General features: G+C 71.9%; 49 protein-coding genes, 1 tRNA gene and 2 pseudogenes (2 of these 52 running past the window's edge). 20 read left to right on the top strand and 32 right to left on the bottom strand.

Annotated elements, in window-relative coordinates; genetic code table 11:
- The 7 genes from ACFYXV_RS16970 to ACFYXV_RS16940 all read left to right on the top strand — a co-directional run.
- A protein-coding gene (locus tag ACFYXV_RS16970; protein WP_385467844.1) for a MarR family winged helix-turn-helix transcriptional regulator crosses the window boundary here: on the top strand, positions 1-98 show its end. 415 nt of this gene lie to the left of the window's left edge; the window shows 98 of its 513 coding nt (coding positions 416-513); its start codon lies beyond the left edge, outside the window; its stop codon occupies positions 96-98.
- 466 nt (positions 99-564) lie between these two features.
- Complete coding sequence (locus ACFYXV_RS16965; protein ID WP_389383250.1) at positions 565-1,593, top strand: alpha/beta hydrolase; 1,029 nt, start codon at positions 565-567, stop codon at positions 1,591-1,593.
- Positions 1,586-2,776, top strand: a complete 1,191-nt coding sequence (locus ACFYXV_RS16960) for an acyltransferase (RefSeq protein ID WP_389383249.1) — start codon at positions 1,586-1,588, stop codon at positions 2,774-2,776. The genes ACFYXV_RS16965 and ACFYXV_RS16960 overlap by 8 nt, the downstream gene beginning before the upstream one ends.
- 10 nt (positions 2,777-2,786) lie before the next feature.
- Complete coding sequence (locus ACFYXV_RS16955) at positions 2,787-4,109, top strand: sensor histidine kinase (RefSeq protein WP_385467852.1); 1,323 nt, start codon at positions 2,787-2,789, stop codon at positions 4,107-4,109.
- A gap of 9 nt (positions 4,110-4,118) precedes the next feature.
- A complete protein-coding gene (locus ACFYXV_RS16950; protein ID WP_385467855.1) occupies positions 4,119-4,799 on the top strand; it encodes a response regulator in 681 nt (226 codons plus the stop codon).
- Between the two features lie 87 nt (positions 4,800-4,886).
- Positions 4,887-6,245 (top strand): histidine kinase, encoded by a 1,359-nt coding sequence (locus tag ACFYXV_RS16945; RefSeq protein ID WP_385467858.1) that lies wholly within the window; start codon positions 4,887-4,889, stop codon positions 6,243-6,245.
- Positions 6,242-6,901 (top strand): response regulator, encoded by a 660-nt coding sequence (locus tag ACFYXV_RS16940; RefSeq protein ID WP_383339313.1) that lies wholly within the window; start codon positions 6,242-6,244, stop codon positions 6,899-6,901. Before ACFYXV_RS16945 ends, ACFYXV_RS16940 begins: the two co-directional genes overlap by 4 nt.
- 25 nt (positions 6,902-6,926) lie before the next feature.
- On the opposite strand, the gene ACFYXV_RS16935 is transcribed toward ACFYXV_RS16940, so the two are convergent.
- The gene (locus ACFYXV_RS16935) at positions 6,927-7,286 is read right to left on the bottom strand and encodes a hypothetical protein (protein WP_385467861.1); all 360 of its coding nucleotides are present in this window, start codon (positions 7,284-7,286) and stop codon (positions 6,927-6,929) included.
- Positions 7,283-7,846 (bottom strand): DUF6232 family protein, encoded by a 564-nt coding sequence (locus tag ACFYXV_RS16930; protein ID WP_385467864.1) that lies wholly within the window; start codon positions 7,844-7,846, stop codon positions 7,283-7,285. Before ACFYXV_RS16930 ends, ACFYXV_RS16935 begins: the two co-directional genes overlap by 4 nt.
- Positions 7,847-8,058: 212 nt before the next feature.
- Here ACFYXV_RS16930 and ACFYXV_RS16925 point away from each other — a divergent pair, with 212 nt between their 5' ends.
- Positions 8,059-9,255 carry a cytochrome P450 gene (locus tag ACFYXV_RS16925; protein WP_385467867.1) on the top strand — a complete coding sequence of 399 codons (1,197 nt, stop codon included), beginning with the start codon at positions 8,059-8,061 and terminating at the stop codon, positions 9,253-9,255.
- Positions 9,256-9,271: 16 nt separating this feature from the next.
- Here the strand turns inward: ACFYXV_RS16925 and ACFYXV_RS16920 are convergent, their stop codons facing one another.
- A complete protein-coding gene (locus tag ACFYXV_RS16920; RefSeq protein WP_389383248.1) occupies positions 9,272-10,846 on the bottom strand; it encodes an ABC transporter permease in 1,575 nt (524 codons plus the stop codon).
- On the bottom strand, positions 10,843-11,775 hold the full coding sequence (locus tag ACFYXV_RS16915; protein WP_385467873.1) for an ATP-binding cassette domain-containing protein: 933 nt from the start codon (positions 11,773-11,775) through the stop codon (positions 10,843-10,845). Before ACFYXV_RS16915 ends, ACFYXV_RS16920 begins: the two co-directional genes overlap by 4 nt.
- Positions 11,776-11,850: 75 nt before the next feature.
- Here ACFYXV_RS16915 and ACFYXV_RS16910 point away from each other — a divergent pair, with 75 nt between their 5' ends.
- Positions 11,851-12,357 (top strand): GbsR/MarR family transcriptional regulator, encoded by a 507-nt coding sequence (locus tag ACFYXV_RS16910; RefSeq protein WP_385467876.1) that lies wholly within the window; start codon positions 11,851-11,853, stop codon positions 12,355-12,357.
- A gap of 94 nt (positions 12,358-12,451) precedes the next feature.
- Here ACFYXV_RS16910 and ACFYXV_RS16905 read toward each other — a convergent pair whose 3' ends face one another.
- A complete protein-coding gene (locus ACFYXV_RS16905) occupies positions 12,452-13,276 on the bottom strand; it encodes a diacylglycerol kinase (protein WP_385467939.1) in 825 nt (274 codons plus the stop codon).
- A gap of 184 nt (positions 13,277-13,460) precedes the next feature.
- On the opposite strand from ACFYXV_RS16905, the gene ACFYXV_RS16900 reads away from it, so the two are divergent.
- On the top strand, positions 13,461-14,744 hold the full coding sequence (locus ACFYXV_RS16900; protein WP_099890334.1) for an adenylosuccinate synthase: 1,284 nt from the start codon (positions 13,461-13,463) through the stop codon (positions 14,742-14,744).
- Positions 14,745-14,808: 64 nt separating this feature from the next.
- On the opposite strand, the gene ACFYXV_RS16895 is transcribed toward ACFYXV_RS16900, so the two are convergent.
- From ACFYXV_RS16895 to ACFYXV_RS16850, 10 genes are all read right to left on the bottom strand, one after another.
- Complete coding sequence (locus ACFYXV_RS16895) at positions 14,809-15,693, bottom strand: alpha/beta hydrolase family protein (protein WP_389383246.1); 885 nt, start codon at positions 15,691-15,693, stop codon at positions 14,809-14,811.
- 166 nt (positions 15,694-15,859) lie between these two features.
- Entirely contained in the window at positions 15,860-17,071 is a 1,212-nt protein-coding gene (gene kynU, locus ACFYXV_RS16890; protein ID WP_389383245.1) for a kynureninase, read from the bottom strand.
- The gene (locus ACFYXV_RS16885; RefSeq protein WP_385467886.1) at positions 17,064-17,909 is read right to left on the bottom strand and encodes a tryptophan 2,3-dioxygenase family protein; all 846 of its coding nucleotides are present in this window, start codon (positions 17,907-17,909) and stop codon (positions 17,064-17,066) included. The genes kynU and ACFYXV_RS16885 overlap by 8 nt, the downstream gene beginning before the upstream one ends.
- A 197-nt stretch (positions 17,910-18,106) precedes the next feature.
- Positions 18,107-18,520 (bottom strand): DUF3151 domain-containing protein, encoded by a 414-nt coding sequence (locus ACFYXV_RS16880; protein ID WP_385467889.1) that lies wholly within the window; start codon positions 18,518-18,520, stop codon positions 18,107-18,109.
- Between the two features lie 101 nt (positions 18,521-18,621).
- On the bottom strand, positions 18,622-19,644 hold the full coding sequence (gene fbaA, locus ACFYXV_RS16875) for a class II fructose-bisphosphate aldolase (RefSeq protein ID WP_030152875.1): 1,023 nt from the start codon (positions 19,642-19,644) through the stop codon (positions 18,622-18,624).
- A gap of 287 nt (positions 19,645-19,931) precedes the next feature.
- Positions 19,932-20,471, bottom strand: a complete 540-nt coding sequence (gene pyrE / locus ACFYXV_RS16870) for an orotate phosphoribosyltransferase (RefSeq protein WP_385467893.1) — start codon at positions 20,469-20,471, stop codon at positions 19,932-19,934.
- Between the two features lie 31 nt (positions 20,472-20,502).
- Positions 20,503-21,288: an aldose 1-epimerase gene (locus ACFYXV_RS16865; RefSeq protein ID WP_389383244.1), complete on the bottom strand. Its 786-nt coding sequence runs from the start codon at positions 21,286-21,288 to the stop codon at positions 20,503-20,505.
- Positions 21,289-21,309: 21 nt separating this feature from the next.
- Positions 21,310-22,254 carry an SRPBCC family protein gene (locus ACFYXV_RS16860; protein ID WP_389383243.1) on the bottom strand — a complete coding sequence of 315 codons (945 nt, stop codon included), beginning with the start codon at positions 22,252-22,254 and terminating at the stop codon, positions 21,310-21,312.
- A gap of 132 nt (positions 22,255-22,386) precedes the next feature.
- The gene (locus ACFYXV_RS16855) at positions 22,387-24,027 is read right to left on the bottom strand and encodes a polyamine aminopropyltransferase (RefSeq protein WP_389383242.1); all 1,641 of its coding nucleotides are present in this window, start codon (positions 24,025-24,027) and stop codon (positions 22,387-22,389) included.
- A 139-nt stretch (positions 24,028-24,166) separates the two neighbouring features.
- Positions 24,167-24,709 carry a DUF2617 family protein gene (locus ACFYXV_RS16850; protein WP_383339276.1) on the bottom strand — a complete coding sequence of 181 codons (543 nt, stop codon included), beginning with the start codon at positions 24,707-24,709 and terminating at the stop codon, positions 24,167-24,169.
- Positions 24,710-25,326: 617 nt separating this feature from the next.
- On the opposite strand from ACFYXV_RS16850, the gene ACFYXV_RS16845 reads away from it, so the two are divergent.
- Positions 25,327-26,517, top strand: a complete 1,191-nt coding sequence (locus ACFYXV_RS16845) for a pyridoxal phosphate-dependent aminotransferase (protein WP_389383241.1) — start codon at positions 25,327-25,329, stop codon at positions 26,515-26,517.
- 171 nt (positions 26,518-26,688) lie between these two features.
- Positions 26,689-27,837, top strand: a complete 1,149-nt coding sequence (locus ACFYXV_RS16840; RefSeq protein ID WP_385835856.1) for a hypothetical protein — start codon at positions 26,689-26,691, stop codon at positions 27,835-27,837.
- 10 nt (positions 27,838-27,847) lie between these two features.
- Here ACFYXV_RS16840 and ACFYXV_RS16835 read toward each other — a convergent pair whose 3' ends face one another.
- Both ACFYXV_RS16835 and clpB read right to left on the bottom strand, forming a co-directional pair.
- Complete coding sequence (locus tag ACFYXV_RS16835; protein WP_385467916.1) at positions 27,848-28,390, bottom strand: YbjN domain-containing protein; 543 nt, start codon at positions 28,388-28,390, stop codon at positions 27,848-27,850.
- A gap of 147 nt (positions 28,391-28,537) precedes the next feature.
- On the bottom strand, positions 28,538-31,138 hold the full coding sequence (gene clpB, locus ACFYXV_RS16830) for an ATP-dependent chaperone ClpB (RefSeq protein ID WP_389383240.1): 2,601 nt from the start codon (positions 31,136-31,138) through the stop codon (positions 28,538-28,540).
- 126 nt (positions 31,139-31,264) lie between these two features.
- Here clpB and ACFYXV_RS16825 point away from each other — a divergent pair, with 126 nt between their 5' ends.
- Positions 31,265-31,678: a pyridoxamine 5'-phosphate oxidase family protein gene (locus ACFYXV_RS16825; RefSeq protein WP_385467922.1), complete on the top strand. Its 414-nt coding sequence runs from the start codon at positions 31,265-31,267 to the stop codon at positions 31,676-31,678.
- Positions 31,679-31,883: 205 nt separating this feature from the next.
- On the opposite strand, the gene ACFYXV_RS16820 is transcribed toward ACFYXV_RS16825, so the two are convergent.
- Positions 31,884-32,198: a (2Fe-2S)-binding protein gene (locus ACFYXV_RS16820; protein WP_099890367.1), complete on the bottom strand. Its 315-nt coding sequence runs from the start codon at positions 32,196-32,198 to the stop codon at positions 31,884-31,886.
- A 326-nt stretch (positions 32,199-32,524) separates the two neighbouring features.
- Between ACFYXV_RS16820 and ACFYXV_RS16815 the strand changes: the two genes are divergently transcribed.
- Positions 32,525-33,538: a helix-turn-helix transcriptional regulator gene (locus tag ACFYXV_RS16815; protein WP_383339253.1), complete on the top strand. Its 1,014-nt coding sequence runs from the start codon at positions 32,525-32,527 to the stop codon at positions 33,536-33,538.
- 111 nt (positions 33,539-33,649) lie between these two features.
- Here ACFYXV_RS16815 and ACFYXV_RS16810 read toward each other — a convergent pair whose 3' ends face one another.
- From ACFYXV_RS16810 to dnaK, 4 genes are read right to left on the bottom strand one after another with little or no spacing between them, the layout of a single operon-like run.
- Positions 33,650-34,102 (bottom strand): heat shock protein transcriptional repressor HspR, encoded by a 453-nt coding sequence (locus ACFYXV_RS16810; protein WP_383339250.1) that lies wholly within the window; start codon positions 34,100-34,102, stop codon positions 33,650-33,652.
- 2 nt (positions 34,103-34,104) lie between these two features.
- Positions 34,105-35,292 (bottom strand): molecular chaperone DnaJ, encoded by a 1,188-nt coding sequence (dnaJ, locus tag ACFYXV_RS16805; RefSeq protein ID WP_383339247.1) that lies wholly within the window; start codon positions 35,290-35,292, stop codon positions 34,105-34,107.
- A gap of 39 nt (positions 35,293-35,331) precedes the next feature.
- Positions 35,332-36,003 (bottom strand): nucleotide exchange factor GrpE, encoded by a 672-nt coding sequence (gene grpE / locus ACFYXV_RS16800; RefSeq protein WP_389383238.1) that lies wholly within the window; start codon positions 36,001-36,003, stop codon positions 35,332-35,334.
- Positions 36,003-37,850 (bottom strand): molecular chaperone DnaK, encoded by a 1,848-nt coding sequence (dnaK, locus tag ACFYXV_RS16795; protein ID WP_389383237.1) that lies wholly within the window; start codon positions 37,848-37,850, stop codon positions 36,003-36,005. Before dnaK ends, grpE begins: the two co-directional genes overlap by 1 nt.
- 205 nt (positions 37,851-38,055) lie before the next feature.
- Between dnaK and ACFYXV_RS16790 the strand changes: the two genes are divergently transcribed.
- Entirely contained in the window at positions 38,056-38,658 is a 603-nt protein-coding gene (locus ACFYXV_RS16790; protein WP_389383236.1) for a sugar transferase, read from the top strand.
- A gap of 121 nt (positions 38,659-38,779) precedes the next feature.
- Positions 38,780-41,347, top strand: coding sequence for a (Fe-S)-binding protein (locus ACFYXV_RS16785; protein ID WP_389383234.1), 2,568 nt, complete (start codon positions 38,780-38,782; stop codon positions 41,345-41,347).
- A 142-nt stretch (positions 41,348-41,489) separates the two neighbouring features.
- Here the strand turns inward: ACFYXV_RS16785 and ACFYXV_RS16780 are convergent, their stop codons facing one another.
- Entirely contained in the window at positions 41,490-42,368 is an 879-nt protein-coding gene (locus tag ACFYXV_RS16780; RefSeq protein ID WP_389383233.1) for a hypothetical protein, read from the bottom strand.
- A 305-nt stretch (positions 42,369-42,673) separates the two neighbouring features.
- On the opposite strand from ACFYXV_RS16780, the gene ACFYXV_RS16775 reads away from it, so the two are divergent.
- The gene (locus tag ACFYXV_RS16775; protein ID WP_385466671.1) at positions 42,674-43,612 is read left to right on the top strand and encodes a Yip1 family protein; all 939 of its coding nucleotides are present in this window, start codon (positions 42,674-42,676) and stop codon (positions 43,610-43,612) included.
- A gap of 91 nt (positions 43,613-43,703) precedes the next feature.
- On the opposite strand, the gene ACFYXV_RS16770 is transcribed toward ACFYXV_RS16775, so the two are convergent.
- Positions 43,704-44,204, bottom strand: a complete 501-nt coding sequence (locus tag ACFYXV_RS16770) for a phosphoribosyltransferase (protein ID WP_030152914.1) — start codon at positions 44,202-44,204, stop codon at positions 43,704-43,706.
- Positions 44,201-44,788 (bottom strand): dCTP deaminase, encoded by a 588-nt coding sequence (gene dcd / locus ACFYXV_RS16765; protein WP_266627206.1) that lies wholly within the window; start codon positions 44,786-44,788, stop codon positions 44,201-44,203. Before dcd ends, ACFYXV_RS16770 begins: the two co-directional genes overlap by 4 nt.
- A 485-nt stretch (positions 44,789-45,273) precedes the next feature.
- On the opposite strand from dcd, the gene ACFYXV_RS16760 reads away from it, so the two are divergent.
- A tRNA-Gly gene (locus ACFYXV_RS16760) sits at positions 45,274-45,347 on the top strand.
- Between the two features lie 41 nt (positions 45,348-45,388).
- Here ACFYXV_RS16760 and ACFYXV_RS16755 read toward each other — a convergent pair.
- Positions 45,389-45,900: pseudogene (locus ACFYXV_RS16755) on the bottom strand (tyrosine-type recombinase/integrase); the annotation flags it as partial.
- Here ACFYXV_RS16755 and ACFYXV_RS16750 point away from each other — a divergent pair.
- Together ACFYXV_RS16750 and ACFYXV_RS16745 are read left to right on the top strand one after the other, a co-directional pair.
- Positions 45,866-46,407, top strand: a pseudogene (locus tag ACFYXV_RS16750) (YdcF family protein); the annotation flags it as partial. The pseudogenes ACFYXV_RS16755 and ACFYXV_RS16750 overlap by 35 nt on opposite strands.
- A gap of 39 nt (positions 46,408-46,446) precedes the next feature.
- Positions 46,447-47,220 (top strand): HAD family hydrolase, encoded by a 774-nt coding sequence (locus ACFYXV_RS16745; protein ID WP_389383324.1) that lies wholly within the window; start codon positions 46,447-46,449, stop codon positions 47,218-47,220.
- Positions 47,221-49,074: 1,854 nt separating this feature from the next.
- Here the strand turns inward: ACFYXV_RS16745 and ACFYXV_RS16740 are convergent.
- From ACFYXV_RS16740 to ACFYXV_RS16715, 6 genes are all read right to left on the bottom strand, one after another.
- Positions 49,075-49,251, bottom strand: coding sequence for a hypothetical protein (locus ACFYXV_RS16740; RefSeq protein ID WP_383499309.1), 177 nt, complete (start codon positions 49,249-49,251; stop codon positions 49,075-49,077).
- 99 nt (positions 49,252-49,350) lie between these two features.
- The gene (locus ACFYXV_RS16735) at positions 49,351-50,556 is read right to left on the bottom strand and encodes a JmjC domain-containing protein (protein WP_389383231.1); all 1,206 of its coding nucleotides are present in this window, start codon (positions 50,554-50,556) and stop codon (positions 49,351-49,353) included.
- Entirely contained in the window at positions 50,553-51,476 is a 924-nt protein-coding gene (locus ACFYXV_RS16730; RefSeq protein ID WP_385466657.1) for a thiopeptide-type bacteriocin biosynthesis protein, read from the bottom strand. The genes ACFYXV_RS16735 and ACFYXV_RS16730 overlap by 4 nt, the downstream gene beginning before the upstream one ends.
- Position 51,477: 1 nt before the next feature.
- Complete coding sequence (locus ACFYXV_RS16725) at positions 51,478-52,953, bottom strand: hypothetical protein (RefSeq protein ID WP_389383230.1); 1,476 nt, start codon at positions 52,951-52,953, stop codon at positions 51,478-51,480.
- 17 nt (positions 52,954-52,970) lie between these two features.
- On the bottom strand, positions 52,971-54,890 hold the full coding sequence (locus tag ACFYXV_RS16720) for a TOMM precursor leader peptide-binding protein (RefSeq protein WP_389383229.1): 1,920 nt from the start codon (positions 54,888-54,890) through the stop codon (positions 52,971-52,973).
- Positions 54,887-56,242, bottom strand: partial view of a hypothetical protein gene (locus tag ACFYXV_RS16715; RefSeq protein WP_389383228.1) — the 3' portion only. Its footprint extends 396 nt past the window's final position; only the last 1,356 of its 1,752 coding nucleotides appear in the window; its start codon lies off the right edge, out of view; its stop codon occupies positions 54,887-54,889. Before ACFYXV_RS16715 ends, ACFYXV_RS16720 begins: the two co-directional genes overlap by 4 nt.

The raw sequence follows: 56,242 nt of genomic DNA, 5'->3' as shown, positions 1-56,242 counted from the left end.
AAACGGTCGAGGTCCTGGACCGCCTCACGAAGGCCCTGGACACGCTGCTGGCCGGCGGGGCGACGGGAGCCGCCGGCACGGGGCCCACCCGGCCGTGAGCCGGTCCGGCTCCTCCCCGATGGCGGTGCGCAGGCCGTCGTGGCGGGGGCCCGGCTCGTGGCGGGGGCCCAGCTCGTGGCGGGCGCCCGGCTCGTGGCGGGCGCCCCGCCAGTACTCCTCCTGCTCGTACCGCCACACCGGCATGCGGACCGGTTCCGGGCCTGGACGGCGCAGCACGGTCGGGTTCCCGCCCCGATGCGCGCTGCCTGTGCGGTCGTTGCGCCAGTCTCCGTCGGTCATCCCGAGAACTCGGTCCACCGCCCCGGGGATGCATCCCCGGGCATGGTCCCGGGGGACGGCCCGCCTCCTCGGGCGTGGCTCTCAGGTCTGCCCCGTCATACCTGAGAGCCATACGGGAAGTGGGCTCCGCAGCGGGACGCCGACGATGCCCCCCAATTCCTAACTTCGGAACCGGAGAAGACGCGATCCAGCGCCTCCGGACCGAGCGAAGGAAAAGGGACCGCCATGACCCGCGCCACAGGACGCCCCGACGGACGCCTCGATGGACGCCCCGAACGACGCCCCGCCGGACGGCGGCGCGGCCGGCTGCGGCGCACCCTGCTGGCCGGGCTCGTCGCCGCGGCCGTCGTGGTGCCGGTGTCCGCCGCCGCCTCCCCCGACGTCCCCGCCCCGGCACCGGCCGCGCTCCCCGAACACACCGCGCTCCCGGACCGGTACGAGGCCAACCGCGCCGGCCTCGCGGAGGCGGCCCGCATGGCGCGGGAGGCCGGACGCACCGGCCGCGCGGCGAAGCTGGAGGCCATGGGAGCGGAGGGCACCGCACGGTTCCTCGCCTTCGACGGCCGCGGCAGGGGCCGGGCCGTCGAGGTGCTCGGCGATCTGGAGAGCGCCGACCGCATAGCCGTCCTGGTGCCCGGCTCCGACACCACGCTGGACACCTACCAGAGGTTCCGCGCCGGGGCCGTCGCCCTCCAACGGCACCTCCTGGCCGGACATCCGCGCTCGGCCGTGGTCGCCTGGCTCGGGTACGACACCCCCGGCACGGTCAGCCCGACCGTGCTGAGCACCGGCCGGGCGGACGCGGCCGCCGCCGAACTGGGCCCCTTCCTCGACCGTTTGGCACGGACGGCCCCGCCCGGCGCCCGGCTCTCCCTGCTCTGCCACTCCTACGGGAGCGTGGTCTGCGCCCGGACCCCCACCGGCCCCGCGGTCACGGACATGGCCCTGTTCGGCAGCCCCGGCACCGGCGCCTCATCCGCCTCGGAACTGCCGACCGGGGCCCGGGTCTGGGCCGGGCGCGGCGGGGCGGACTGGATCGGCCACGTTCCCCATGTGCGCCTCGGCGGGCTCGGTTTCGGCACCGACCCCGTCGATCCGGCCTTCGGGGCCCGGCCCTTCGCGGCCGGCCCCGGCGGGCACAGCGACTACCTCAAGCCGGGCACCGCGTCCCTCGACGGCCTGACCCGCATCGTCCTCGGCACCGCCCCGAGCACCCCGATCGCCCCGAGCACCCCGGAGGTCCCCCATGCGTAGGCTGCGCGCCCGCTGGTCCGCCCTCGCGGACCGCATCGACAGCGGCACTCCCGCAGACCGGGACCGGACCGTGGACGCCCTGCGGGCCTTCGCCATCCTCGGCGTGGTGCTGGGCCACTGGCTGGTGACCGCCCTGACCACCGCCAACGGCGGCCTGGCCGGCACCAGTCCGCTGGCCCACATGCCCCGGCTGGCGCCGGTGTCCTGGGTGTTCCAGACGCTGGCCGTGTTCTTCCTGGTCGGCGGCCACGTCGCCGCCCGCGGGTACACCGCGGCGCGCGGGCGCGGGGTGCCGTACGGGGTGTGGGTCGGGCAGCGGCTGGCGCGCCTGTTCCGGCCGGTCCCCGCAGTGCTCGCCCTGTGGACCGTGGCGGCGGCCGGGATGCTGCTCGGCGGGGCGGAGCCGGACACCGTCCGGACGCTGGTCAAGCTCGTCCTCTCCCCGCTCTGGTTCCTCCTCGTCTTCGGCGTGCTCACCGCCGCCACACCACTCGTGGCGCGGCTCAACCCGCTGTGGCCGGCGGCCGTGGTGGCCGGAGTGGACGTGTGGCGGTTCGGCCTCGGCGGGCCGGAGTGGATCGGCTGGGTCAACGTGGCCGCCGGCTGGCTCGTCCCCTACACCCTGGGCGCCGCCTGGTCCCGCGGGGCGTTCGCCCGGCGCACCCCGGCCGCCCTGCTGCTGGGCGCCGGCGCCGCCGCGACGGCCGGGCTGGTCCTCTGGGGCGGGTATCCGGCCTCCATGGTCGGTGTCCCCGGGGCCCCGATATCGAACCTGAACCCGCCGACCCTGGCCGCCGTCGCGTTCGGCCTGGCCCAGTGCGGGCTGGCCCTGCTGCTCCGGGGGCCACTGGAGCGGGCCGTGCGGCGGCCCCGGGTCTGGGCGAAGGTCGCGCTGGTGAACCTGTCCGCGATGACGATCTTCCTGTGGCACCAGACCGCGATGATGGCCGTCACCGCCCTGGGGCTGCTGGCCCCCGTCGATCTGCCCGGACTGCACACCGTGCCCGACTCCCCGCAGTGGATGGCGGCCCGGCTGCTGTGGCTGCCGGTGTTCGCGGCCGCGCTGGGCGTCTGCTGGGCCGCGTTCCGTACGTACGAGCAGGCCGGGCGGCCGAAGCGGCACCGGTCCTCCCGGACGGCCTCCGTCCGGGCACCCGAAGAGGTGACGGCGGCCCATGCCTAGGGTGGACGACGTGAACGAGCAGAGCGAACCGCCCACCGCGGAAGCGGAAGCGTCCTCCGGCAAGGCCGCCCGCGCGCCCCGGGCCCGGCTCCTGACGACGCCGGCCCTCGACCTGTTCACCATCGAGCGCGATCCGCTGCCCAGGATGTCCCGGCCGCGCTGGCTGGCCCGGCTGCCGCACGCGGTGGTCGTCTACGCCGCCGTCTTCTTCGGGTTCCTCACCACGGAGCAGATGAGCGACAACTACCACGACCAGGGCGGCATCCCGCTGGTGGCGGCGATCCTGACCGGCTCGTCCATCGCGCTCGCGATGTTCCGCCCGATCGCCGGCTGGTGGCTCGGCCTCCTGGCGGCGGCCGTGGTCGCCTGGTCGGTCCACGACGACGTCGGCCAGGGCCAGACCTGGCCCTGGATGCCGGCCGGGATCATCGCGTTCGCCCCCGTCCTGCTGCTGGTGGCCCTGCGCGTGCCGCCCCGCGTGACCGTCGCCGCGGTGGCCGTCCCCATCGCCCTGACCGGCCTGGCCGAGCTGCTGTTGAAACCGGAGCACAGCCAGAGCAGCGTCGTGGGCGCGATGCTCCTCTTCGGCTTCGTCGGCCTGCTCGGGTACGCCCTGCGGGCCACCCGCCTGGCCCGCGGCAAGCTCGTCGAGCAGGAGACGATCACCGAGGAGGAGCGGGCCCGGCGCACCCTGCTGGAGGAACGCAGCCGCATCGCCCGGGAGTTGCACGACGTCGTGGCCCACCACATGTCGGTGATCTCCATCCAGGCTCAGGTCGCCCCGCACCTGGTGGAAAACCCCTCCGAGGAGCTCAAGGAGAACCTGTCCGGCATCCGCGAGAACGCGCTGGAGGCCCTGACGGAACTGCGCCGCGTCCTGGGCGTACTGCGCTCCGAGCAGCCGGACGATCCCGCGAACCCGCACCACCCGCAGCCCACCCTCGCCGAACTGGACGGCCTCGTGGACAACGTGCGCGGGGCCGGACTGGCCGTCACCATCGAGGTCGCGGGCATCCGGCGGCCCCTCACCCCGGGCGTCGAGCTCACCGCCTACCGGATCGTGCAGGAGGCGCTGAGCAACTGCCTGCGCCACGCCCCCGGATCGCGGGTGGAGGTCGGCATCGCCTACGGGCCGCGCGAACTGCACCTGTGCGTCGCCAACAGCGCGCCGACGCGGCCGGCCCCGCCCTCGCACGGCGCCGGGCACGGTCTGCTCGGGATGCGGGAGCGGGCGGGCATGCTGGGGGGCGAGCTCGCCGCCGGCCCGCGCCCGGACGGCGGGTACGAGGTGAGCGCCGTGCTCCCGATGGACCCCGAGACGAAGAAGGACTGACGAGGACGCATGAGCACTCCGGCCGACCCCATCAAGGTGATGATCGCCGACGACCAGATGATGGTCCGGCAGGGCTTCACCGTCCTCCTCAACGCCCAGCCCGACATCGAGGTCGTCGGCCAGGCCGTGGACGGGGCCGACGCGGTGGCCAAGGCCGCCGCGTGCGCACCGGACGTGGTCCTGATGGACATCCGCATGCCCGGGATGGGCGGCATCGAGGCCACCTCCGTCATCACGGCCGCCCCCGGCTCCACCGTCAAGGTGCTCGTGCTGACCACCTTCGACCTCGACGAGTACGTGTACGAGGCGCTGCGCGCCGGAGCCTCCGGGTTCCTGCTCAAGGACGCGTCGGCCGACCAGCTCGCCGAGGCGGTGCGGGTGGTGGCGGCCGGTGAGGCGCTGCTCTCGCCGAACATCACCAGACGGCTGATCACGGAGTTCTCCCGGCTGGGGGCGCCGCGGGCGCCCTCGAAGGCACGGATCGACGAGCTGACCGAGCGGGAGACCGAGGTGCTGTCCCTGATCGCACAGGGCCTGTCCAACGCGGAGATCGCCGCGCACCTGGTGGTGGCCGAGCAGACCGTGAAGACACATGTGGGGCGGATCCTGGTGAAGCTCGGCCTGCGGGACCGCACCCAGGCCGCGGTGTTCGCGTACGAGACGGGTCTGGTCCGTCCGGCGGGCTACTGAGTGCCCCGCGTAGTACCTGAGGGGGAGGCCGGAACATCCCCTTCTGCGCCGACGCGGAAGAGGGGGCGGCCGACCTACGGTGTGGTCATGAGCGAGACGACCCCCCGGGCGAACCCCCGGACACCCGAGATCCGGATGGCCTCCGGCCTGTTCCGGAGCGTGCGCCAGGATCTGATCACGGACGCCTTCGCCTACCGGCCGCTCGCGCCGATGCGCACCGACGGGCCGGTGGTGCGCCGGCTGCCCGGCCGGATGCGGCCGTACCTGGCACATCTCCCGCATGCGGTCGTGGGGTTCGCCGCGTTCTTCGTGGTGATGCTGACGTCGACCACCAGCGGGGAGTACGTCGTACCGAGCAGCTCCCTCGTGATGGGGCTGATCGCGGCCGCGCCGGTGCTGATGACCCTGATGCGGCCCGTGGGCGCGTTCTGGGCGGCCCTGGTCGCCGCCGGGGTGCTCATGGTGGTCGGCTCCGGAATGAACGACGTGTGGCCCGGGTCGCCGGGCGCCTTCGTCTCCTATCTCGCGACGGTGACCTTCGCGGCGATGCGGACCAGGCCCCGGGCGGCCGTCTGGATGTGGCTGATCACCGTGGGGGCCGGGATCGCGATACCGGTCGGCTTCGGCCGGGGGGAGCCGGTCGAGATCATGCCGATGGCCTTCCTCCTGGCGGTCTCGCTGCTGGTGGTGACGGTCCGCAACATACGCAGGGAGGCGGAGCAGGAGGTCAGCGCGCAGCAGGAGGTCACGGCCGTCGAGAGGGACCGGCGGACGCTGCTGGAGGAGCGGACGACGATCGCGCGGGAGCTGCACGACGTGGTGGCCCACCACATGTCGGTGGTGGCGATCCAGGCGGAGGCCGCGCCGTACCGGGTGAAGAACCCGCCGCCGGAGCTGGAGGCGGCATTCGCCACCATCCGGGAGAACGCGGTGGCGGCGCTGACGGAGCTGCGCCGGGTGCTCGGTGTGGTGCGCTCCGCGGACTACGAGGCGCCGGACGCCCCCCAGCCGACGCTGGCCTCGCTGGACGGGCTGCTGGCCAATGTGCGCGAGGCCGGGCTGGGCGTGGAGAAGACGGTGACGGGTGCGGTGCGCGAGCTGCCGCCGGGCGTGGAGCTGTCGGCGTACCGGATCATCCAGGAGGCGCTGAGCAACAGCCTGCGCCACGCCCCGGGGGCGGCGGCCTCGGTCGAGGTGTCGTACGTACTGGGCGGGTTGGGGATACGGGTGGTCAACGCACCGGCGACGGGGGACGTGCGGCCCTCGCCCGGCGCCGGACACGGGATCACCGGGATGCGGGAGCGGGTGGCCATGCTGGAGGGCGAGATGACGGCCGGGGAGACCGGGGCGGGCGGGTACGAGGTGGCGGTGTTCATACCGGTGCGCGGCCGCCAGGACGCGGCGCCGGGGCCGGGGCAGTCGCAGGGACAGGGGCAGGCGTCATGACGATCAGAGTGCTGATCGTCGACGACCAGATGATGGTCCGGGAGGGCTTCTCCGTCCTGCTGAACGCGATGGAGGGCATCGAGGTGGTCGGCGAGGCGGTGGACGGCCGCGAGGCCATCGCCAAGGTGGCGGCGCTGCGGCCGGACGTGGTGCTGATGGACATCCGGATGCCCGTGATGAACGGGCTGGAGGCGACCCGGGAGATCGTGGCCTCGGACACCGACGCCAAGGTGCTGGTCCTGACGACCTTCGACCTCGACGAGTACGTGTACCAGGCCCTGCGGGCCGGGGCCTCCGGGTTCCTGCTCAAGGACGCGTCGGCCCGGCAGCTGGCCGACGGCGTGCGGGTGGTGGCCTCCGGTGAGGCGCTGCTGGCACCGACGGTCACCAAACGGCTGATCCTGGAGTTCTCGAAGCTGTCGGCCCCGCCGAAGCCGGCGGATCCGGCGGGGATCGGGGAGTTGACCGAGCGGGAGACGGAGGTGCTGGTGCTGATCGCGCAGGGGCTCTCCAACGCGGAGATCGCGGACCGGCTCATCGTCGCGGAGTCCACGATCAAGACGCACGTGAGCCGGATCCTGGTGAAGCTGGGCCTGCGCGATCGCACCCAGGCCGCGGTGTTCGCGTACGAGACCCGCCTGGTGACCCCGGCGTAGCGGAGGGTGCCGGATCCGGCACCGGCTACGCGGCGAGGAGTTCCAGGACGGCCCGTACGGCATCGAGGACGGGCTGGCCGATCGCTCCGGCCGTGGCGGCGATGCCCGCGACGGCGATCAGCGCCCGGTGCCGCTCCTGCGGCGGGGCCGCGTCGGAGCCGGCCGTGAGGGCCGGGAGTGCGTCGTCGATGGACCGCGCGGTCAGCGGGGACACCTGCTCGCGCAGCTCCGCCAGCAGGGCGACCAGCTCGCGGACGGCGTCCGCGAGGGCCGGATCGACCGGGCCGGCGGGCGCGGCCTCCGGGCCGTTGTTGACCATGCCGGTGTTGTGGGTGCCGCCGTGCATGTTGACGGTCCTGCCGTAGTAGTGGTTGTCCCCGCTCATGAGGTGCTCATTCCCACATTGTTGGAGCCGCCGTACATGTTCACGGCGTCGCCGAAGTAGTAGTTCCTCGGGTTGCTGATCGTCAGCCGCTCGACCTGTACACGGAGTTCGGTGTCCGGATTCTCGATCGCGTGGGCGATCTGGTGGACGAGCCGGTTCAGATGGCCGGTTTCCCCCGTGACCAAAGCGGTCGACTGCCCGTTCGACTCGACGGCCAGCACGAAGTGGGAGGGCGCGGTGATCACCCGCAGCCAGTCCACGATGAAATAGATCACGGCGGCCGCGGCGGCCAGCACCGCGAACTGCATCAAGCCGTCCAAAGTCTCGCGGTCCCGGCTGAAGGCGTTCACGGTGCTCGTGAACACCAGCAACACCAGCACGGTGATGAGCGTGAGCACCAATCGCTTCAGGAAGGCGAGCGTGGCATCCTTGCGGCGCGGATGCAGGTGGAACGTGTACACGCGGGCCACGTTCTGGAGCGGGTAGACCGCTCCGCCCACCCACAACAGCCGCTTGGTGACGGTCAGATCCAGACCTGCCGGCAGCCCGGCCGCCGTCATCGGAGGTGGTCCCGGCGGCCGCTGCGGAACCGGCGGCGGCGAGGCCGGCTGCTGCTGGTGCCAGGGCCGCTGGGGCACAGGTGGCTCTGTCGCTTCCATACATCCCCCCGAGATGGAACCGCATCGGCACGGAGCCTCATGAGAGCCTCCGGCGCGCGGGGCTCACAAGGCGAGTTCCGGCCGCGCCCGGGGCCGTCTTCTACAGTGAAGGGATGGGCTTTGATCCGTGGGACCCCGGGTTCGTCGCCGATCCTTACCCCGCCTACCGCGAACTGCGGGAGCAGGGAAGGGCACTGTGGTGGGAGGCCACCGGGCAGTGGCTCGTCCCGCACTACGCCGATGTGAGCGCGCTGCTGCGCGACCGCCGGCTCGGGCGGACCTACCTGCACCGCTTCTCGCACGAGGAGTTCGGCCGCGAGGCGCCGCCGCCGGGGCACGAACCCTTCCACGTCCTCAACGACAACGGCCTCTTGGACCTGGAGGACCCCGCCCACGCGCGCGTACGGCGGCTGGTGTCCAAGGCGTTCACCCCGCGCACCGTCGAGCAGCTCGCGCCCGCCGTGGACCGGATGGCCCGGGAGCTGGTCGGGCAGCTCCTCGCCGACGGGGGCGGGGACCTGCTCACCGTGGTCGCCGAGCCGCTTCCCGTGGCGGTGATCGCCGAGCTGCTCGGGGTCCCGGAATCGGACCGGCCCCTGCTGCGGCCCTGGTCGGCCGACATCTGCGGGATGTACGAGCTCCGCCCGGACGAGGAGACCGCGCGGCGGGCGGTCCGGGCGAGCGTGGAGTTCAGCGCCTACCTGCGCGAGCTGATCGCGGAGCGGCGCAAGGACCCCGGCGAGGATTTGATCTCCGGTCTGATCGCCGCCCACGATGACGAGGGAAGGCTCAGCGAGCAGGAGATGATCTCCACTTGCGTCCTCCTGCTCAACGCCGGTCACGAGGCCACCGTGAACACCACCGTCAACGGCTGGTGGGCCCTCTTCCGCCACCCCGAACAGCTCGCCTCGCTCGATTCCGAAAAGTTGTCCACAGCTGTGGATGAACTCATGCGCTACGACACCCCCCTCCAGCTGTTCGAGCGCTGGGTGCTCGACGACATCCGGGTCGGCGACACCGTCATCCCGCGCGGAGCCGAGGTCGCGCTGCTCTTCGGATCCGCCAACCGGGACCCCGCCCGCTTCGAGCGGCCCGACGCCCTGGACCTCGTACGGGCCGACAATCCGCACCTCAGCTTCGGCGCCGGGATCCACTACTGCCTGGGCGCACCGCTTGCGCGCCGGGAGCTGACCGCCTCGTTCGGGGCCCTGCTGGCGGACGGCGTCCCGCCCCTGAAGCTCGTACGGGAGCCTCGGTGGCGGGACGGGTACGTCATCCGCGGTCTGGACGAACTCCTCGTGGAATTCTGACCGTTCGGGTCGCGTGCTACGCCGTCAGGTCGCGGCGGCGCAGTGCCGCCAGGCCGGCCGCCAGCAGGGCCGCCGCCAGCGCGGTCAGCACCAGCAGCGGGGCCCAGACCAGGGCCTCGGCACCCGGCAGCTTGGGCAGGTGGGCGAAGGGCGAGAGGTCCAGGGCGGCCTGCGGCAGGTTCAGCGCCGGGCCGATCCATCCCAGCGTCAGCGCGCCCCCCGCCACCGCCCACGCGGCCACCGCGTACCGCGGGGCGGCTCCGTACAGGAGGGCGGCGAGGGCTCCGATCACCCAGACCGCCGGGAGCTGGGCGAGCGTCGCGCCCACCGCCGCCCCCACCCCCTCGCCGTGCCCGATCCCCAGGCCCAGTCCCGCGAGCAGCAGGATCAGCGCCGAGCCGCCGAAGGCCACCGCCAGGTGGCCTCCGGCCCAGCGCAGCCGGCCGACGGCGTTCGCGAGCAGCGGCTCGGCGCGCTGCCCCGACTCCTCGGCGCTCAGCCGCAGCACCGCCGAGACGATGTAGAGGGCGGCGACCATGCCGAGCATCCCGGCCATGGTCGCGAGGAAGGCGTCCGCGATCCCGCTCCGCCCGCCCATCCGCTCGATGATCTCGCGGGTCCGCTCGTTGTCGCCGACCAGCTGCGTGGCCCCGCCCGTCATCCCGCCGAAGACCACCCCGGCCGCCAGGAACGCCAGGCTCCATCCGATCAGGCTGCCCCGCTGGAGCCGCCAGGCCAGCGCCCCCGGGCCGGCGAGCCGGCCCTCCGCCGGGCCCGGGCGGGCCGGCAGGAAGCTCATGCCGATGTCGCGGCGGCCGGCCAGCGCGTACGCCGCCGCCGTCTGCGCCGCCACGGCCGCCGCGAACAGGGCGAACACCCACCAGCGTTCGCCCGCGAAGGCCCGTACGTGCTCCAGCCAGCCCAGCGGCGACACCCAGGTCAGCGCGCTCGAACCCCCGGCGCTCCCGGCGTCCCCGGCCGCGCGCAGCACGAAGGCCGCGCCGATCAGTGCGCCCGTGAGCCCCTTCGCGAGCCGGGCGCTCTCGGTGAGCTGCGCCGCGATGGCGGCCAGCGCCGCGAAGAGCATTCCGGTGGCGCCGATGCCGAGCCCGAGGGCCGCCGCACCGCCCGCCCCGCGCCCGGCGAGCCCGGCCGTCACCAGGAGCGCGGCCGCCCCGTTGGCCGTCAGGGCGGCGAGCAGGGCGGCCGTCAGCGGTGCCCGGCGGCCCACCATCGCGGCGGAGAGCATCTCCTGACGGCCCGTCTCCTCTTCCTCGCGGGTGTGCCGGACCACGATGACGAGGCTCATGATCCCGGCGAGCACCCCGGCGAAGATCCCTCCGCGCCAGGCGGTCAGGGCGCCGACGGAATCGCCGAAGGCGGGCCCGTACAGGGCGCGCAGCGAGCCGTTGGTGTTCATCGTCGTGAGCAGCCGGGCCCGTTCGGCGGCCGTCCCGTACACCGACTCCAGCGAGGCGGGCAGGCTGAGCACCAGCATCGCCACGACCGTGATCCAGACCGGCGTCATCACGCGGTCACGGCGCAGGGCGAGGCGCAGCAGCGCTCCGGTGCCGGCCAGTTGGTTCCTCATCGCGCCACGCCCGCCTTCACGTCGCCGCCGACGCCACCCCCGTGGACGTCGTCCGCGTAGTGCCGCAGGAAGAGCTCCTCCAGCGTGGGCGGCGTCGAGCTCAGCGACCGCACCCCGGAATCGGCGAGCGAGCGCAGTACGGCGTCCAGCTTGTCCGTGTCGGCCTGGAGGCGGATCTTCAGCCCGCGCACCTCCACGTCGTGCACGCCCGGCAGGTGCGCGATGCCGTTCGGCGGGCCGGCGAGCTCGGCGCTGATCGAGGTGCGCGTCAGGTGGCGCAGGTCGGCCAGCGTGCCCGTCTCCACCGTGCGGCCCTTGCGGATGATGCTGACCCGGTCGCAGAGGGTCTCGACCTCGCTCAGGATGTGCGAGCTGAGCAGCACGGTCCGCCCGGCGGCGCGCGCCTCGGCCACGCAGCCCTGGAAGACCCCCTCCATCAGCGGGTCCAGCCCGGAGGTGGGCTCGTCGAGGATGAGCAGCTCGGCGTCGGAGGAGAAGGCGGCGACGAGCGCGACCTTCTGCCGGTTGCCCTTGGAGTACGTGCGCCCCTTCTTGGTGGGGTCCAGCTCGAACCGCTCGGTCAGCTCGGCGCGCCGGGCCCGGTCCAGGCCCCCGCGCAGCCGTCCGTAGAGGTCGATGACCTCGCCGCCGGAGAGGTTGCGCCACAGGGTGACGTCGCCGGGGACGTAGGCGACGCGGCGGTGCAGTTCCACGGCCTCGGCCCAGGGGTCGCCGCCGAGCAGCTCGGCGGTGCCGGAGTCGGCGCGCAGCAGGCCCAGCAGGACGCGGATGGTGGTGGACTTGCCGGAGCCGTTGGGGCCGAGGAAGCCGTGGACCTCGCCGGTGGCGACCGAGAGGTCGAGACCGTCCAGTGCGTGGGTGCGGCCGAACGCCTTGTGGAGTCCGGCGACCCTGATTGCCTTCGTCATGATTCTGAACGTACGCTACTTTCACAAACTTGTGAAGCTAGGGAAACGTATAAAGTCGGGAAGGTGGCGGACGACATGAACACCCAGGCACCTGACGTACCAAGCGAGGGCGAGGCCGCGGTCTCCCGCTTCGTGGAACGGTTCGCCGCGCAGCTGACCGAAGCCGGGATGCAGCGAATGGCCTCGCGGGTCTTCGCGCAGCTGCTCGCGAGCGACAGCGGGTCGATGACCTCGGCGGAGCTGAGCGAGGCGCTCCGGATCAGCCCGGCCGCCGTGTCGGGGGCCGTGGCCTACCTGTCGCAGGTGACCATGGTCAGCCGGGAGCGCGAGCCGGGCTCCCGGCGGGACCGGTACGTCCTGCACAACGAGCTCTGGTACGAGACGTTCACCCGGCGGGACCAGGTGCTGGCCCTCTTCGAGAAGACCCTCCGCGACGGCGCGGCCGGAGTCGGCGCGGACACCCCGGCGGGCACGCGCATGGCGGAGACGGCGGCGTTCTTCGCGTTCCTGCAGGGCGAGATGCATTCCATGATGGACCGCTGGCGGGCCCACCGGGCCACCCTGGACCTCCCCGCCTCCTAGGGGGCGTCCGGGGCGGTTTCGGACGGGTGCCGGGCGGCATGACGGGCCATGGGCCGGCCGCCCCGCCGCACGCGGGGCGGAGCCGGGCCAGGGGTCAGCGCGGCACCGTCAGCGACCACGCCCCCGGCCGCAGCGTCCACGTACGGCGCCGGACCGGGCCGGCCACCAGCGCGTCCGCCCGGTAGCGGAAGTCCGGGCCCGACACCGTCACCGAGGCCGCCTTCACCCGCAGCGAGGAGCCGTCCGCAAGCCGGAGCGTCACCTCCGCCACCCCGCCGGAGGCCGCCGGCCCGCCGGAGGAGGACCCCGGCACCACCCGCAGGTCCTCCACCGCCCGGTCCACGTCCACCAGCAGCTGCCCGTCCGCCTCCACGCGCAGCCGGTGCCCGACCCGGGCCCCCGGGGGGACCAGCGTCCGCACCAGAGAGCGGTACGCGCTCCACACCGACGGCCCCGTCGGCCTCGCCCCCGCCCGCACGGGCGGAATGCGCAGGTCCCCGAGCACCACTCCATCGCTGTCGTCCACCAGCAGGTCCCGTGTCCGTACGGCCCCGTCCAGCACCGACCGCGCCGCCGCCACCGCCGACAGCGGGACACCGAGGGAGCGCGCCAGTCCGAGCGACCCCACCTGCCCCACCGGAATCAGCGAGACGGCGCCGTCCCCGAGCCCGCGCTCCCGGTACAGCAGTCCCACGGCCCGGACCAGAGCCCGGTCGTCGCCCACGATCACCGGCTGCCTATGACCCCGGCGGGCGAGGGCCCGCGCAAATTCCTCCTGCGAGTCCGGGAGGCAGATTTTCGCCGCGGCTCCCGCCGACAGAACATCCTTCGCGATCCGCACGGACTCGCCGTCAAGACGGCGGGCGACCGGGTCGACGAGCACGAGCAGGCCGCCTACCGGCGCGCCCGCATGGCTCATGGTGGGCTCTGGAGCCGACACCTCGGTCCTTCCTCGGGTAGCATCTTTGTGCAAGAGGCCCTTGCGCTATTGCGCCAGGGCCTTCGTCTATTCCGGGGTACCGGTCCGACGGCTCAGCCTGCGGTGTACATCGTCGTACGCCCCCTGACCTTGGACATGCCCCATCCGGAAGAGGTGTACGCCTGTGCCCGCTCTTGTGCTGCTCGGAGCTCAGTGGGGTGACGAGGGCAAGGGAAAGGCCACCGACCTGCTCGGTGGATCCGTTGACTATGTGGTGCGCTACCAGGGTGGCAACAACGCCGGCCACACGGTCGTCGTAGGCGACCAGAAGTACGCGCTGCACCTTCTCCCTTCCGGCATCCTCTCCCCCGGATGCACCCCGGTCATCGGCAACGGTGTCGTCGTCGACCCGGCCGTCCTGCTCTCCGAGCTGCGCGGCCTGAACGAGCGCGGCATCGACACCTCCAAGCTGCTCATCAGCGGCAACGCGCACCTGATCACGCCGTACAACGTCACCCTCGACAAGGTCGGCGAGCGCTTCCTCGGCAAGCGCAAGATCGGTACGACCGGCCGCGGCATCGGTCCGACGTACGCGGACAAGATCAACCGCATCGGCATCCGGGTCCAGGACCTGTACGACGAGTCGATCCTCACCCAGAAGGTCGAAGCGGCGCTGGAGGGCAAGAACCAGCTCCTCGCGAAGCTGTACAACCGCCGCGCGATCGACGTCGCCCAGATCGTCGAGGAGATGCTCCAGTACGCGGAGCAGATCAAGCCGTACGTCGCCGACACCACCCTGATCCTCAACAACGCGCTCGACGAGGACAAGGTCGTGCTCTTCGAGGGCGGCCAGGGCACCCTGCTCGACGTCGACCACGGCACGTACCCCTTCGTCACCTCCTCGAACCCGACCGCCGGCGGCGCCTGCACCGGCACCGGCGTGGGCCCGACGAAGATCAGCCGCGTCATCGGCATCCTGAAGGCGTACACGACCCGCGTCGGCGCCGGCCCGTTCCCGACCGAGCTGTTCGACCAGGACGGCGAGGACCTGCGCCGCATCGGCGGCGAGCGCGGCGTGACCACCGGCCGCGACCGCCGCTGCGGCTGGTTCGACGCGCCCATCGCCCGCTACGCCACCCGCGTGAACGGTCTGACGGACTTCTTCCTCACCAAGCTGGACGTGCTGACCGGCTGGGAGCAGATCCCGGTCTGCGTCGCGTACGAGATCGACGGCAAGCGCGTCGAGGAGCTCCCGTACTCGCAGACGGACTTCCACCACGCGAAGCCGATCTACGAGAACCTGCCCGGCTGGTCCGAGGACATCACCAAGGCCAAGACGTTCTCGGACCTCCCGAAGAACGCCCAGGCGTACGTGAAGGCCCTGGAGGAGATGTCGGGCGCCCCGATCTCCGCGATCGGCGTCGGCCCCGGCCGCACCGAGACGATCGAGATCAACTCGTTCCTCTAGGCCCCACCACGCGAGAAGGGGCGGTACGCCACACGGCGCACCGCCCCTTCTCGCGTACCCGGCCCTACCAGGCGAGCTGCGAGATCTCCTCGGCCACCACCGCGCAGGCGTCGGCCGCCGGGTCGATGAGCGGGAAGTGACCGACCCCGTCCAGCAGGGTCAGGCCCACCGTCTCCCCGGCCTTCGCCGCCGCGGCCACGTACGACTCCGCCACCGGCGCCGGGACCACGATGTCCTCCCGGCCGTGGACCACGGCCGTCGCGATCCCGGTCGGCAGCAGCAGCGCCGGGTCCGCGAACGGCAGGCGCTGCGCCCACTGGTCGGCGCCGCCCAGCAGCTGCGCGGAAGCGCCCCCGCACACGCCCAGCTCCTCCGCGGCCACGAAGTCCGCGATGGGGGCCAGCGCCACGACGCCGCGCAGCATCGGCGGCGAGGGCAGCCGCCAGGCCGGCGGGGAGCCGGGCGGCAGGACGTGCCGGGCCGAGGCCCACAGCGCGAGGTGGCCTCCCGCCGAGTGGCCGGTGATGACCGTGCGGCGCGGGTCGGCCTGCGGGAGGTGGGCCGGGGCGAGCCCCGGGAGGGCGTCCATCGCGGCGGCGACGTCGTCGAACGTCTCGGGCCAGCGGCCGGCCACGTGGCCCCCTGCGTTCTGGTGCGGCAGGGAACTCCCGCGCCGGTACTCCACGTTGGCGACCGCGAAACCCCGTCGGGCCAGGAAGTCCGCGAGCGGGGTGACGTGGTGGCGGTCGTACGGGGCGCGCCAGGCGCCGCCGTGCAGGAGCACGACCAGCGGGGCGGTGCCCGCGGCGGCCTCCCCGCGCGGGGCGTAGAAGTCGATCACCTGGTCCGGATGGTCCCCGTACGATCCGGTCGCGTCCGGGGGGACCGGCGGATGGGCGAAGGCCGAGGCGGCCTCGGCGGCGTCCCGTTCGACTGCGGGGTCCGTCATCGGCTCGACCTCTCGGTAACGCGTGGGACTGGTGTTCCGGCAGAGCGGGACCGTATCAGGCCGGAACAGGGGCGTCGGCGGGGGGCGGTGGGCCGTGGCCGGGATGTGCGGGGGCGGACGGAGCCGAAGCCCCGCCCGCCCGTTGCCGTGACGTTTCGCCCCTACATCACCCGAAAATGTGACCCAGTGTCCGGGCCGCACGCTCCGCGTCGGCGAATCCCACGTAGAGCGGGGTGAAACCGAAGCGCAGGACGTCGGGCGCGCGGAAGTCCCCGATCACGCCGCGGGAGATCAGGTCGTCCATGACCGCGCGGGCGTTCTCGGTGCGCAGCGAGACCTGGCTGCCGCGCCGCTCGTGCTCGGCCGGGGTGACCGATTCGACCTTGCCGGCCGGGACGTACGCGGCCACGCACTCCAGGAAGAAGTCGGTCAGGGCGAGGGACTTGGCCCGTACGGCCTCCACCGAGACCCCGTCCCAGGCGTCGAGCGCCGCTTCCAGGGCCAGCATGGACAGGATGTCCGGGGTGCCGACCCGGCCGCGGACCGCGCCGGCCGCCGGAGTGTAGTCCGGGGTCATCGCGAAGGGCTCCGCGTGACCGTTCCAGCCGGGGAGCGGCGAGTCGAAGGCCCCCTGGTGGCGGGCGGCGATGTAGAGGTACGCCGGGGAACCCGGGCCGCCGTTCAGGTACTTGTACGTACAGCCGACCGCGAGGTCGACGCCGTGCTCGTCGAGGCCGACGGGCAGGGCGCCGGCCGAGTGGCACAGGTCCCAGACGGTGACGGCCCCGGCGGCGCGGGCCGCCGCGGTGAGGGCCGGGAGGTCGTGGAGGCGGCCGCTGCGGTAGTCGACGTGGTTGAGGAGGACGACGGCGGTGTCCTCGTCCATCGCCCCGGCCGCGTCGGAGGGGTCGACCGGTATGACGGTCAGGCCGGTCATCCGGGCGGCCGACTCGGCGATGTAGCCGTCGGTGGGGAAGGTGGAGGCGTCGACCAGCATCCGCGTGCGGCCCGGGCGGGCCAGGCGGGCCGCGCCCACCAGGGCCTTGAACAGGTTGACGCTGGTGGAGTCGCCGACCACCGTCTGGCCGGGTGCGGCGCCGATGAGCGGGGAGAGCTTGTCGCCGATCCGCTCGGGGGCGGTCCACCAGGTGCCGGCGGACCAGGACTGGATGAGCTCCGTGCCCCACTCGTGGGTGATGACCTGCGCGATGCGGGCCGCGACCCCGGTCGTCAGCGCCCCCAGGGAGTTGCCGTCCAGGTAGACGACCCCGTCGGGGAGGGTGAACCGGTCGCGGAGCTTGCCCAGCTCGTCCGCGGTGTCGAGGGCGGCGGCGCGGGCCGCGAGGTCCGCCGGGAACTTCCCGTTCGCGTCAGACATGGCTGCGGGCCGTCCAGAGCTCCGGGAACACGTTCTTCGTGGCGCGCTTCTCCAGCCAGGTCACGCCGGCCGAGCCGCCCGTGCCGGTCTTGGCTCCCATCGCGCGGCGGGTGGCGACCAGGTGGTCGTTGCGCCAGCGCCAGACGAGCTCCGCGACGTCCGTGAGGACCTCGCCGAGGCGGTGCAGGTCGTGGTGGGCGTCGGGGTCCGCGTAGAGGGCGGTCCAGACGGCCTCGACCTCGGGCGAGGGCTCGTACCGCCGGGAGAGGTCGCGGTCCAGGACCTCCTGCGGGACCGCCAGGCCGCGGCGGGCCAGCAGGCGCAGGACCTCGTCGTACAGGCTGGGCTCCTGGAGGGCCTTCTCCAGCTCCGCGTGGACGCGCGGGGCGCCGCGGTGCGGGACGAGCATCGAGGCCGACTTCTCGCCGAGCAGGAACTCCATGCGGCGGTACATCGCCGACTGGAAGCCCGAGCCCTCGCCGAGGGCGGCGCGGTAGGCGTTGAACTGGCCCGGGGTGAGCTGGGCGAGCGGGCGCCAGGAGGCGTTGAGGGCCTCCAGTTCGCGCAGGGACCGCTTCAGCGCGTCCATCGCGACGGGGACGGTGTCCTCGCGGAGGGCCTTCGCGGCCGTCTCCCATTCGTGGACGATGACCGTGAACCACAGCTCCATGACCTGGGTCGTCACCAGGAAGACCATCTCGCCCGGGTCGTCCGAGCGGGGGTTCTGGAGGTGGGTGAGGACGTCGGCCTGGACGTAGTCCTCGTACGGGGTCGTGCCGGCGAAGTCGAGGTTCGGGGTGTCCGAACCGGCTCCGGAGGCATCAAGGGTGTTCGACATCGCTGTCTCCTCGACACGTGCTTCCGGGTAGCGGTCCGCCCCTTCCGATGGGTGAGTGGAGCCCCGGTCCCCTGCTCGCATCATAGGACCGGTTGCACGAATCCCTCTATTGGGGTGTGACCGGCGTCACAGGTGTTTTTCGGACACTACGGCATGCCGGGGCCCCGCGGGCGGGACCCCGGCCGTTGGGACGCGCCTCAGGCGCCGAGCACGTCCGCCGCCGTCTCGGAGGAGTCGCGCAGGAAGGTCGAGCAGCGCTCGTACTCCTCCTTCTCGCCGATCGCCCCGGCCGCGCGGGAGAGGGCGAACAGGGCGCGCAGGAAGCCGCGGTTCGGCTCGTGCTCCCACGGCACCGGCCCGTGGCCCTTCCAGCCGGCGCGGCGCAGCGCGTCGAGACCGCGGTGGTAGCCCGTACGGGCGTACGCGTAGGACTCGACGGTGCGGCCGGCGGCGAACGCCTCGTCGGCGAGCACCGCCCAGGCGAGGGAGGAGGTCGGGTGCGCGGCGGCCACCTCGACGGCGGGGGTGCCCGCGGCGATGGCCTCGCGGCCCGGCTCGTCGGGGAGGTGGGTGGGGGCGGGGCCCCCGAGCAGGTTCTGGTGAATGGACATGCCCCAAGTCTGGGGTATCGGGCCCCTGCTGCGGCGAAGGGCCCGGTCCTCCGTCTCGCGACGGTGGACCGGGCCCTTCGGTCGTACGGGTGTGGCGGGTGCTACTTCAGCTTCGTGCCCGTCGAGCGCAGGTTCGCGCACGCCTCGGTGACGCGCTTGGCCATGCTCGCCTCGGCGAGCTTGCCCCAGGTGCGCGGGTCGTAGGTGGACTTCTTGCCGACCTCGCCGTCGACCTTCAGGACACCGTCGTAGTTGCGGAACATGTGGTCCGCGACCGGGCGGGTGAAGGCGTACTGGGTGTCGGTGTCGAGGTTCATCTTCACGACGCCGTTCTCCAGCGCGGTGGCGATCTCCTGCTCGGAGGAGCCGGAGCCGCCGTGGAAGACGAAGTCGAACGGGCTGGTCTTGCCGTACTTCTCGCCGACACCCTGCTGAAGGTCCTTCAGCAGCTCGGGACGCAGGACGACGTTGCCCGGCTTGTAGACGCCGTGCACGTTGCCGAAGGAGGCGGCCAGCAGGTAGCGGCCCTTCTCGCCCAGGCCCAGGGCCTCGGCGGTGCGGATCGCGTCGTCGACGGTGGTGTACAGCTCGTCGTTGATCTCGTGGGTGACGCCGTCCTCCTCGCCGCCGGTCGGGGTGATCTCGACCTCAAGGATGATCTTCGCGGCGGCGGCCTTGGCGAGCAGCTCCTGGCCGATGGCCAGGTTGTCGGCCAGGGTCTCGGCGGAGCCGTCCCACATGTGCGACTGGAAGAGCGGGTTCAGACCACGGGCCACGCGCTCGGCGGAGACCTCAAGGAGCGGGCGGACGTAGCCGTCCAGCTTGTCCTTGGGGCAGTGGTCCGTGTGCAGGGCGACGGTGACGTCGTACTTCGCGGCGACGATGTGCGCGAACTCGGCCAGGGCGACGGCGCCGGTGACCATGTCCTTCTTGTACTGGCCACCCAGGAACTCCGCACCACCGGTGGAGATCTGGATGATGCCGTCGCTCTCGGCCTCCGCGAAGCCGCGCAGTGCAGCGTGCAGGGTCTGGGTCGAGGTCACGTTGATCGCCGGGTAGGCAAACTTGCCTGCCTTCGCCCGGTCGAGCATCTCGTTGTAGACCTCGGGGGTTGCGATGGGCATCTGTCCGCTCCTTGGATGTGCGGGGAGTGTGCGATTGCTGGCCCTGACCTGGGGGCGACGTAACCGTCGGGCTCATCTTTCCAGACTCCGCGCGACACTCCACCCGTGCCGGGTGGACCGTTTCACGTGAAACACTCCGCCCGACCGGGAAAAGGCAGGTCAGGACCTGTGCCCGGAGCACCGGGGGCCTAAGTCACCAGTTCTCCGGGGGCCAGCATGCGAGACCGGACAAGATCGAATGCGACCGGGCCGGACCGGCCCCGTCGCTCGACCGACCGGGTCCGGGCTCAGCCCAGGTCGAGATCGGCGAGCCGGTAGCCGGTGAGGTAGGGCAGACCGGCCCCGGCGATGGCGTCGGCGGCGCCGCGGTCCACGATCGTGGCGACGGCGACGACCTCGCCGCCGGCCTCGCGCACGGCCTCGACGGCCGTCAGCGGGGACCCGCCGGTGGTCGAGGTGTCCTCGACCACCAGACAGCGCTTGCCCTTCACATCGGTGCCCTCGATACGGCGCTGCATGCCGTGGGCCTTCTGCGCCTTGCGGACGACGAAGGCGTCGAGGCGCTCACCGCGCGCGGCGGACGCGTGGAGCATCGAGGTCGCGACCGGGTCGGCGCCCAGGGTCAGCCCGCCGACGCAGTCGAACTCCAGGTCGGCGGTGAGGTCGAGCATGACCTGACCGACCATCGGGGCGGCCTCGCCGTCCAGGGTGATACGGCGGAGGTCGATGTAGTAGTCGGCCTCCTTGCCGGAGGAGAGGATCACCTTGCCGTGCACGACGGCCTTGTCCTTGATCTGCTGCAGAAGCGCATCGCGTACGTCAGTCATGACCCCGAGCTTAGGGGGTGTCCGGCGCGCCTCAGCCGAGCCGCCGCCAGGTCCACGTCGTGGAGATCTCCAGCGGGTCGACCGGCGTGACCAGGCGCGGGAGGCTGTTCAGACCGTTCGGCGGACCCGACTGCGGCTCCACGCAGACGGCTTCGGGCTGCTCGTCGTAGATGACCACCCATTCCTCGCGGCTGCGGACCTTGAGCTCCAGCGCCCCGGGCCAGGTGAGGGTGACGTCCACACCGTGCGGCATGCCGAAGCAGTCGTCCCAGGGCCCGGGCTCGGGGTCGATGCGGTGCCCGGTGGGGATGTGGTCGGCGTCCCGCTCCTCCTGCCACCCGGCCTCGAAATCGAGCCGCACGTCCTCGCCGGTGCCGAGGTTGCGGTTGAACCACGGGTGCCAGCCGGCCTGGGCCGGGAACGAGTCGCCGTACGTCTCGACGCCCATGGAGAGCGTCAGGCTCTCGGCCGTCAGCTCGACGGTCTGCGTGACCCGGCCGGCCCAGGGCCACGGGTCGGCGAGGTCGTGGACGAACGCCGCATCGGTGTCGCCGTGGCGGACCTTGCGCCACGGGTGGTCGCGGCCGAAGCCGTGGATCGCGTGTGGCGGGTGGTTGAGCGGGAGCTGGTGGAGGACGCCGCCGTCCCGGAACCGCCCTTCCGCGGTCCGCCCGCACCACGGCACCATGGGGAACGAGCCGAAGTGCGCCCCTTGGCGCAGCAGCTCCACGCCGTCGATGCGCAGGCTGCTGATCCGGCAGCCGTCCTCCTGGTCGACGGTCACCTCGGCGCCGCCTGCGGTCAGTTGCGTACTCATGCACCTGACTCTAACCACGGGTCAGCGGCGGCGGCGCAGGGCTCTGCCGACGACGACCGCCGAGGCCAGCGCGAGGGCGGCGGCCGGGGCGATCCAGCGCAGGCTCGCGCCGGCGCCGGAAGAGGTGGGGGCCGGCACCGGGGCGTAGCGGCCGCGCGGGGGCGCGTGGTCGACCTCCTCGGCGCTGCGGCCGATCATGGTGCGGCGGGCATGGGCGGCCTCGGCGGGCGGCTGCGCGGCGGCGGCGAACTCGTCGACGTCCCCGATGTCGCCGATGTCCCCGATCCGGTCGAGCTCCGGGAGGCCCTCGAAGTCCCCGTCCATGAAGGGCTCCAAGGACGGGGGCGGCACCTCGGTGTCGAAGACGGACGCCGTGACCTCATCGGTGACACCGCCGTCCTCCCCGTCCGGGCCCCCGTCCCCGGCGGTCCCGGCCCCCTTGGCCCCCTTGGCCTCCTTGGCCTCCTTGGCTTCTTCCGCTTCTTCCGCCTCGGCGATGACGTCGGTCACCGGCTCCTCCTGCTCCTCCGCTCCGGCGGCGGCCAGCGCCGCGAGCTGCTCGGCGGCCCTCTCCAGGAGCCGGCGGACGGCGGTGGCGGTGGCCTCCGGCGGGAAGGCGGCGGCGCGCCCGTCGGCGGTGCCCTCGGCGGTGAACTCCAGCCGCGTCCCTCCGGCGGCCGGGGTCAGCAGCAGCCCGAGGACCAGCTTGACGGCGCCGCTGCCGCGGATCTCCGTGCCCTCTCCGGCTACCGTGAACCGGTCCGGATCCCGCTCGGTGACGGTCAGGGCCCCGCGGTAGGTGACGGTGTGCCCGCCGACCCGGAGTTTGAGGCGGCCCGACACGGGCCCGGACGCCGCGTCGGCGTCCTGCTGGAGCCCGGGTACGCAGCGGGCCACCAGGGCGGGGTCGCGCAGCACGGCGCGGAGGTTGTCTGCCGGTACCGGAACGAACACCTGATGCTCCATGTGGTCGAGCCTACCGAGATGAGGCCCCTCCGTACCCGGTCCGGCACTCACGAATGGCCGGTGCGCGCGAATCACCCGGGCTCGCGAATCGCCCGGGCTTGCGAATGCCTCGGGCTTGCGAATGCCTCGGGCTTACGAGTACCTCGGATGCGGGAGCGTCGACGGCGGAAGGCCCGCCACCCGGGTCCGCTCCGCGTCGCGCGCGGCGTCGTGCAGGGACTGCGTGGACAGCGAGCGCGGCCACGGCGCGTCCCGGTCCACACGCAGCTCGGGAACCCGCTCCCGGCCGGCCAGGACGAAGCCCCAGTCCTGCGGCGGCGCGTTGGAGGTGCCGGGCGCGCGGTCGGGGCCGGCGGCGAAGCCGGAGAGCCGGCCGCCCGCGCTGTAGGGCGCGGTGCGCAGGCCGGCCGCGCGCAGGGTGGCTTCGACCGTCCAGTAGGTACGCGGGCGCGTGACCAGCGGTCCCGCGTGGACGGCGAGGCGCCCGCCGGGCCGCAGGGCCCGTGCGGCGAGCCCGTAGAACTCCTGCGAGTACAGCTTCGTGCTCGGGGTGATGCCCGGGTCGGGCAGGTCGGAGACGATGACGTCGTACCGCTCCCGGGCGGCGGGCCCCCGCAGCCAGTGGAACGCGTCCTGCGTGACGACCCCGAGGCGCGGATCCTCGTACGCCCGGGCGTTGAGCGCGGACAGCATCGGGTCGGTGCGGGCGAGCCGGACCACGCCGGGGTCGAGCTCGACGACGGTCACGGAGGTGACGTCCCGGTAGCGCAGCACCTCGCGGGCGGCGAGCCCGTCGCCGCCGCCGAGGACCAGGACCCGGGCGTGCGGGCCCGTCATCGCGGGGTGCACGAGGGCCTCGTGGTAGCGGTACTCGTCGTAGCCGCTGACCCGCAGCCGGCCGTCCAGGAACAGGTCGAGGGAGCGCGGGGATCCGGTGGCGGGGCCGGTCAGGACGAGCTCCTGCACGCCGGTCTGCCGGGCGACGCGGACCTCGCCGCCGTAGACGGCGCGGCGGGCCACCCGCTCGAAGTCGTCGGCGAGGACGGTCGCGCAGGCGAGGACGGCGAGCACGGTGAGGTGCGTGGCGATCAGCAGCCAGCGCGAGCGGCGGCTCAGGTCGCGGCGGAACAGCCACAGGACCAGGCCCGCGCCGACGACCGCGTTGACGGTGCCGGTCAGCATCGCGCCGGTCAGCTGGCCGAGCAGCGGCAGCAGGAGGAAGGGAAAGGCCAGCCCGCCGACGAGGGCGCCCACGTAGTCGGCGGCGAACAGGTCGGCGACGGCGCCGCCGGCGTCCTGTCTGCGGATGCGCTGGATGAGGACCATCAGCAGGGGGATCTCGGCCCCGATGAGCACGCCGATCGCGAAGGAGAAGGCCACGAGCGCGGGCCGCGACTCGCCGAGCCAGGCGAAGCTCGCGTACAGCGCCATCGCGGAGAGCCCGCCCAGCAGCGCGAGGCCCGCCTCGATGGCGGCGAATCCGAAGGCGGGCCGTCTGCGCAGCCGTTTGGCCAGCAGGGAGCCGACGCCCATCGCGAAGACCATGACGGACAGCACGACGGACGCCTGCGTGACGGAGTCGCCGATGAGGTAGGAGCCCAGGGCGAGCAGCTCCAGCTCGTACACGAGGCCGCAGGCGGCGCAGACGAACACGGTGGCCAGGACGAGGAGCCGGCCGGTCCGGGGCCGTACGGGCAGGGCGGCCGGGAGGGTCGCCGCGCCCCGCGGCTCCGGAGCCCGGAGCACCCGGCGCGGGACGGAACGGTCGATCATGCAGCGAACCGTACGTCACCGCACACTCGCATTCCGTCACCCACATGGGTGCAAGTGACGCGCGGTTCCAGCCGGTTGGCGTAACCGCGCGGGTACGCTCCCGGCGCCCGCGCCCCGGAAAGCCGGGCCCGGCCCCGCACTACCGCGCGGCGGACTCCAGGGCTCCGGCCGGTGCGCCCATGCGCACGCCGACCCTCGTACGAGTGGCCACCAACTGGCCTTCCTGCGGGTACGCGTGCCAGGTCCGCCAGCGCACCTGGCCCTCGTGGCGCTGCGCCAGCATGGCGGTGAAGGCGTACGGGCTGCCGGGAAAGGTTCCGGCCAATCCGTTCGGGTGATCCGCGACCAGCGCGAGCAGCTCCTGGGCCCGCCCCGCGAAGGAGCCCTGCGACAGGTTCTCCACCCGCGCGGCGAACTCGTAGTCCCAGTCGCCCATCCGCTTGGCCACCCCGAGCGGCAGCGGCGTACGGCTGCCGGGCATACAGGCGACCGTCTCCGAACAGAGCACCCCGCCCTCCTCCAGGAGCACCTGGTGCGAGGCGCCCAGGAGGCGCAACTCCAGCTTCGCGCCCGCCAGTTCGAGGTTCAGTACGGCCAGGGCGGGCAGTCGGTCACGACCCAGGGCCCAGGCCAGATCGGCGGCACGCGTGTCGGTGTAGGTGGTCTGGAGGGTCGTGAGCATGAGTCGGCTCCGCAAACGCGCGAGGGAGATGAGCCGGGTCGCCCGCCAGCGGTAGTCAACGGGTGGGGGGACACCGGCACGGGTCCACAGGAAGTCCAGGGAGGTCCGAGGACTGGTCTACTCAACCGAGGGAATCATGAAAGGCACGGCACTCACAGCGTTTTTACCCAACTTGATTGGGTTTACATCCCCCCGGGGGCTACTCAGTTCACGTGTTCAACCCCATGCGCCCCACACGCATACCGACACCCGCCCCGGGTCAGCTGGAACCGCAGCCTCCGCCGCCGCAGGAGGACGAGGATCCGCCGCAGGACGAGGAAGAGCCGCAGGAGGAGCCGCTGCTCCCGCACCCACCGGAGGAATCGCCCCCGCCGGCCCACCACGAGGATCCGGAACCCGAGCCGGACCCCGAGCCGGAATCGGCACCGGTCCACGCACGGACCACCTTCCGGACCAGTGCCACGAACAACACGACGACCAGCACGGCGAAAACCCAACCGATGACAGACATGAGCCCAACCCCCGTTCGTCGCCCGGTTTCCCGGGTGTGAAGGGGAGATGCCCCCGGGCCGGCCGGGCCAAAGCACACTTGAGCAAGTCCAGAGGTTCCCCCCAGGATGGCGCCCATGAGCGCACCCGTGGGCGGCAGCCGCCCCCTCCTCAACCGCCGCCTGGCCTCCTTCGGCACCACGATCTTCGCGGAGATGTCCGCCCTGGCCGCCCGCACCGGGTCGATCAACCTCGGCCAGGGTTTCCCCGACACGGACGGCCCCGCCGAGATCGCCGAAGCCGCCTCCCGCGCCGTCCTGACGGGCCTGGGCAACCAGTACCCGCCGGGCCCCGGCATCCCGGAGCTGCGCACCGCGATCGCCGGGCACCAGCAGCGGTTCTACGGGCTCGCGTACGACCCGGACACTGAGGTCCTCGTCACCGCGGGCGCGACGGAGGCCATCGCCGCCAGCCTCCTGGCCCTGCTCGAACCGGGCGACGAGGTCATCGCCCTGGAGCCTTACTACGACTCGTACGCGGCCTGCATCGCGATGGCCGGCGCCACCCGCGTCCCGGTCACCCTGCGCCCGCACGCCGGCGCGTTCACCCTCGACCTCGACGAGCTGCGCGCCGCCGTCACCCCGCGCACCCGCCTGCTCCTGCTGAACACCCCGCACAACCCGACGGGCACCGTCCTGACCCCGGCCGAGCTCGCGGCGGTCGCGGAACTGGCGGTCGAGCGGAACCTGCTCGTCGTCACCGACGAGGTCTACGAGCACCTCGTCTTCGAGGGCACGCACCTCCCGCTGGCCTCCCTGCCCGGCATGCGCGAGCGCACGGTGACGATCTCCAGCAGCGGGAAGACCTTCTCGTTCACGGGCTGGAAGGTCGGCTGGATCACCGCCCCGCCCGAGCTCGTCTCGGCGGTCCGTTCCGCGAAGCAGTTCCTGACGTACGTCTCCTCGGGCCCCTTCCAGTACGCCATCGCGGAGGCCCTGCGGCTGCCCGACGGCTACTACGAGGGCTTCCGCGCCGACCTCGCCGCCAAACGGGACATCCTCGCCGACGGCCTCGCGGCGGCGGGCTTCGAGGTCTTCCGCCCGCAGGGCACGTACTTCATCACCACGGACATCACCCCGCTCGGCGAAAAGGACGGGCTCGCCTTCTGCCGCGCCCTCCCCGAGCGCTGCGGGGTCGTCGCCATCCCCAACCAGGTCTTCTACGACGACCGGGCCGCGGGCGCCACCCAGGTCCGCTGGGCGTTCTGCAAGAAGTCCGAGGTGCTCGAAGAGGCCGCCGAGCGGCTGCGCCGGCTCTGAGGCGGGCCCGCCCGTCGGAAGCCGGGCGCCCGACGGCCGCGAGTTCACCGGAGGTTCCGGGGGGATTCACACCCTCCGGCACCCGGTGAGCTTTAGGGTGCCCGAGGCCCTCCTCGTCCGGACGGGCGGACGCGTCGGGCGTCCACGCGCGGCGCGGGAAAGACGGGGTTCATGGCGGCGACGGGCAGTGTGTCGGTTTCCGTGCGGCCGCAGGCACTCCGGACCGCCCGGGTGCCCGCGGCCCTCGTCGCCCTCGGGGTGTTCACCGCCGTCCGGGCCGGCGGGGCGGTGGTGCTCGCCGCCGGGGCGTGGTGGGCCGGGCGGAGCCCCGTGCGGGTGCTCGGGTACTCCTGGGACTCCGTCTGGTACCTCGGCCTCGCCGTGCACGGCTACGGCCGCACCCAGATGTGGGCCTCGACCGGGCTCATCCAGAGCGACTACGCCTTCTTCCCGCTGTACCCGCTGCTCGTGCGGGCGGCCGGAGGCACCCCCTGGGCCGGGCTGCTGGTGGCGTGGACCGCCGCCGCGGTGGCCGCGGTCGGCGTGTACCGGGTCGGGGAGCTGGTGCTCGGGCGCCGCGCCGGGGTGCTGCTGGTGGCACTGTGGGCCGCGACCCCGCACGCCGTGGTGCTGACCCTCGCCTACACCGAGCCGCTGCTGGCCGCGCTGGGGGCCTGGGCCCTGTACGCCGTACTGCGCCGGCGCTGGCTGTGGGCCGCGGGCCTGGCGGTACTCGCCGGGCTGACCCGGCCGACCGGCATCGCCGTCGCCGCCGCCGTGTCCGCCGTCGCTCTGCACGCGCTGCTCGTCCGCAGGTCCCGCGCGCCCGAGGTGTGGGCGGCGGCGCTGCTGGCCCCGGCGGGCTGGGCCGCGTACGTCCTCGCCGTCGGGATGCGCACGGGGGAGGCGGCCGGGTACTTCACCGTGCAGCGGCGCTGGGGCTCCCGCTTCGACTTCGGCTCGTACACGACGGACAGCATCTGGCGGGTGCTGACCGGCGGGCACGTACCGGTCGCCACCGTCGTCACCGTGGCGGTCCTGGCCGCCGCCGGGTTCCTGGCGGTGCTCCTGCTGCTGGACCGGATGCCGCCGGCGCTGCTCGTGTACACCGCCGTCCTGCTGCTGATCACCTACGGCGGGGCCGGCTACTTCGAATCGAAGCCGCGCTTCCTGCTGCCCGCGTTCCCGCTGCTGCTGCCGGTCGCGGCCGCAATGGCGCGAGCCCGGCCGCGCTCCGCGGTCATGGTGACCGCGGGGCTGGCCGGGCTCTCGTACGGCTACGGGCTGTACCTGTTGCTGGTCGCCCGCGTACCGCTGTGACCGGGGGCGACTACTCGTCGCCGTCCTTGTCGCCACCGTCGCCGTCGGTGGAGTCGATCTCCTTCTCCAGGCCGAGCTGCTCCACGAGCCACTTGTCGAACTCGATGGAGGCGCGGACCCAGCTGACCGTGGACGAGACGAAGTGCTCCAGGCTGACGCCGGTGCCGATCAGCATCTGCGCCTCGCCGATCAGGCGGACGGAGCCGTCGTCGTGCGTGTGGCTGTAGACCTTCGGCCACAGGGTCCGGCGGTTCCAGTCGTCGATCGACTCAAGGAGCGCGGGCTTGTCCTCGATCGCGTGCGGACGGTCGTAGAAGGTCCGCACCGAGAAGACCTGCTGCTCCTCCTCGCCGCGGAACATGAAGTACGTCCGGAACTCCTCCCACGGCGCCGCGAGGTCACCCTCGTCGTCGACGACGTACTTGAGCTCCATCTGCTCCAGCAGCTGCTTGACCAGATCCTGGTCGGGGACGACGGGGCCCGCCGGTCCTGTGGCCTGCGGATCGGGCTGCTGCCCTCCGAAGTTCGGAATCGAGGCCGGGTCGATGCTCACCGTGTTTTCCCTTCGTGCGGATGTTGTCATCCTCCCCCATGGCTCCCACCCCCTGTCCACCCCCGCACGTGCGATCCGCGCAGGGCGGACAGGAGTAAGCCACCGATAAGGGGGACCGGGGCGCGGGGGCCGGGGGCCGGGCCCCGGCTACATGGCCTTGCCCACGATCAGGTCCTCACCCGCCACGTCCACCCGGACGGTGTCTCCGTCGCGGACCTCGCCGGCGAGGATCTCCTTGGCCAGGCGGTCGCCGATCGCCGTCTGGATCAGGCGGCGCAGCGGCCGGGCGCCGTACGCCGGGTCGTTGCCCTTGTCCGCCAGCCAGGCCAGGGCCTCGGGGGTGACGTCCAGGGTCAGGCGGCGCTCCGCCAGGCGCTTGGCGAGGCCGCCGATCTGGAGCTCGGCGATCCGCGCCAGCTCCGGCGCGCTGAGCGCGGAGAAGACCACCAGGTCGTCCAGGCGGTTGAGGAACTCCGGCTTGAAGTTCGCGCGGACCACCTCCAGGACCCTGGCCTTCTTCTCCTCCTCCGACGCCGCCGGGTCCATCAGGAACTGGCTGCCGAGGTTCGAGGTGAGGATCAGGATCGTGTTGCGGAAGTCCACGGTGCGGCCCTGGCCGTCCGTGAGGCGTCCGTCGTCCAGGACCTGGAGCAGGATGTCGAAGACCTCGGGATGGGCCTTCTCCACCTCGTCCAGGAGCACCACGGAGTACGGGCGGCGGCGGACGGCCTCGGTCAGCTGGCCGCCCTCCTCGTAGCCCACGTAGCCGGGAGGGGCGCCGACCAGGCGGGCCACGGAGTGCTTCTCGCCGTACTCCGACATGTCGATGCGGACCATGGCCCGCTCGTCGTCGAAGAGGAAGTCCGCGAGGGCCTTGGCCAGCTCCGTCTTGCCGACGCCCGTCGGGCCCAGGAAGAGGAAGGAGCCGGTCGGGCGGTCAGGGTCCGCGATGCCGGCCCGGGTGCGGCGTACGGCGTCCGAGACGGCCCGTACGGCCTCGCTCTGGCCGATCAGGCGGCGGCCCAGCTCGTCCTCCATGCGGAGCAGCTTCTGGGTCTCGCCTTCGAGGAGGCGGCCGGCCGGGATGCCGGTCCAGGCGCCCACCACGTCCGCGATGTCGTCGGGGCCGACCTCGTCCTTGACCATGGTGTTCTTGGAGCCGCCCGTCTTGGAGGCCTCTTCCTCCTCCTCGGTGGCCTCCGCCAGCTCGCGCTCCAGGGTCGGGATCTCCCCGTAGAGCAGCTTCGAGGCGGTGTCGAAGTCCCCGTCGCGCTGGGCGCGCTCCGCCTGCCCGCGCAGGTCGTCCAGTCGCTCCTTGAGCTCGCCGACGCGGTTGAGGGACTGCTTCTCCTTCTCCCAGCGGGCGGTCAGGCCCCGCAGCTCCTCCTCCTTGTCGGCGAGGTCCTTGCGGATCTTCTCCAGGCGTTCGATCGAGGCCGGGTCGGATTCGTTCCTCAGCGCCAGCTCCTCCATGCGCAGGCGGTCGACCGAGCGCTGCAGCTCGTCGATCTCCAGCGGCGAGGAGTCGATCTCCATGCGCAGGCGGGACGCGGCCTCGTCGACCAGGTCGATGGCCTTGTCGGGCAGGAAGCGGGAGGTGATGTAGCGGTCGGAGAGGGTGGCCGCGGCCACCAGCGCGCTGTCGTTGATGACGACCTTGTGGTGGGCCTCGTAGCGGCCCTTGAGCCCGCGCAGGATCGCGATGGTGTCCTCGACGGACGGCTCGGCGACCAGCACCTGCTGGAAGCGCCGCTCCAGCGCCGGGTCCTTCTCGATGCGCTCGCGGTACTCGTCGAGCGTGGTCGCGCCGACCATGCGCAGCTCGCCGCGGGCCAGCATGGGCTTGAGCATGTTGCCCGCGTCCATCGAGGAGTCCCCGCCGGTACCCGCGCCGACGACGGTGTGCAGCTCGTCGATGAAGGTGATGATCTGGCCGTCGCTGGACTTGATCTCCGCGAGGACCGTCTTCAGGCGCTCCTCGAACTCGCCGCGGTACTTGGCCCCGGCGACCATCGCGCCCAGGTCCAGGGAGACCAGCCGCTTGTTCTTCAGGGACTCGGGGACGTCGCCCTTGACGATGCGCTGCGCGAGTCCCTCGACGACGGCCGTCTTGCCGACGCCGGGCTCGCCGATCAGCACCGGGTTGTTCTTCGTACGGCGCGACAGGACCTGGACGACGCGCCGGATCTCCTGGTCGCGGCCGATGACCGGGTCGAGCTTGCCCTCGCGGGCCGCCGCCGTGAAGTCGGTGCCGAACTTTTCGAGGGCCTTGTACTGGCCCTCGGGGTCGGGGGTGGTCACCCGCCGTCCTCCTCGTGCGTTCTCGAAGGCCTCCAGCAGCTTCTTCGCCGTCGCGCCCTGGGTGGAAAGGACCTCACCGGCCGCGCCGCCCTTGGCGGCGATCGCGATGAGGAGGTGTTCGGTGGAGAGGTACTCGTCGCCGAGCTTGCCGGCCTCCTGGTCGGCCTCGGCGAGTACGGCGAGCAGCTCGCGGGTGGGCTGCGGGGGCGCGACCGTGGAGCCCGTGACGCTGGGCAGGGCGGCCAGCAGCCGCTCGGCGCCGCCGCGGACCGCCGCCTGGTCGGCCTCGGTGGCCGCGAGGAGGTCGGTGATGTTCTCGTTCTCCTCGCCGGCCAGCAGGGCCAGCAGCAGGTGCGCCGGGGTCAGATCCGCGTGGCCGTCCTTCACGGCACGGCTCGTGGCCGCGTTCAGGGCGTCCCGGCTCTTGTTGGTCAGCTCGGCATCCACGTGCGACTTCTCCTCTCAGACAGGTCGGACACAGGGGTGGTCCCGCTCTTTGAGTATGGCAGCGTCCGCAAAGTTGAGTCTATTCCACTCAAGGGCGGAATCGGCGCCCTCCCGTACCCTCGGGCCATGGCTCTTGACGTACTCAACCCGACGCCCGAGTACCTCGCCTTCTGGCGGGAGCGGCACGTCTGCACCCTGACCACCCCGCGCCCCGACGGGACCCCGCACGTGGTGCCGGTGGGCGTCACGTACGACCCGGAGGCCGGCCTGGCCCGGGTGATCAGCAGCAAGAACAGCAAGAAGATCCGCAACGTGCTGGCGGCGCAGGGGACGCAGGCGGGGCCGGCCCGGGTCGCGGTCTGCCAGATGGCGGGGCGCCGCTGGGCCACCCTGGAGGGGCACGCGGTGATCCGCACGGACGAGGCCTCGGTCGCCGAGGCGGTGGCGCGCTACGCGGAGCGGTACGGGCGGACGCCCTCGCCCAATCCGGACCGGGTCGTCCTGGAGATCACCCTGGACCGGGCGATGGGCCGGGCCTGAACCGGCGGGACCGTGCCCGAACCCGCGGGACCGTGCCCGAACCGGCGGCCCCGGGATCGAACCGGCGGAACGGTTCAGCTTTCACCTTTGTCCGGTTCAAGCACTGGACGCGGACATCACAACGGCGCCATCGTGGTCAGGTCCACGATGGCGCCGTTGTGTGGGGGAAGCACCTGGAGCGATCTGCAACGACGGGGGAATCGCTTCAGGCACTGCGGGGGGTGGCGGTGGTGATGTCGGGTTCGAAGAGCTGGTGGTCGCGCTGATCAAGGTTGACGAAGACCATTCCGTAGCGCACCTCGCAGCGGACGGGCTGCGGCGCGCCGCGGGGGCGGCGCAGGCACCGGTACGCCCGGACGTCCTCGTCCTCCTCGCGCGTGATGACAATGGGCTGTCCGAACAGGGTGACCATCAGCGAATCGCCTATGTGGGGGATGGCGGTGGCGAGGTCGATGAACTGCCAGCCGGAGCGGTAGGCAGAGGCCATTTCGCGACGGAAACCGCGGTCGTCGGGGGTCATGCCGCGCTCTCCACGCCAAGGGCGCCGGCATCGGCGTCCGCGGGGGCCGAGCGCCATCCGCTGTCCAACGGTGCCGCGCGCCATCCGCTGTCCTCCAGCGGCGCCGCCTGGAGGCCTGCGGCACCCCCTTCAGCGCCCCCCAGGGTGACCCCGGCAAGTCCCAGACCGGCCACAGCCGAGAAGATGACGGTGGCAAGCGCCGAGCGAAGCATTCTCTTGTTCATGGTCGGCTTCGTCCTCACTTGATGAAATCCTCTCCCCCGCCTGTCAGACGATGGCTCATTCAGGCACGTCGCTGCCACAGGGACGATGCATCATGTTCTTGCATGTTCAGGACCCTGGGGGGTGGAGATTTGACCACAAACAGCACAAAAGCGACACATCCCCACTCGGTCACCGAGCTGTGCGGCGAGGGGGCACGGCTCTACACGAGCGCACTGCGCACGGGACGTATCGCACGTGGGGACGTCAAAACGGCGCCTTGCCTGCTCGATCTGGCGTTGTTGCAGCCAGATCCTGATGACGCAAATTCCCTCCGTCCGGTTCCACCGGCGGTGGCACTCGCACAGCGGCTGCATCCGATCGAACGCGAGATCCGCGACAGACGGCGCGATTCGCTCGAACTGTCCGAAGCGTTCGAACCATTTCTGGCCATCAGCGCGCAGAATCCGGCGAGCACCCACGCCATCACGGTCCTCGAAGGCTTCGACCCCATCAACGCCGCCCTCAACCTCGCCACGGCCGAGTGCCACACCGAGATGCTCACCATCCAGCCCGGCGGCGCCCGCCCCAGCCTGGAGCTGACCGAGGCCCTGGAGCGCGACCAGCCGCTGACCGACCGCGGTGTCCGGATCCGGACCCTCTACCAACACACCGTCCGGCACAGCCGCGGCACGCTCGCGTACGTCGACCTCCTCAAGGCCGGCAAGGTGGAGGTGCGCACGCTGGAGGAGCTCTTCGAGCGCCTCATCATCTTCGACCGGACCGTCGCGTTCATCCCGGCCAGCGACGACCGCCAAGTCGCCCTGGAGCTGCGCCACCCCGGACTGGTGGACTACCTCATCAAGGTGTTCGAGCAGCTCTGGCACCGCGCCGTGCCGCTCCAGGAGGAAGTGACCTACCAGCACACCCGCGGCGGGATCTCGGGCGTGCAGCGCACCATCGCGCAGCTCCTCATCGAGGGGCACGTGGACGAGGCCATCGCCCGCCGTCTGGGCATGAACGTACGGACCTGCCGCGCGCACATCGCGAAGCTGGCCAGCACCCTCGGCAGCGGCAGCAGGGCCCAGCTGGGCTTCCTCATCGCCCGCTCGGGGATCCTGGAGGACGAGGGCGACTAGGGGGTGTCGTCAAAGCGGCTTCGACCAGAAGGGACTTCGACGACACCCCTGGAACGAGCGGGCCCCGCCCGGAATCCCGGACGGGGCCTGTGCACGCGGGCGAGGGCGGCGTCAGTCGCCCTGGCGCTTCGGCGCGGGGCGCCAGACGACCAGTGCGTTGCCCGGCACCGGCGGCTGGTACTTGACCAGATCCCGCCGGTACGAGGCGTGCACCTGGGCCTCGCGCTGCTGGAGCACGGCCGCAGCGCCGTCCACCGCCGCCGAGAGCTCGGCCACGCGCTGCTGGAGCGCCGCGACCTGGTTCTCCAGCTCGATGATCCGCTTGATCCCGGCCAGGTTGATGCCCTCGTCCTGGGACAGCGCCTGCACCGTGCGGAGCAGTTCGATGTCGCGGGCCGAGTAGCGACGGCCGCGGCCGGCCGTCCGGTCCGGGGAGACCAGGCCGAGCCGGTCGTACTGGCGCAGGGTCTGCGGATGCAGGCCCGAGAGCTGGGCGGCCACCGAGATGACGTAGACAGGAGTGTCGTCGTTGAGCTGGTAGTGGCTCCTGCGGCGGCCGTCCATGATCATGCTCCCTTCGCGGACTCGAACAGCACGGCGCGCGGGTCCTCCGACTCCGTCGCGTCGCGGTACATCTCCAGCGCCTCGCGGGCCTTGTCCGACAGCTCGGCCGGCACCGCGACCTCGACCGTCACCAGCAGGTCCCCGCGGGTGCCGTCCTTGCGGACCGCTCCCTTGCCGCGGGCCCGCATCGTGCGGCCGCTGGGGGTGCCCGGCGGCAGCTTCAGCGTCACCGAGGGGCCGTTCAGGGTCGGGACCTTGATGTCGGCGCCCAGGGCGGCCTCGGCGATCGTCACCGGGACGGTGACCGTCAGGTTGTCGTCCTTGCGGCCGAACACCGGGTGGGTGCCGACGTGGACGACCACGTACAGGTCGCCGGCGGGGCCGCCGCGCTCGCCCGGAGCGCCCTTGCCGCGCAGCCGGATCCGCTGGCTGTCGGAGACGCCCGGCGGGATGCGGACCTGCATGGTGCGGGAGGACTTGGCCCGCCCGCTGCCCTTGCAGACGTCACAGGGGGTCTCCGCGATCAGGCCGCGGCCCTTGCAGTCGGCGCAGGGGTCGGTCAGCGAGAAGCCGCCGCCGCTGCCCCGGGAGACCTGGCCGGTGCCGACGCAGGTCGGGCACACGCGCGGCGTGCCGTTCTTGTCGCCGGTGCCCGAACAGGCCTTGCAGGGCGCCTGGGAGGACATCCGGAGCGGGACCGTGGCCCCGTCCACCGCCTCCGTGAAGGAGAGGGTGACCTCCGATTCGATGTCCTGGCCGCGGCGCGGTTGGACGCGCGTGCCGGGGCCGGCGCCGCCGCGGTTGAACAGTCCGCCGAACACATCGCCCAGGCCGCCGCCGCCGAAGCCGCCGGCGCCCGCGCCGCCACCCTGCTGGTTGCCGCCGAACAGGTCGCCCAGGTCGAAGTTGAACGAGCCGCCGCCCCCGCCGGGACCGGGGCGGAAGCCGCCGTTCCCGAACAGGGCGCGGGCCTCGTCGTACTCCTTGCGCTTCTTGGCGTCACCGAGGATGTCGTTCGCCTCGGAGATCTCCTTGAAGCGCTCCTCGGCCGAGGCGTCGCCCTTGTTGGCGTCCGGGTGGAACTCGCGCGCGAGCTTCCGGTACGCCTTCTTGATCTCGGCCTCGGTGGCGTCCTTCGGGACACCGAGGACCTTGTAGTAGTCCTTCTCGACGAAGTCCTTCGTGCTCATCCCCGGTGTCCCTCCTCTCGTACCGCTACTGGTGCAACATCAGCCCTTGTCGGGGGCATCCGTGTCCTCGTCCGAAGGCGCGTCGGCCTCGGCCGACTCGGACTTGGTGGCCGCGCCCGGCTGGGGCTCGGCCACCGCGACCCGCGCGGGGCGGATCGTACGCTCGCCGATCCGGTACCCCGGCTGCAGGATCGCCACGCAGGTGTCCTCGGTGACGTCCGGCGCGTACGAGTGCATCAGGGCCTCGTGGATCGTCGGGTCGAAGGGCTCGCCCTCCTTGCCGAACTGCTGCAGCCCCATCTTGGCCGCGGCGGTCTCCAGCGATTCGGCCACCGACTTGAAGCCGCCGACCAGCTCGCCATGGTCCCGCGCCCGGCCGATGTCGTCCAGGGTCGGGAGCAGCTCCGTCAGGAGGGACGCGACCGCGATCTCCTTGACGGCGATGCGGTCCCGCTCGACCCGGCGGCGGTAGTTCTGGTACTCCGCCTGGAGCCGCTGGAGGTCCGCGGTGCGCTCGCCGAGCGCGGTACGGGCCTGGTCCAGCTGCGCCAGGAGAGCCGTGTCCTGAGCGGACTTTGCTCCGGAGTCCCCGGCCGGGGCCGCGGCCTCCTCCTCGGAGGAAGCTGCGGCCTTCGGCTCGGCGGCGTCGTCAGCCGTGGCGCCGGTGGGGACTTCGGGCTTCTCCTCGAAACCCGGGGTCTCCTCCGACATCAGGCAGCGCCGCCCTTCGGCTTGTCCTCGTCCACGATCTCGGCGTCGACGACGTCGTCGGCGGCGTCCGCGGCTCCGGCCTGGCCCGCGTCACCGGTGGCTGCACCGGCGGCCTGTGCGTCGGCGTAGATGGCCTGGCCCAGCTTCTGGCTGACCGCGGCGAGCTTCTCGGTCGCGGTGCGGATCTCGGCGGTGTCCTCGCCCTTGAGCTTTTCCTTCAGCTCGGCGACGGCGGCCTCGACCTCGGTCTTGACCTCGGCCGGGACCTTGTCCTCGTTGTCCTTGACGAACTTCTCCGTCTGGTAGACGAGCTGCTCGCCCTGGTTGCGGGACTCGGCCGCCTCCTTGCGGCGCAGGTCCTCGTCCGCGTACTGCTCCGCCTCCTGGCGCATGCGGTCGACCTCGTCCTTGCCGAGCGAGGAGCCGCCGGTGACGGTCATCTTCTGCTCCTTGCCCGTGCCAAGGTCCTTGGCCGTGACGTGCATGATGCCGTTCGCGTCGATGTCGAAGGAGACCTCGATCTGCGGGACGCCACGCGGGGCCGGCGGCAGGCCGGTCAGCTCGAACATGCCGAGCTTCTTGTTGTACGCCGCGATCTCGCGCTCACCCTGGTAGACCTGGATCTGCACGGACGGCTGGTTGTCCTCGGCCGTCGTGAAGATCTCGGACCGCTTGGTCGGGATCGTGGTGTTGCGCTCGATGAGCTTGGTCATGATGCCGCCCTTGGTCTCGATGCCGAGGGACAGCGGGGTCACGTCGAGGAGCAGGACGTCCTTGACCTCACCCTTGAGGACACCGGCCTGGAGGGTGGCGCCGATGGCGACGACCTCGTCCGGGTTGACGCCCTTGTTCGCGTCCTGACCGCCGGTCAGCTCCTTGACGAGCTCGGCGACGGCCGGCATGCGGGTGGAGCCGCCGACCAGGACCACGTGGTCGATCTCGGACAGCTGGATGCCGGCGTCCTTGATGACGTTGTGGAACGGGGTCTTGCAGCGGTCCAGCAGGTCCGCGGTCAGCTGCTGGAACTGGGCGCGCGTGAGCTTCTCGTCCAGGTGCAGCGGGCCCTCGGCGGAAGCCGTGATGTAGGGCAGGTTGATCGTGGTCTCCGTGGAGGAGGACAGCTCGATCTTCGCCTTCTCGGCGGCCTCGCGCAGGCGCTGGAGCGCCATCTTGTCCTTGGAGAGGTCCACGCCGTGGCCGTTGGCGAACTGCTTCACCAGGTAGTCGACGACGCGCTGGTCCCAGTCGTCACCACCGAGGTGGTTGTCACCGTTGGTGGCCTTGACCTCGACGACGCCGTCGCCGATCTCCAGGAGCGACACGTCGAAGGTGCCGCCACCGAGGTCGAAGACGAGAATGGTCTGGTCGTCCTTGTCGAGGCCGTAGGCCAGGGCGGCGGCGGTCGGCTCGTTGACAATACGCAGGACGTTCAGGCCCGCGATCTCGCCGGCCTCCTTCGTCGCCTGGCGCTCGGAGTCGTTGAAGTAGGCCGGGACGGTGATGACCGCGTCCGTGACCTTCTCACCCAGGTACGCCTCGGCGTCGCGCTTCAGCTTCTGCAGGATGAAGGCGCTCATCTGCTGCGGGTTGAAGTCCTTGCCATCCAGGTTGATCTTCCAGTCAGTGCCCATGTGGCGCTTGACCGAGCGGATGGTGCGGTCCACGTTCGTGACCGCCTGGCGCTTGGCGACCTCGCCGACGAGGACCTCGCCGTTCTTGGCGAAGGCGACGACGGACGGCGTGGTCCTGGCGCCCTCGGCGTTGGTGATGACGGTGGGCTCGCCGCCTTCGAGAACGCTGACGACGGAGTTAGTGGTGCCCAGGTCGATGCCGACCGCACGTGCCATTTTGATTTCCTCCAGCTGACTTGAGTGGAACAGACTCAACCATGCCCCATCACCGAGCGGACGTCAACAGAGGTGAGTGTGGGCGACTCAACTTTTATCCCGGTCTTACACTCACGGCCAGCCCCGGAGGGCCGAGCGGGGGATGCTGGGCCCGGGCGCTGCGCGGCACCCGGCGGCCGCCGGAGGCGCAGGGCAGGGTGCCCCCATGCCGCTGCCGACGCTCACGCTCCCCCCGATCCGGCACCTCGTACGACGGCCCCCCGCAGGCCCGCGCCCCCCGGCGCGCCGGGCGGGCCTTCCGGGCCTGCCGGACCTCTCGGGCCTGTCGGCCAAGCGGGTGGTCGACCTCCTCGGGGCGACCGCGCTGGCCGCGCTGCTCGCGCTGCCGCTGGCGATCGTCGCGGCCCTGCTGTACGCGACCCAGGGCGGGCGGGTCCTCGTACGGGAGCCGGCGGCCGGGCTCGCGGGGCGGCCCTTCCTCACCTGGCGGCTGCGCACGGACGCGGCGGGGCGGCTGGGGGCGGCCCTGGAACGGTGCGCCCTGGACGGGGTGCCGCAGCTGCTGAACGTGCTGCGCGGAGAGATGTCGCTGGTCGGGCCGCGTCCGGAGCCGCGTACGAACCGGGCCGACAGGCTTCTCGTACGCCCAGGAATGACCGGTTTGTGGCAGGTCAGCGCGCGATCCGACCTCCCCTGGGAAGAGATGGCGCTGCTGGACCGGCACTATGTGGAGAGCCATTGGCTGGGGATGGATCTCGCGATCCTGGCTCAGACCCCTCGGGCGGCCTGTCGGCACAGGCGCTCCTGAGGCATGCCTGAGCGACACAGATCACCGCTCGCCCACCTACATTGCGGCGCGGGGAATGGGTAACCTCAACCCTTGACTTCATAAGTTACCGCTTAGTAAGTGCCGCCCGAGGAGCCCTTCCATGCAACTCGCCGCGATCATCGTGTCGCTGGTCATCACGGTGGTGGCCGTCGCGCTGTTCGGCCGTGCCACCGTGCAGATCTACCGCTTCGTGCGGCTCGGCCAGCCAGTGCCCGCGGGCACCCGCACGGGCGATCCGACGCAGCGCACCATCACCCTGGTCAAGGAGTTCCTCGGCCACACCCGCATGAACCGCTGGGGCATCGTCGGCTTCGCGCACTGGTTCGTGGCGGTGGGCTTCTTCTCGCTGCTGCTGACGATCGTGAACGCCTTCGGCCAGCTCTTCCAGGCCGACTGGCTGATCCCGATCATCGGCGACTGGCTGCCGTACGAGATCTTCACCGAGTTCCTCGGCCTGATGACCGTCCTCGGCATCGTGACCCTGATCGTGATCCGGCAGCTGAGCCGGCCGGGCGCGGCGGGCCGCAAGTCCCGCTTCGCGGGTTCCAAGACGGGCCAGGCGTACTTCGTCGAGGCCGTCATCCTGATCGTCGGCGTCTGCATCATGACGCTGCGCGCGCTGGAGGGCGTCCAGCACGGCGTCGACGGCTGGGAGCCGGGCTTCTTCGCCTCGTACCCGCTGATCGCCGCGTTCGACGGGCTGGACCTGAGCACGATCCAGTACCTGACGTACTTCTTCGCCGCACTCAAGATCGTCACCTCCTTCACCTGGATGATCACGGTCTCGCTCAACACCAACATGGGTGTCGCCTGGCACCGCTTCCTCGGCTTCCCGAACATCTGGTTCAAGCGGAACGCCGACGGTTCGACGGCCCTGGGCGCCCTGCAGCCGATGACGAGCGGCGGCAAGGAGATCGACTTCGAGGAGCCGGGCGAGGACGACGTCTTCGGCGTCTCCCAGGTCGAGCAGTTCTCCTGGAAGGGCATCCTCGACTTCTCCACGTGCACGGAGTGCGGCCGCTGCCAGTCGCAGTGCCCGGCGTGGAACACGGGCAAGCCGCTGTCCCCGAAGCTCCTGATCATGTCGCTGCGCGACCACGCCCACGCCAAGGCGCCGTACCTGCTCGCGGGTGGCGGCAAGACCATGGAGGGCGAGGAGAAGGCGACCGCGGAGCAGCTCAAGGACGTTCCCGCGGCGGCGCTGGCGGAGGCCGAGCGCCCGCTGATCGGCACCGCCGAGGAGAACGGCGTCATCGACCCGGACGTGCTGTGGTCCTGCACGACCTGCGGTGCGTGCGTCGAGCAGTGCCCGGTCGACATCGAGCACATCGACCACATCGTCGACATGCGCCGCTACCAGGTGATGATCGAGAGCGCGTTCCCGTCGGAGGCGGGCACGATGCTCAAGAACCTGGAGAAGAAGGGCAACCCCTGGGGTCTGGCCAAGAAGCAGCGCGTGGAGTGGACCAAGGAGGTCGACTTCGAGGTCCCGATCGTCGGCAAGGACGCCGAGGACCTCTCGGAGTACGACTACCTGTACTGGGTCGGCTGCGCGGGCGCGCTGGAAGACCGCGCGAAGAAGACGACGAAGGCCTTCGCCGAGCTGCTGAACATCGCGGGCGTCAAGTTCGCGATCATGGGCGGCGACGAGAAGTGCACCGGTGACTCCCCGCGCCGCCTGGGCAACGAGCCGCTGTTCCAGCAGCTCGCCCAGGAGAACGTGGCGATGCTGAACATGGCGTTCGGCGAGGACGACGACGACCCGGAGACGAAGAAGCCGAAGTCGGCGAAGCGGATCGTCTCGACGTGTCCGCACTGCTTCAACACCATCGCGAACGAGTACCCGCAGCTGGGCGGCGAGTACGAGGTCATCCACCACACGCAGCTGCTCCAGCACCTGATCGACGAGGGCCGGCTGCTGCCGGTGACCCCGGTGGACGGGCTGATCACGTACCACGACCCGTGCTACCTGGGCCGGCACAACAAGGTCTACACGCCGCCGCGCGAGATCATGTCGGCCGTGCCGGGGCTGCGGCAGCAGGAGATGCACCGCCACAAGGAGCGGGGCTTCTGCTGTGGCGCCGGTGGCGCGCGGATGTGGATGGAAGAGCGCATCGGCAAGCGCATCAACAACGAGCGCGTGGACGAGGCGCTGTCCCTGAACCCGGACATCGTCTCGACGGCCTGCCCGTTCTGCCTGGTCATGCTGACGGACTCGGTGAACGGCAAGAAGAACGACGGCCAGGCGAAGGAATCCGTCCAGGTCGTGGACGTGGCCCAGCTCCTCCTGGAGTCGGTGAAGGCCCCGGCCCCGACGGAGGCCGAACTGGCGGCGGAGGCCCTGGCGGCGGAGCAGGCGGCGGCCGCCGAGGCGGAGGCCGCGGCGGCGAAGGCGGAAGCCGAGGCCGAGGCGAAGGCGAAGGCCGAGGCGGAAGCCAAGGCGAAGGCAGAGGCAGAGGCTGCGGCGAAGGCGAAGGCGGAGGCAGAAGCCAAGGCGAAGGCCGAGGCGGAAGCCGCAGCAGAGGCCGAGTCCAAGGCCGAAGCGGACGCGGAGGCGGCCACCACGGCCGCGACCGAGGCCGAGCCGGCCACCGAGGCCGAGGCAAAGGCCGAGCCCGAGGCTGCGGCGGACGCCGAACCCGAGGCCAAGCCGGAGGCCAAGGCTTAGGCCCGGACCGCCCGTCCACAACGAAACGCCGGTACGGCCGGCCCCTGCTCAGGGGGCCGGCCGTACCGGCGTTTCGGGGATCCGGCGCCGAAGCCCACCCCCGGCCCGCCCACCGGTCAGGACTGGTCGGCGCGCCCCCGCTTCAGCAGGGCGAAGTCCAGCCCCGCCGCCCCTGCGGCAGCCATCCCACCGTCGGCGTCCCGGACGGCTTGCCGGCCTTCGAGGCCTCCGAGCGCTCGGCCGCGTACTTCTCGATCAGCCTGCCGTCGAACCCGTACACCCAGCTGCTCCCGCCGCCCCTCCCGTCGATGACGACGAACTTCGCGCGCTTGCCGTCCTGGACGATCCGGTACGTCCAGCCGTCGTTCTGCGCACGGGGGTGCTTCCGGTCGATCGTCCCGAGCAGGTTCCCGTTCGGCATGGAGATCTCGACCCGCTTGCCCTTCGGCCCGTCGATCAGCTTCGCGATCCGCCCGTCCGGCATGGTGATCCGGACCGAGGTCCCCCTCTTGACCTCGTGCTTCGGCTTCTCGACGGGCTTCACCAGCTGCTTGGGCCGCGGCTTCGGCTTCTGCTCGCCCTCCACCCACGAGGTCACGGTCCCGTTCGGCCGCAGTACGACGTGCATCCCGTTGTTCTGCCCGTACGCCGGGCTGCCGCCCTTGCTGACCAGCGTGTCCAGCTTCGTCGCCCTGGAGAAGATCTCGGCCTCGAAACGGGTGTCGCCGATCTTGTAGACCTTGGCGATCGAGCCGTCCGCGAGCTTGACCGTGGTCACGAACGCCCGCTTGGCCTGCGGCACGCCCGGATCAACGGCCGGCTGCGTGACGGGCTTCTCCTCCCCCACGGGCCGCTCCTTCACCGGCTCCTCCTCGACCGGCTGCTCGACCCCCGGCAGAACCTCCCGCTCCGGCCCGGTCGGCGAGTCCGCGAACGCGGATCCGGCCGGGAGGGCCAGTACGGCGGCCGTGCCCGCGAAGACGGCGGCGGTACGAAGGGTGGTACGACGGGTGCTGCGCATATGGAGGCTCTTCTCGTACTCATGGCTCGTGGCTCGTGGCTCGTGGCTCGTGGCTCGTGGCTCGTGGCTCGTGGCTCGTAATTCGTGACGTACGCCCCGGAGGCGACACACCCGAAGCTACGGAGCTGATATCTACGTAATCCGTCGACAACGTAACGAACCCCAGCAGACTCCCCACCAACCAGGTAAACCACCCAAACCCACCCAATAGGGATCCCCTAGGGGATGTCACAGCTCAGCCGCAAAGGGCCTCTATTCCGGCAGCCCGCCCACCACGACCTCCGGGACCAGGTACGTTCGATCACGTGGCTGGATTCAGGATCGGACGCGGCCGGGACAACAACCGCGCTCCCCAACAACCCCCGCGGCAGCAGCCGTACGGACAGCAGCAGCAACCGCCGCAGGCGCCGTACGGCCAACAGCCCTACCCTCCCCAGCAGCAGTGGCCTCAGCAGCCCGCCGCCGGAGACCACGGCGAGCCCGAGTACTTCGACCCGCACGAGCAGCAGCCGTACGGACAGCAGCACGGCCAGTCGTACGGCCGGCAGCAACCCCCGTACGACCAGGGCGGCCAGGGCGGCCGCGGCGGCGGCTCGTACGCGAACGACAACCCGGGGCACACCCAGGTCTTCGCGTACGGCGAGGACCCGTACAGCCAGGGCGCGACCTACCACGCGGGCGCCGCTGCGGCCGCGCCGGCGGGCCCGCGGCTGCCGTGGAAGGAGCTCCTGCGCGGCATCGTGATGCGGCCGGGGCCGACGTTCCTGCAGATGCGCGACTACGCCGTCTGGGGCCCCGCGCTCATCGTGACCTTCCTGTACGGCCTCCTCGCGGTCTTCGGCCTCGACGACGCCCGCGAGGACGTCATGAAGGCCACCCTCGCCAACGCCGTCCCGATCGTCCTCAGCGCCGGTGTGGCCTTCGTCATCTGCGGCATGATCCTGGGCGCGGTCACGCACACCCTGGCCCGCCAGCTGGGCGGCGACGGCGCGTGGCAGCCGACCGTGGGCCTGTCGATGCTGGTCATGTCCATCACGGACGCCCCGCGCCTGCTCTTCGCCGTGTTCCTGGGCGGGGACAACATGTTCGTACAGGTGCTGGGCTGGGCCACCTGGGTGGCGGCCGGTGCCCTGTTCACCTCGCTCGTCAGCAAGTCGCACGACCTGCCGTGGCAGAAGGCGCTGGGCGCGTCCGCGATCCAGCTCGTCGCACTGCTGTCGATCATCAAGCTGGGCACGCTGTAGGGCCCGCGCGCCCGCGACGAACGACGAACGACGAGGAGGACCCCGGCGCACAAGACGCCGGGGCCCTCACTCATCGGGCGCTTCCGCCTGGTCAGGCGTCGAGGACCTGACCCTCACGCTTCACGACGGGCGGCTCGACCGACCACGGGAAGTTGATCCACTCGTCGGTCTTCTTCCACACGTACTCGCACTTCACGAGCGAGTGCGACTTCTCGTAGATCACTGCGGACCGGACCTCGGCGACGTGGCCCAGGCAGAAGTCGTGGACGAGCTTCAGCGTCTTGCCGGTGTCGGCCACGTCATCGGCGATGAGGACCTTCTTGTCGGTGAAGTCGATCGCCTCGGGCACGGGCGCCAGCATGACCGGCATCTCCAGCGTGGTCCCGACACCCGTGTAGAACTCGACGTTCACCAGGTGGATGTTCTTGCAGTCGAGCGCGTACGCCAGACCGCCGGCGACGAAGACGCCGCCCCGGGCGATGCTGAGGATGATGTCGGGCTCGTAGCCGTCATCGGCGATGGTCTGCGCGAGCTCGCGCACCGCCCGCCCGAATCCCTCGTAGTTCAGGTTCTCTCGTACGACGTCGCTCATGCCTCGTGCCTCACCTGGGTGCGGTGGAAGTTCTGGAAGGAGCGCGAGGCCGTGGGGCCGCGCTGGCCCTGGTACCGCGATCCGTACCGCTCGCTCCCGTACGGGAACTCGGCGGGCGAGCTGAGCCGGAACATGCACAGCTGCCCGATCTTCATCCCGGGCCACAGCTTGATGGGGAGGGTGGCGAGGTTCGACAGTTCGAGCGTCACGTGCCCCGAGAAACCGGGGTCGATGAACCCGGCGGTCGAATGCGTCACCAGCCCCAGGCGGCCCAGGCTGGACTTCCCCTCCAGTCTGGAGGCGATGTCCTCGGGCAGCGAGATGACCTCGTAGGTCGAGGCGAGCACGAACTCACCGGGGTGGAGGATGAAAGCCTCGTCGCCCTCCGGCTCGACCATGCGGGTCAGGTCGGGCTGCTCGACGGCGGGGTCGATGTGGGCGTAGCGGTGGTTCTCGAACACCCGGAAGAAGCGGTCGAGACGTACATCGATGCTGGAGGGCTGCACCATCGATTCCTCGAACGGGTCGATGCGAACCCGTCCGCTGTCGATCTCGGCCCGGATGTCTTTGTCTGAGAGAAGCACGTCCCGAGGATACGCAGTGCGCACGGGCCACCCCCAATCGAGAGCGGCGCCGCGCGCCCCGCGGACCGCTATCGCTTGACGGCCGTCGCCCCGACGGGCACGGCGTGCCTCAGCCGCGCACACCGCGGGCACCGCAGCAGCCGCCCGGGCCCGATCCGGCCGGCACCGAGGTGCTGCAGCGGAAACGAAGCGGTACTGAAAACGTGCCCTTCGGCACAACGGACGACGGTGTTCTCCATCGAGTCCCTTTCCCCAACCTGCCGTACTGCGACGAATCGCCACATTAGGGGATGATCGCGACCCGCTCCAGCCGCCACTCCAAGACCGCCCGAGCACCGCGACGCACGGGTACGTTACGCCCCAACTCCCGCTCCCACGACTGTCGATGCACCCCACACACGACGACGACCCCGCGGCCGATTCACCGGGGGTCGATCATGGGGTAGAGTGTCCAAAGATACCGCTCCAGGCAACTGGAACGTTATGCGGATGTAGTTTAATGGTAGAACATGAGCTTCCCAAGCTTATAGCGCGGGTTCGATTCCCGTCATCCGCTCCAAAGCAAAGCCCCAGGTCAGCGACCCGGGGCTTTTGTGTTGCCTAGACCTCTCTATCCCTCCCGTGCCAGATCCGTGCCAGATCCGTGCCAGATGCGAATTCGTCGGCCTTTCCCCTCATGGCACGCACCCGGGCATCGATCCCCGAGCGACCTCCCGCTGACGCTCCAGGTTGGAGTGCTGGTAGATCATCGCCGCCTTCTCCGAGGACTGGCCGGCGCGGACCATCGTGTCCTTCAACGTGGCCCCCGACTGCGTCGAGAGGGTGTGCCCGGTGTGACGAAGGTCGTAGAACGTGAACGTCTCCGGCAGTCCTGCCGCCTTACGCGCCTTCTTCCACTTCCGACCGAACGTCGTACGCCGGAACGGTGCACCACGCTCCTCCACGAAGAGCAGCCCGTCCGGCTTCTGCTCGGCGTACAGGTACATGTGCGTCTTGAGATCACCGGCCGTGAAGCGGGGCAGAACGATGAACCGCTTTCCTGCCTCGCTCTTGGTCTCACCGGGCGCCCGCCGACCGGTGTTGAGCTCCGGCTCGGCGCGACGCACCCAGACACCGCAGCTCGCAAGGGCCCCCTTGCTCGTGTTCAGCGGAGCCACCAGCCCGACGACGCGAGAGCGGATGCCCCGCGGCGAAGCCGTGCACTACCGGGAGCGGGCGCTCGAACTCGGCGTCCCCGGCTCGGCCGTACTGGTGGAGCCGCGAGCCCGGAACACGGGCGAGAACATCCGCTTCTCCCGGCAGCTGCTTGAGGAGGCCGGCATCGACGTGTCCTCCCCGTGCTCCTCATCAGCAAGCCGTACGAGGAGCGGCGCGCGTACGCCACGGCGCGGAAGCTGTGGCCCGAGGTGGAGATCGTCAGCGCTTCCAGCCCGATGACGCTGGAGGAGTACGTCGATTCCATCGGTGATGCCCGCCTGGTGATCGACATGTTGGTCGGGGCGTTGCAGCGCCTACTGATCTACCCGGCGCAGGGCTTGATGATCAGCCAGCCGGTACCGGACGACGTGACCGAGGCGTACGAGCGACTGCGTCGACGGGGCTTCACGAGCCGACTCCTGCTGGACGGTGGCCGGCCAGGCTCGGAGCCAGGCACACCGGTGACGACCGGGGAGTACACCTGGGCACAGCGAGGCATACGGTTCGAGAGCGACGCGCAGACCATCGGAAGGACTCCGACCTTGACGCACGATGACCGACTCTCATGGGTTCTCTCGACCGCGAGCGTAGTCCTCTTCGACTTCGACGGCCCCATGTGCAACGTGTTCGCCGGGTTGCCCGCGCCCAGGGTCGCCGAGCAGCTCACCGCCTTACTCTCCGCCCGGGACCCGGCCGCGGGCGCCAAGGCCGCCGAGACGGACGATCCGATCGAGGTCTTGCGCATCGCTCAGGAAGCGGATGCCGGGATCGGCCAGGAGGTGGAACGTGCGCTGACGAAGGCAGAGGTCGAGGCGGTCGCCGTGGCCGGGCCTCCGACTCCGGGAGCGGTGGAAGCCCTCCGTGCGGCGCGGTCGTCCGGGCGGATCGTGTTGGTGGTGAGCAACAACTCCGCCGAGTGCATCGAACACTTCGTGGAGGCGCATGGTCTGGGTGGGTACGTGATGGGGATCGTCGGCCGATCCTCCGGGCAGCCCCACCTGATGAAGCCGAACCCGCACCCTCTCATCACGGCGGCCGACCTGACGTCCATCCCCGTCACGGTCTGCACGCTGATCGGTGACTCGCTCACAGACATCCAGGCCGCTCGGGCAGCCGGTATGACGGTCATCGGCTACGCCAACAAGCCCCACAAGGCCGCTCTGTTCGCGGACGCGGGAGCCGATGCCGTAACGGATGACATGCAGGCCATCGCCGACGCACTCACCACGGCGTAGCCGAGGATCAGCAGGGGACCTGTTACAGGTTTCTCCACCTCATCAAGCACCCGGCTGCGCTCCGCTCCGCCGGGCGGGCTTCCCGTCTCCGCTCGGGGCGACGCTCCTGCCTGCGGCCCGCTCCGCCCCCGCTACGCCGACGCCCGCCCCTACAGGCGGGATAGGCCCAAGGGCATGAGGTAACCCCCAACGGCCACCGGTTCCATCTGTCACCGACATGCCTCCGGCGGGGGCGCTCCGACTCCGGGATGGACGGGGCGCCGTACGCGGGTGCCGGCCCGTGGATGGCTGAGGCGGGGAACTCCCATCCCGTCTGCCATCGGCCCAGGACAAGCCGAGCAGACACGGCACCGGGCACCGCGCCCGCTCCACATGTGTGTGGGCCGACGGCAGACGGGATGGAAGTTGGGGGAAGTAGCAGGTACGCCAGTAGTCAGGGTGCGCGTCGCGATTCGCCTCTAATCTGCATTGGATGGACGCAGGGGTGGCCGCAGTACTGGGAGCGTTGGCAGGGGCAGTGGCGACCACGGGGGCGGCACTCGCTACGGGGTGGTCTGCGCGGGAACAAGCGAAGATTACGGCGAGAGGTGAACACCGGCGCCAACGCCGTGACTCGCGACAAGCGGTCTACGAAGAATTCATAGCCGCAGCATCGGCTGCGGAGACTCACGCTAGCCGCTTTTTCATCGCCCCCGTCCCGACAGATGCAGAGGGATTGAATCTCGCGCTTAGAGGTTCTGGCAATGCCAACACGGAAGCGCTCTGGCAAGAGGCCCATCGACACTGGATCGAGCTGCTGACGCTCTCAACACGAGTGAAGCTGGCTGGGCCTGCCACGATGAGCCGAGCAGCAACTTCCGTCTGCGATCGCTCTCACGATGTCATGGAATCAACTATGACTGTCGCTCACGGACTTATCGGCGGAGACTCAATCTCCGTGAGATTCGAGAAGGGACGCGAATGCTCCATGAGGTTGGACGACGCGCTAGATGACTTCATCGAGAAAGCGCGCATTTCACTCGACGATGACGGCACCTTCTAGGCAATATGCATACGTACCACTGACCCCATGGGCGCAAGCTGATCGCGTGCCAGACCCGTGCCAGGTAGGACGGGGAACCATGGACAACGGCGGGCTACGGGGCGGGCCGGAAGGCTCGGATCGCCGCCTGTTTTCGCAGGTCACAGCGCGTCTGGAGCGTTGAAGATCGGTGATTCCCAAGCTTATAGCGCGGGTTCGATTACCGTCATCCGCTCAGATACGAAGGCCCAGGTCACAGACCTGGGCCTTCGTCGTTGTCCAGACCCCTCAGGGCCCCCGCGCCCTCCGCGTGCCGCAACTCGTGAAGGTGGCGACGAACCGCCATCCGCAAAAGGCCGGTTGACGGAGTCGACTGGGGGCCGCCCGATGCGGGGTGCGAGCGGGCCGAGGTCGACCCGGACGATACGGCTCGGCGATTGGACCGACGGTCACGAATTGCGACCGACCGGTGACCTGTTGTCGGTGGCGGGTGCTTTCATGAGTCGGCTGCGCAGGGAGGCGTAACGCGACTGGTGAGGGGCATGCAGCTGCGCCCTGGATCAAGGACTGCGTGCGCTCGGACGGCACACCGGTACGGCACCACCGCGCGGGCGGGTTCCGGGGCCGGCCAGGCCCCGTCGTCTTCTCCGGCCCGGGAAGCGGTCGGTGACCCGGCGCCCGCCCGCGAGGCGACGGCGACGGCGACGGCGACGGCGACGACGACAGGAGGAAGCCCGCTGGGAACAGGTACGAGCCCGGGGCCTGCGCTACGCCGTGGACCACCTCGACAAGCAGGGACTCGATCGTGGTCGCTCCGGGTGAGGCCCTGCGTTCTACGGGGCGGTGCGGCGGGGCCTGCGCAGGGCCAGGATCACCGTGGTGATACCGGCGGCCAGGACCAGGATGCGGGGCATCGGCTGCATGTCGTGCGGCAGAGCGCCGATGGCGACGATGGCGGCCAGGGTGAGGACCACGATCAGGGCTGCGGTGATCAGGGCGCGGGGGTTCACTGTGGTGCTCCTTCAGGAGGGGGGCGCTCCGTGAGCCGTGCACCCGGGGGGGGGAAGGGGGAGGGCGCACGGCTCACGGAGCCGGAGGGGGATGGTCGGTCAGGCGCGGGAGAGGAGGCCCTCGCGCCACAGCAGGCGGACGACGTCCTCGGCCACGGGCAGCTCGGCAAGGGTGAACCGGTTGCGGCGCAGGATCTGTGCGAGGGCGGGAGCGGCGGCCGCGGGGAGGGTCAGGACCCGGTCGGCCAGGTGGAGGAGGAGGTGCTTGCCGTCCTCGACGGCGCTGAGGACGCTCTCGCGGTGGACCGTGAAAGCGGTGTCCGGGGTCAGGCGGTCGTCGGCCAGGACCGCCGAGACCTGGCGCAGCGGCGCCGGGAACTGCCGGATCGCGGCCTTGCGCAGGACCTCCGCGAGCTCCTCGTCGGAGGACTGCGCGAACCAGTCGGCCAGTCCCCTGCGCAGGGCGGCCACCGCCTCGACGGCAGTATCCGGATCGCGCACGAAGTCCGCGGGGAACGTCGTACGGCCGGGCACCTGGACGACGCGGGACAGCAGCTCGCCCACCGCCCAGTGCTCGGTCCACGCCGTCAGGCTGAGGGTGAGGTGCAGGGAGGAGACGCCCTCGCTGCGTGCGGAGTGGACCCAGCCGCGCGGCAGCCACAGCACGTCGCCGGGCTCCAGGGTGAGCACCTTCCACGGCTCGACGGCGTCCAGCCGCTCGGTGGTCCACTCACCGCCCTCGCGCAGGCGGTCCCAGGACTCGTGGGCGAGGGGGGACGGCAGGACCGGCTCCCGGAGGGTCCACACCTTCGTCCCCTCGACCTGCACGATGAAGGCGTCGCGCGGGTCGAAGTGGGCGGCGAAGCCCTGGGACTTGGGCGGGGTGATGTACGCGTTCACGTGCACCGGGCGCGAGGTGTCGTGGGCCAGCTCGCGGGTGAAGCGGGCGATGGGCTCGCTGTATTCCTGGAGTCCCTGCATCACCAGGGAGGCGCCTTCGGCGAGTTCGCCGCTCGTCTTGCGCAGGTCGGGGGCGTCCGCGTACATGAGGGTGGCGCGGGTGTAGCGCTGGTCGGCGATCTGGGCGCCGTCGCGGATCACCCGGAAGTCGGGGAGCCGCCGGCCGGACGCCGCCAGCGAGGCGTCCAGGGCCTCCCAGCCGAAGAGGTCCGCGAACCGGTCCGAGGCCCGGAACACCACCGGTTCGGCCGGGGGGCCGGCGCGGAAGGCCTCGGGGTCGGCGGTCAGCCTGCCGAGCGCGCCGAAGACCGGGTGGGAGAGGGGGGAGTTGCCGCGTGTCGTCATGCCGTCCTCGCTGCGGTCGGGAGGGGGGTGGGGAGTTCGGGGCCGGCCTGGCGGGCCAGCAGCAGGTAGCTGCGCAGCTCGTCGAGCGTGCTCAGGCCGAGCCGGTTGTGGAGCATGTGGACGTGGGAGAAGAGGATCCGGGCCGTGTACACCTGCTCCGGGCCGAGCTGGTGCAGGACCGCCTCGGACAGGGCCGCGTGCCAGCTGCGCAGGGGGCCCGGAGCGGCGGCCCGGGCGAGCAGGTCGTGGCCGTCGGCGGTGAGGCGGTCGGCCGCGAGGACGCACTCCGCCTCCAGCGCGCTCAGCGCCGCCGCCGGATATCCGGCCCGTCCCGCCCAGTCGTTCCAGGAGGTGGCCCCGAACGCGGTGAAGCGGGGGGCGTCGAGCACGGACGCCGCGACGGCGGTGGCCCGCAGGGCGAGTGCCGTACGCGCCCTGTCGGAGGGCCGGGTGCGCAGGAAGGCCAGGCACAGCTCGCTGGAGGTGCCGAAGAGGGCTTCGGAGACGGCGATGAGGGAGGCGCCGCCGTAGCGCTCGTACTCGGGGACGTACGGGTTCTCGTACACGCCCGGCGGCAGCAGGTCCAGGTCCTCCACGGGAACCCCGCCCTCCCCCGCCGTGGCCAGCCGCCGGGACTGCGCGGTGAAGCGGGCGGGGTCCAGGGGCTCCTCACCGGGCAGGAGCCTGTTCGCGGCGGCGAGCCGCTGTTCGAGGGTGCGGGTCAGCGCGGCGGCGGCCCCCGCGGGCAGGTCGCGCACGCGCAGGCGGATGTGCGGCCCGCCCTGCCAGTAGCGCATGAAGAACCAGCTGCCGGACGGCACTTCGGCCATGGCCGGGCCCACCACGTCGGTGACGACCCGGTCGCCCAGCGGCCGCTCGGCGGACGCGAGGTGCAGGTGCCAGGAGGTCCACGTCGTCATGTCACAACCTCAGATCCAGGGGGAGTCCGTTGAAGCGGGGGGTGCCGCTGATGACGGACAGCAGGACGGTCTCGTCGGGTGCCAGGCCCAGCGGCCGCTGGACGGCGAGCCCGTCGAAGGCGCGCGCCGGGCGGGCGTAGAGCCCGTGGGCGGCGGCGTTCAGGCACAGGCCCTGGGTGATCCAGCCCGCCACGTACTGGGCGAGGGTCCAGGCGGCCGGCCCGAGTTCGGCGACCAGCTCGTGCTGGCGCACCGAGCAGAACCAGACGGCGGAGGCGTGGCGGACGTCGCAGCCGTTGCCGGGGGCCAGCTTGTAGCCATAGTCCCGTTCCAGGGCGGCCAGGGCGCCGGGGCCGGGGCGGTGCGGCAGCAGCCGGTCTCCGGTGAGCCGGTGGACGCCGTCCTCGAAACCGTCCGTGGCCTGGACGGCGACGGTGACGTTCACCTTCTCGGCCACCCGGCGCAGCAGTTCGCCGGGCGGCGCCACCGCCGCCCAGGCGGCGGCTCCGGTCAGGGAGCCCTCGGGGACCCGGCGCAGCCGGCCCGCCATGCCGGTGAGCCCGCGCGGCATCCGGCCGGAGCCGCGCTCCCACAGCACCTCCGCCCAGGACAGGTCCCGGGCGGCCGCACCGCCGGCGATGGCGGGACCCAGCGGGACGGGGCCCGTGTCGCCCGCGGCGGCCTGGGCCCGGTTGACGGCCAGCAGCTCCTCCAGGGACGGGTCGGGGTGGACCGGCCCCGCGGCCGGGGCGACCGGCCCCGCGGCCGGGGCGAGCGGCTCCGACGGGACGGGGACGCCCGCCCGAGCTGCGAAGTCCGCCAGGTCCACGGCGAGGGGCCAGCTCCACTCCCGGTCCGCGAGACCGAGTTCGGCGAGGAGGTCACCCGAGGCGGGCAGCGTGAGCCGCCCCTCCAGGCCGAACAGCTCCAGCGCCACGGCCAGCGAGCGCAGCGAGATGCCCAGCTCCAGCTCGGTCAGGGTGCCGCGGAGCGGACCGTAGAAGGCCGGCAGCCGGGTGTACCGGCCGGCCAGCAGGATCCGCGGGGCGCCGCCGGTACCACAAGAGGCCGTACCGGGCAGCTCCGCCAGCGCGTGCCGGTGTACGTCGAGCACCTGGGGGCGGCCCGTGCCGGTGACGAAGGCGTGCACCGGGAAGAGGCTGCGTACGGAGGGCAGCGAGCGGTGCTCGAAGTACGGGTTGGTCAGCTCGCCCCGCTGGAGCCCGAACGCGGTGATCAGCGCCCGCTCCACCCGGTCCGCCGCCCCCGGCACCCGGCCCGCCGGGAACGCGGCGCGCTCCAGCAGCTCGGTCGTGCCGTACGGCAGCGGGGTGCGGGTCGCCGACGCCCGGTCCGCCCCGTCGGGGAGCGGGCCGGAGGCCTCGGCGACCTGGGCAGGGGTGGGGAACTGGGAACGGCCGGTGCCCTGAGCGTGGGCATAGCGCAGCACGCGGCGGGACAGGGTGTCCGTCGTCATCGGGTGCCTGCCTCCTCTCATGGGAAGGGGTGGGGGTCGTAGGGCGCCTGCCGGTGTTCCTGCGCGGTGCCGCGCAGCGCGGCGGTGAGCCGGGGCAGGCCGGCCAGGCGCTGCTGGCTGTGGCCGAAGCACATCGGGAGGATCCCGGGCACGACCGCCTTGGCCACGGCCACGCCCAGGTCGGTGTGGTCGCGGGTGGACTGGTCGACGAGGAGGATCCGGTCCAGGCCCGCGTCGGCGAACCGCGCCCGTACGAAGTCCAGGGCGCCCCGTACGGTGCCGCCGGCGGCCCGCACCAGGCGGTCCGGCCAGTCCGGGAAGGCCTCGTGCACGGCGACCCGGGGGCCGCCGAGGACGGCCGTGACCCGGGGCAGGGTCTCGGGGCGGTTGTACAGGTCGACGTGGTCGTCCAGCAGGTCGACCTGCCAGGGGTCGGCGACCATCCGCGCGCCCGCCTCGGGATCGCCCGGAGGCCGGGTGACCATCTGGGTGAGCTCCCACAGCGCGGCGCGCACGGCGGACTCCGGGTCGGCGCCCGAACCGGCGGCGGACCAGCTGGCGGGGTGGCCGCCGGTCCGGTTGACGGCCAGTGCCCACACCAGGGGGATGTCGATGTCCTGGGTGGCCACCAGGAGGTGGGCGTCGTAGCCGTGGATGTCGATGGTGTCGAGGAGCCGGTGCGAGACCGTGTCGCGCAGGCTCGCCGGATCGATGGCCGGGAGCGGCTCGGCCCGGTGCCAGGCCATCAGGAACGCGTCCCGCTCGGCCAGTTCGAGGAGGGAGTGCAAGGCTGCCTCGGCGAGCCCCGAGCCGAGGGCGCAGCCGCTGGAGGAGTCCGGGAAGTGGCTGCGGCGGCGGTCGGCGTGCTGGTCGCGGCGGGCGCCGTGGCGGTCGTGGCGGTGCAGGTACTCGTAGCGGTAGAAGCCGATTTCGGCGGGGACGAGGACCGGTTCGCCCGTGGCGAGGTCGTGGCCCCACACCCAGTCCATGGGGGTGTCGGCCGTGCTCGGGATGACCCGCGACAGGGGTTGGGCGAGCTGTTCGTCCGTGTAGGTGCCCAGCGAGGCCGGGTCGAGTGCACGGTCGGCGATGTCCCGGTAGGCGAGGCCGGTGAGGACCTGCCCGTGGTGCGGGAAGCTGCCCATGCGCTCGTACGCCTCCAGGACCGCGACCGACTCGGCGCGGTCGAAGGTCAGGGCCCGGCCGTAGCCGTGCGCGGGCGATTCGGGCAGCACCGCGTTGCTCATCGCGTACGGGGCGTCGATGTCGCGCATGATCTGGAGGACCGGCCCGTAGCGCGGGTCGACCAGGCGCCGGCGCAGCGCGCCCGGGGCGAGCAGCCCGGCGCCGCCGGTGCCGCGCACCGGGTCGTCGGGCGAGGCCGCGGGGTCGTCGAGGAGCAGCCGGGGCGGCCGGGCGGCCGGGTCGGGGGCGGTGGTGGGCTCCGCGCAGACGGGGCAGTCGAAGGTGCGCGGGACGCGGTGGCGCGAGAGCCCGTCGGCGCTCACCACGAGGAGCTCGCCGGGGGTGAGCGGAGTGTCGGTGAGGGAGTTCAGGGCGGCGTCGACGGCTTCGGCGAGGAAGGGTGACGGCGCTCGCGCCGCACGGCAGGGCTCTTCGAGGCGGTCCGTCAGGGGGTGGTCGACGGCGATGCGGGACCGGGTCTCGGCGCATCCGGGGCAGCCGGAGTCGGTGTCGGGCGCCCAGAGCGGGCCGACGAAGACCTCGTTGCCGCCGAGCCGGACGGACAGGTGGGGCACCTGTGCGTCGCGGGCCCGCTCGTGGGCGGCGCGTTCGCGGCCCAGATCCCACTCGGGGTGGACGGCGACGGAGCCGGCGGGGAGGCCGACGGCCCTGGCGCAGCGGTCCAGGAGCCCGGGGAGGTCCGGCAGCCCGAGGAGATCCGGGACGTGCGGAACGTCCGGGGCGGTGATCATGCCACGGCCTCCTTCGGAAGAGCATCGATGTCGGCGGGGGCGTCGGCGGCCGGAAGGCCCGTCACCGCGCCGTACCACAGCGGGATCCGGCCCAGGACCGGGTCGGTGGCGCGCTCGCCGTGCGGGACGAGCCGCAGCCGGGTCTGCGCGGCCAGTACGGCCGCCTCGGCATCGGTGGCGTGCAGCAGCGCGGTGGTGTCGGATCCGGCGGCGACGAGCTCGCGCCCCCGCACCCGGCGGGTCTGGACGCGGGCCAGCGCCGTGCTGAGGGCGGCGACGGCCGCGCGGGCCGGGCCGGGTCCCCAGGCGGAGGCGACGTCCTGGCCGGTGGCTCGGTCGCGGACCAGGGCCAGCGGCCAGTCCACGCCCGGCACCCGGGACAGGCGGAGCTCGACCTCAAGGAACTCGTGGTCCTCCAGGGTGCGCCAGAGCACCTGCGCGGCCTTGTCGAGATCCTCGAAGGCGGGGGCGTCCCCGGCGGGTTCGGCCTGCGCGGCGAGCAGCCGCAGCGTGCCGTCGAGCAGCCAGCGCTCCTCGGTGGTGCCGGCGGAGGCGACGGTGCCGTCGGCGGTGGCCACCTGGGCGCGCAGCGCGGCGAGGGCCACGGACACCGACGAGGAGCGCTGATTGCCGCCCCAGGCCGCGACGGAGCCTCGGCGGCCGTCCCGGTGCTCCGCCTCGGCGATGCCCAGGGGCAGCTGCGGCAGGTTCTCGGGGGTGACCAACTCGAAGGGGCCGGTCCACTTCGCGCCGACGGCCTGGACGTGGGCCACGGCCTCGTCGAGGTCGGCGGCGGGGGCGTGGGCGAGGCCGGCCGGGCCGGCGGGCGCCAAATCGACGCGGGTGGCGTTCAGTTCGGCGCCGTGGACCACGTACGCCGTCTCTCCCGGGGCTCCCGCGGTGCCGGTCAGCACCCGGTAGGCCAGCTGTCCGGCGAGCGCACCGGCCAGTGCGCCGGCCGCCGCGCCCAGCGGGGCTCCGGCCGCGTCCGGGGTCTTCACCCAGCCGGCGACCCGGGCGGCGACCGCCTCCGGGCGCCCTGCGGCGCCGGTCGTCTGCGGGCCGACCAGGTGGAAGCGCCCGTCCTCCCGTACGGGGACGATCGCGCAGCCGGGCGGCAGCAGCGCGGCCTGCCGGGCCACCACCCCGTTGAGCAGCTCGCCCGGGGCGAAGACGATCGCGGCATCCGCCTCCACCTCGACGCCCGCGGCCGTGAGCGGCAGGCGCCGGGCGCCCAGCCGGTCGGCGGTGTCGGCGACGGCGTCCGCGTCCGCGTCCGCGTCGGATACGGCGAGCACGAGTCGGCCCACTCCGGTCCGCGCGAGCCCGCGGGCGGCGGGCAGGACGGACGC

It is taken from the genome of Streptomyces sp. NPDC002181, from assembly GCF_042890485.1.
In the GTDB taxonomy this organism is placed as follows: domain Bacteria; phylum Actinomycetota; class Actinomycetes; order Streptomycetales; family Streptomycetaceae; genus Streptomyces.
Note: the sequence above shows the minus strand (reverse complement) of the source record. Positions and strands in the feature narration are given on the sequence as shown.

Coding starts and splice junctions, on each gene's coding strand:
- ACFYXV_RS16965 (WP_389383250.1), top strand. CDS start 565: ATGACCCGCGCCACAGGACGCCCCGACGGACGCCTCGATGGACGCCCC.
- ACFYXV_RS16960 (WP_389383249.1), top strand. CDS start 1,586: ATGCGTAGGCTGCGCGCCCGCTGGTCCGCCCTCGCGGACCGCATCGAC.
- ACFYXV_RS16950 (WP_385467855.1), top strand. CDS start 4,119: ATGAGCACTCCGGCCGACCCCATCAAGGTGATGATCGCCGACGACCAG.
- ACFYXV_RS16945 (WP_385467858.1), top strand. CDS start 4,887: ATGAGCGAGACGACCCCCCGGGCGAACCCCCGGACACCCGAGATCCGG.
- ACFYXV_RS16940 (WP_383339313.1), top strand. CDS start 6,242: ATGACGATCAGAGTGCTGATCGTCGACGACCAGATGATGGTCCGGGAG.
- ACFYXV_RS16935 (WP_385467861.1), bottom strand. CDS start 7,286: ATGAGCGGGGACAACCACTACTACGGCAGGACCGTCAACATGCACGGC.
- ACFYXV_RS16930 (WP_385467864.1), bottom strand. CDS start 7,846: ATGACGGCGGCCGGGCTGCCGGCAGGTCTGGATCTGACCGTCACCAAG.
- ACFYXV_RS16925 (WP_385467867.1), top strand. CDS start 8,059: ATGGGCTTTGATCCGTGGGACCCCGGGTTCGTCGCCGATCCTTACCCC.
- ACFYXV_RS16920 (WP_389383248.1), bottom strand. CDS start 10,846: ATGAGGAACCAACTGGCCGGCACCGGAGCGCTGCTGCGCCTCGCCCTG.
- ACFYXV_RS16915 (WP_385467873.1), bottom strand. CDS start 11,775: ATGACGAAGGCAATCAGGGTCGCCGGACTCCACAAGGCGTTCGGCCGC.
- ACFYXV_RS16910 (WP_385467876.1), top strand. CDS start 11,851: ATGAACACCCAGGCACCTGACGTACCAAGCGAGGGCGAGGCCGCGGTC.
- ACFYXV_RS16905 (WP_385467939.1), bottom strand. CDS start 13,276: ATGAGCCATGCGGGCGCGCCGGTAGGCGGCCTGCTCGTGCTCGTCGAC.
- ACFYXV_RS16895 (WP_389383246.1), bottom strand. CDS start 15,693: ATGACGGACCCCGCAGTCGAACGGGACGCCGCCGAGGCCGCCTCGGCC.
- kynU (WP_389383245.1), bottom strand. CDS start 17,071: ATGTCTGACGCGAACGGGAAGTTCCCGGCGGACCTCGCGGCCCGCGCC.
- ACFYXV_RS16885 (WP_385467886.1), bottom strand. CDS start 17,909: ATGTCGAACACCCTTGATGCCTCCGGAGCCGGTTCGGACACCCCGAAC.
- ACFYXV_RS16880 (WP_385467889.1), bottom strand. CDS start 18,520: ATGTCCATTCACCAGAACCTGCTCGGGGGCCCCGCCCCCACCCACCTC.
- fbaA (WP_030152875.1), bottom strand. CDS start 19,644: ATGCCCATCGCAACCCCCGAGGTCTACAACGAGATGCTCGACCGGGCG.
- pyrE (WP_385467893.1), bottom strand. CDS start 20,471: ATGACTGACGTACGCGATGCGCTTCTGCAGCAGATCAAGGACAAGGCC.
- ACFYXV_RS16865 (WP_389383244.1), bottom strand. CDS start 21,288: ATGAGTACGCAACTGACCGCAGGCGGCGCCGAGGTGACCGTCGACCAG.
- ACFYXV_RS16860 (WP_389383243.1), bottom strand. CDS start 22,254: ATGGAGCATCAGGTGTTCGTTCCGGTACCGGCAGACAACCTCCGCGCC.
- ACFYXV_RS16855 (WP_389383242.1), bottom strand. CDS start 24,027: ATGATCGACCGTTCCGTCCCGCGCCGGGTGCTCCGGGCTCCGGAGCCG.
- ACFYXV_RS16850 (WP_383339276.1), bottom strand. CDS start 24,709: ATGCTCACGACCCTCCAGACCACCTACACCGACACGCGTGCCGCCGAT.
- ACFYXV_RS16845 (WP_389383241.1), top strand. CDS start 25,327: ATGGCGCCCATGAGCGCACCCGTGGGCGGCAGCCGCCCCCTCCTCAAC.
- ACFYXV_RS16840 (WP_385835856.1), top strand. CDS start 26,689: ATGGCGGCGACGGGCAGTGTGTCGGTTTCCGTGCGGCCGCAGGCACTC.
- ACFYXV_RS16825 (WP_385467922.1), top strand. CDS start 31,265: ATGGCTCTTGACGTACTCAACCCGACGCCCGAGTACCTCGCCTTCTGG.
- ACFYXV_RS16820 (WP_099890367.1), bottom strand. CDS start 32,198: ATGACCCCCGACGACCGCGGTTTCCGTCGCGAAATGGCCTCTGCCTAC.
- ACFYXV_RS16815 (WP_383339253.1), top strand. CDS start 32,525: ATGTTCAGGACCCTGGGGGGTGGAGATTTGACCACAAACAGCACAAAA.
- ACFYXV_RS16810 (WP_383339250.1), bottom strand. CDS start 34,102: ATGGACGGCCGCCGCAGGAGCCACTACCAGCTCAACGACGACACTCCT.
- dnaJ (WP_383339247.1), bottom strand. CDS start 35,292: ATGAGCACGAAGGACTTCGTCGAGAAGGACTACTACAAGGTCCTCGGT.
- grpE (WP_389383238.1), bottom strand. CDS start 36,003: ATGTCGGAGGAGACCCCGGGTTTCGAGGAGAAGCCCGAAGTCCCCACC.
- dnaK (WP_389383237.1), bottom strand. CDS start 37,850: ATGGCACGTGCGGTCGGCATCGACCTGGGCACCACTAACTCCGTCGTC.
- ACFYXV_RS16790 (WP_389383236.1), top strand. CDS start 38,056: ATGCCGCTGCCGACGCTCACGCTCCCCCCGATCCGGCACCTCGTACGA.
- ACFYXV_RS16785 (WP_389383234.1), top strand. CDS start 38,780: ATGCAACTCGCCGCGATCATCGTGTCGCTGGTCATCACGGTGGTGGCC.
- ACFYXV_RS16780 (WP_389383233.1), bottom strand. CDS start 42,368: ATGCGCAGCACCCGTCGTACCACCCTTCGTACCGCCGCCGTCTTCGCG.
- ACFYXV_RS16770 (WP_030152914.1), bottom strand. CDS start 44,204: ATGAGCGACGTCGTACGAGAGAACCTGAACTACGAGGGATTCGGGCGG.
- ACFYXV_RS16735 (WP_389383231.1), bottom strand. CDS start 50,556: ATGACGACACGCGGCAACTCCCCCCTCTCCCACCCGGTCTTCGGCGCG.
- ACFYXV_RS16730 (WP_385466657.1), bottom strand. CDS start 51,476: ATGACGACGTGGACCTCCTGGCACCTGCACCTCGCGTCCGCCGAGCGG.
- ACFYXV_RS16725 (WP_389383230.1), bottom strand. CDS start 52,953: ATGACGACGGACACCCTGTCCCGCCGCGTGCTGCGCTATGCCCACGCT.
- ACFYXV_RS16720 (WP_389383229.1), bottom strand. CDS start 54,890: ATGATCACCGCCCCGGACGTTCCGCACGTCCCGGATCTCCTCGGGCTG.